At 61.6% G+C, this 57,671-nt stretch carries 50 protein-coding genes (1 of these 50 running past the window's edge); 28 read left to right on the plus strand and 22 right to left on the minus strand.

What is annotated here, in order from left to right; genetic code table 11:
• Positions 1–60: 60 nt before the first annotated feature.
• From ISP19_RS08245 to ISP19_RS08255, 3 genes are all read right to left on the minus strand, one after another.
• Positions 61–201, minus strand: a complete 141-nt coding sequence (locus ISP19_RS08245) for a hypothetical protein (RefSeq protein WP_204680889.1) — start codon at positions 199–201, stop codon at positions 61–63.
• A 7-nt stretch (positions 202–208) separates the two neighbouring features.
• Positions 209–352 (minus strand): hypothetical protein, encoded by a 144-nt coding sequence (locus ISP19_RS08250; protein WP_204680890.1) that lies wholly within the window; start codon positions 350–352, stop codon positions 209–211.
• 155 nt (positions 353–507) lie between these two features.
• On the minus strand, positions 508–717 hold the full coding sequence (locus ISP19_RS08255; protein WP_204680891.1) for a hypothetical protein: 210 nt from the start codon (positions 715–717) through the stop codon (positions 508–510).
• A gap of 52 nt (positions 718–769) precedes the next feature.
• Here ISP19_RS08255 and tfpZ point away from each other — a divergent pair, with 52 nt between their 5' ends.
• Positions 770–1,513, plus strand: coding sequence for a TfpX/TfpZ family type IV pilin accessory protein (tfpZ, locus tag ISP19_RS08260; protein ID WP_204680892.1), 744 nt, complete (start codon positions 770–772; stop codon positions 1,511–1,513).
• Between the two features lie 198 nt (positions 1,514–1,711).
• Here tfpZ and ISP19_RS08265 read toward each other — a convergent pair whose 3' ends face one another.
• The 9 genes from ISP19_RS08265 to ISP19_RS08305 all read right to left on the minus strand — a co-directional run bounded on the left by ISP19_RS08265 (position 1,712) and on the right by ISP19_RS08305 (position 15,165).
• Positions 1,712–3,613, minus strand: coding sequence for an acyltransferase family protein (locus tag ISP19_RS08265; RefSeq protein ID WP_204680893.1), 1,902 nt, complete (start codon positions 3,611–3,613; stop codon positions 1,712–1,714).
• A gap of 381 nt (positions 3,614–3,994) precedes the next feature.
• On the minus strand, positions 3,995–5,494 hold the full coding sequence (locus ISP19_RS08270) for a sulfatase family protein (protein ID WP_204680894.1): 1,500 nt from the start codon (positions 5,492–5,494) through the stop codon (positions 3,995–3,997).
• Positions 5,495–6,071: 577 nt separating this feature from the next.
• Positions 6,072–6,410 (minus strand): hypothetical protein, encoded by a 339-nt coding sequence (locus tag ISP19_RS08275; protein WP_204680895.1) that lies wholly within the window; start codon positions 6,408–6,410, stop codon positions 6,072–6,074.
• A 445-nt stretch (positions 6,411–6,855) separates the two neighbouring features.
• A complete protein-coding gene (gene glnE / locus ISP19_RS08280) occupies positions 6,856–9,708 on the minus strand; it encodes a bifunctional [glutamate--ammonia ligase]-adenylyl-L-tyrosine phosphorylase/[glutamate--ammonia-ligase] adenylyltransferase (protein WP_204680896.1) in 2,853 nt (950 codons plus the stop codon).
• A 71-nt stretch (positions 9,709–9,779) separates the two neighbouring features.
• Complete coding sequence (locus tag ISP19_RS08285; RefSeq protein WP_204680897.1) at positions 9,780–10,925, minus strand: sulfate/molybdate ABC transporter ATP-binding protein; 1,146 nt, start codon at positions 10,923–10,925, stop codon at positions 9,780–9,782.
• Between the two features lie 11 nt (positions 10,926–10,936).
• The gene (cysW, locus tag ISP19_RS08290) at positions 10,937–11,797 is read right to left on the minus strand and encodes a sulfate ABC transporter permease subunit CysW (RefSeq protein WP_204680898.1); all 861 of its coding nucleotides are present in this window, start codon (positions 11,795–11,797) and stop codon (positions 10,937–10,939) included.
• Positions 11,797–12,666, minus strand: coding sequence for a sulfate ABC transporter permease subunit CysT (cysT, locus tag ISP19_RS08295; RefSeq protein WP_204680899.1), 870 nt, complete (start codon positions 12,664–12,666; stop codon positions 11,797–11,799). The genes cysW and cysT overlap by 1 nt, the downstream gene beginning before the upstream one ends.
• On the minus strand, positions 12,626–13,627 hold the full coding sequence (locus ISP19_RS08300; RefSeq protein ID WP_204680900.1) for a sulfate ABC transporter substrate-binding protein: 1,002 nt from the start codon (positions 13,625–13,627) through the stop codon (positions 12,626–12,628). Before ISP19_RS08300 ends, cysT begins: the two co-directional genes overlap by 41 nt.
• Positions 13,628–13,959: 332 nt before the next feature.
• Positions 13,960–15,165 (minus strand): OprO/OprP family phosphate-selective porin, encoded by a 1,206-nt coding sequence (locus ISP19_RS08305; protein WP_204680901.1) that lies wholly within the window; start codon positions 15,163–15,165, stop codon positions 13,960–13,962.
• Between the two features lie 222 nt (positions 15,166–15,387).
• On the opposite strand from ISP19_RS08305, the gene ISP19_RS08310 reads away from it, so the two are divergent.
• The 4 genes from ISP19_RS08310 to ISP19_RS08325 all read left to right on the plus strand — a co-directional run bounded on the left by ISP19_RS08310 (position 15,388) and on the right by ISP19_RS08325 (position 21,483).
• A complete protein-coding gene (locus ISP19_RS08310) occupies positions 15,388–17,190 on the plus strand; it encodes an assimilatory sulfite reductase (NADPH) flavoprotein subunit (protein WP_204680902.1) in 1,803 nt (600 codons plus the stop codon).
• Positions 17,191–17,198: 8 nt separating this feature from the next.
• Positions 17,199–18,896: an assimilatory sulfite reductase (NADPH) hemoprotein subunit gene (cysI, locus tag ISP19_RS08315; protein WP_204680903.1), complete on the plus strand. Its 1,698-nt coding sequence runs from the start codon at positions 17,199–17,201 to the stop codon at positions 18,894–18,896.
• Entirely contained in the window at positions 18,893–19,615 is a 723-nt protein-coding gene (locus ISP19_RS08320; protein ID WP_204680904.1) for a phosphoadenylyl-sulfate reductase, read from the plus strand. The genes cysI and ISP19_RS08320 overlap by 4 nt, the downstream gene beginning before the upstream one ends.
• Positions 19,616–19,737: 122 nt before the next feature.
• Positions 19,738–21,483, plus strand: coding sequence for a bifunctional sulfate adenylyltransferase/adenylylsulfate kinase (locus ISP19_RS08325; RefSeq protein WP_204680905.1), 1,746 nt, complete (start codon positions 19,738–19,740; stop codon positions 21,481–21,483).
• 146 nt (positions 21,484–21,629) lie between these two features.
• Here ISP19_RS08325 and ISP19_RS08330 read toward each other — a convergent pair whose 3' ends face one another.
• The gene (locus tag ISP19_RS08330) at positions 21,630–22,640 is read right to left on the minus strand and encodes a LysR substrate-binding domain-containing protein (protein WP_204680906.1); all 1,011 of its coding nucleotides are present in this window, start codon (positions 22,638–22,640) and stop codon (positions 21,630–21,632) included.
• Between the two features lie 297 nt (positions 22,641–22,937).
• Here ISP19_RS08330 and cysG point away from each other — a divergent pair, with 297 nt between their 5' ends.
• Positions 22,938–24,380 carry a siroheme synthase CysG gene (cysG, locus tag ISP19_RS08335; RefSeq protein ID WP_204680907.1) on the plus strand — a complete coding sequence of 481 codons (1,443 nt, stop codon included), beginning with the start codon at positions 22,938–22,940 and terminating at the stop codon, positions 24,378–24,380.
• Between the two features lie 258 nt (positions 24,381–24,638).
• Entirely contained in the window at positions 24,639–26,546 is a 1,908-nt protein-coding gene (locus ISP19_RS08340) for an LTA synthase family protein (protein ID WP_204680908.1), read from the plus strand.
• A 6-nt stretch (positions 26,547–26,552) separates the two neighbouring features.
• Here ISP19_RS08340 and ISP19_RS08345 read toward each other — a convergent pair whose 3' ends face one another.
• The 4 genes from ISP19_RS08345 to ISP19_RS08360 form a co-directional block, all read right to left on the minus strand.
• The gene (locus ISP19_RS08345) at positions 26,553–27,122 is read right to left on the minus strand and encodes a hypothetical protein (RefSeq protein ID WP_204680909.1); all 570 of its coding nucleotides are present in this window, start codon (positions 27,120–27,122) and stop codon (positions 26,553–26,555) included.
• Positions 27,123–27,246: 124 nt separating this feature from the next.
• The gene (locus ISP19_RS08350; RefSeq protein ID WP_204680910.1) at positions 27,247–27,738 is read right to left on the minus strand and encodes a hypothetical protein; all 492 of its coding nucleotides are present in this window, start codon (positions 27,736–27,738) and stop codon (positions 27,247–27,249) included.
• A gap of 194 nt (positions 27,739–27,932) precedes the next feature.
• Complete coding sequence (gene groL, locus ISP19_RS08355) at positions 27,933–29,576, minus strand: chaperonin GroEL (RefSeq protein ID WP_204680911.1); 1,644 nt, start codon at positions 29,574–29,576, stop codon at positions 27,933–27,935.
• Positions 29,577–29,689: 113 nt separating this feature from the next.
• A complete protein-coding gene (locus ISP19_RS08360) occupies positions 29,690–29,983 on the minus strand; it encodes a co-chaperone GroES (RefSeq protein ID WP_126675138.1) in 294 nt (97 codons plus the stop codon).
• 316 nt (positions 29,984–30,299) lie between these two features.
• Between ISP19_RS08360 and ISP19_RS08365 the strand changes: the two genes are divergently transcribed.
• From ISP19_RS08365 to purH, 13 genes are all read left to right on the plus strand, one after another.
• Complete coding sequence (locus ISP19_RS08365; protein ID WP_204680912.1) at positions 30,300–30,965, plus strand: class II aldolase/adducin family protein; 666 nt, start codon at positions 30,300–30,302, stop codon at positions 30,963–30,965.
• A 25-nt stretch (positions 30,966–30,990) separates the two neighbouring features.
• Positions 30,991–31,320, plus strand: coding sequence for a divalent-cation tolerance protein CutA (cutA, locus tag ISP19_RS08370; RefSeq protein ID WP_204680913.1), 330 nt, complete (start codon positions 30,991–30,993; stop codon positions 31,318–31,320).
• Positions 31,321–31,459: 139 nt separating this feature from the next.
• Positions 31,460–32,164, plus strand: a complete 705-nt coding sequence (locus ISP19_RS08375; protein WP_204680914.1) for a glutathione binding-like protein — start codon at positions 31,460–31,462, stop codon at positions 32,162–32,164.
• 121 nt (positions 32,165–32,285) lie between these two features.
• Entirely contained in the window at positions 32,286–33,194 is a 909-nt protein-coding gene (locus tag ISP19_RS08380) for a DMT family transporter (RefSeq protein WP_204680915.1), read from the plus strand.
• A 104-nt stretch (positions 33,195–33,298) separates the two neighbouring features.
• On the plus strand, positions 33,299–35,464 hold the full coding sequence (locus ISP19_RS08385) for a protein-disulfide reductase DsbD family protein (RefSeq protein ID WP_204680916.1): 2,166 nt from the start codon (positions 33,299–33,301) through the stop codon (positions 35,462–35,464).
• A 65-nt stretch (positions 35,465–35,529) separates the two neighbouring features.
• Entirely contained in the window at positions 35,530–36,075 is a 546-nt protein-coding gene (locus tag ISP19_RS08390) for a TlpA family protein disulfide reductase (RefSeq protein ID WP_204680917.1), read from the plus strand.
• Positions 36,076–36,213: 138 nt separating this feature from the next.
• Entirely contained in the window at positions 36,214–36,666 is a 453-nt protein-coding gene (gene aroQ / locus ISP19_RS08395) for a type II 3-dehydroquinate dehydratase (RefSeq protein WP_204680918.1), read from the plus strand.
• A 71-nt stretch (positions 36,667–36,737) separates the two neighbouring features.
• A complete protein-coding gene (gene accB / locus ISP19_RS08400) occupies positions 36,738–37,196 on the plus strand; it encodes an acetyl-CoA carboxylase biotin carboxyl carrier protein (protein WP_204680919.1) in 459 nt (152 codons plus the stop codon).
• Positions 37,197–37,209: 13 nt separating this feature from the next.
• Entirely contained in the window at positions 37,210–38,583 is a 1,374-nt protein-coding gene (accC, locus tag ISP19_RS08405) for an acetyl-CoA carboxylase biotin carboxylase subunit (RefSeq protein WP_204680920.1), read from the plus strand.
• A gap of 194 nt (positions 38,584–38,777) precedes the next feature.
• Complete coding sequence (prmA, locus tag ISP19_RS08410) at positions 38,778–39,677, plus strand: 50S ribosomal protein L11 methyltransferase (protein ID WP_204680921.1); 900 nt, start codon at positions 38,778–38,780, stop codon at positions 39,675–39,677.
• Positions 39,678–39,839: 162 nt separating this feature from the next.
• Positions 39,840–40,637 carry a zinc-ribbon and DUF3426 domain-containing protein gene (locus ISP19_RS08415; RefSeq protein ID WP_204680922.1) on the plus strand — a complete coding sequence of 266 codons (798 nt, stop codon included), beginning with the start codon at positions 39,840–39,842 and terminating at the stop codon, positions 40,635–40,637.
• Positions 40,638–40,861: 224 nt separating this feature from the next.
• On the plus strand, positions 40,862–41,149 hold the full coding sequence (locus tag ISP19_RS08420) for a helix-turn-helix domain-containing protein (protein ID WP_204680923.1): 288 nt from the start codon (positions 40,862–40,864) through the stop codon (positions 41,147–41,149).
• 109 nt (positions 41,150–41,258) lie between these two features.
• On the plus strand, positions 41,259–42,869 hold the full coding sequence (gene purH, locus ISP19_RS08425) for a bifunctional phosphoribosylaminoimidazolecarboxamide formyltransferase/IMP cyclohydrolase (RefSeq protein ID WP_204680924.1): 1,611 nt from the start codon (positions 41,259–41,261) through the stop codon (positions 42,867–42,869).
• 133 nt (positions 42,870–43,002) lie between these two features.
• Here purH and ISP19_RS08430 read toward each other — a convergent pair whose 3' ends face one another.
• Positions 43,003–44,013, minus strand: a complete 1,011-nt coding sequence (locus tag ISP19_RS08430) for a bile acid:sodium symporter family protein (RefSeq protein WP_204680925.1) — start codon at positions 44,011–44,013, stop codon at positions 43,003–43,005.
• A 109-nt stretch (positions 44,014–44,122) separates the two neighbouring features.
• Here ISP19_RS08430 and ISP19_RS08435 point away from each other — a divergent pair, with 109 nt between their 5' ends.
• Together ISP19_RS08435 and ISP19_RS08440 are read left to right on the plus strand one after the other, a co-directional pair.
• Positions 44,123–45,019, plus strand: a complete 897-nt coding sequence (locus tag ISP19_RS08435) for a LysR family transcriptional regulator (RefSeq protein WP_204680926.1) — start codon at positions 44,123–44,125, stop codon at positions 45,017–45,019.
• Positions 45,020–45,064: 45 nt separating this feature from the next.
• Complete coding sequence (locus ISP19_RS08440; RefSeq protein WP_204680927.1) at positions 45,065–45,775, plus strand: glutathione S-transferase; 711 nt, start codon at positions 45,065–45,067, stop codon at positions 45,773–45,775.
• On the opposite strand, the gene ISP19_RS08445 is transcribed toward ISP19_RS08440, so the two are convergent.
• Both ISP19_RS08445 and ISP19_RS08450 read right to left on the minus strand, forming a co-directional pair.
• The gene (locus ISP19_RS08445; protein WP_204680928.1) at positions 45,772–46,203 is read right to left on the minus strand and encodes an EamA family transporter; all 432 of its coding nucleotides are present in this window, start codon (positions 46,201–46,203) and stop codon (positions 45,772–45,774) included. The genes ISP19_RS08440 and ISP19_RS08445 overlap by 4 nt on opposite strands.
• A gap of 31 nt (positions 46,204–46,234) precedes the next feature.
• On the minus strand, positions 46,235–46,774 hold the full coding sequence (locus ISP19_RS08450; RefSeq protein WP_204680929.1) for a DUF2782 domain-containing protein: 540 nt from the start codon (positions 46,772–46,774) through the stop codon (positions 46,235–46,237).
• A gap of 92 nt (positions 46,775–46,866) precedes the next feature.
• Here ISP19_RS08450 and polA point away from each other — a divergent pair, with 92 nt between their 5' ends.
• From polA to ISP19_RS08480, 6 genes are all read left to right on the plus strand, one after another.
• A complete protein-coding gene (gene polA / locus ISP19_RS08455; RefSeq protein WP_204680930.1) occupies positions 46,867–49,617 on the plus strand; it encodes a DNA polymerase I in 2,751 nt (916 codons plus the stop codon).
• A 112-nt stretch (positions 49,618–49,729) separates the two neighbouring features.
• A complete protein-coding gene (locus tag ISP19_RS08460; protein ID WP_239556680.1) occupies positions 49,730–51,736 on the plus strand; it encodes an alpha/beta hydrolase family protein in 2,007 nt (668 codons plus the stop codon).
• Between the two features lie 225 nt (positions 51,737–51,961).
• Positions 51,962–53,056, plus strand: a complete 1,095-nt coding sequence (locus ISP19_RS08465; RefSeq protein WP_204680931.1) for a LacI family DNA-binding transcriptional regulator — start codon at positions 51,962–51,964, stop codon at positions 53,054–53,056.
• Positions 53,057–53,307: 251 nt separating this feature from the next.
• Positions 53,308–53,718 (plus strand): VOC family protein, encoded by a 411-nt coding sequence (locus ISP19_RS08470; RefSeq protein WP_204680932.1) that lies wholly within the window; start codon positions 53,308–53,310, stop codon positions 53,716–53,718.
• 18 nt (positions 53,719–53,736) lie between these two features.
• On the plus strand, positions 53,737–54,153 hold the full coding sequence (locus tag ISP19_RS08475) for a YciI family protein (protein ID WP_204680933.1): 417 nt from the start codon (positions 53,737–53,739) through the stop codon (positions 54,151–54,153).
• Positions 54,154–54,202: 49 nt separating this feature from the next.
• Entirely contained in the window at positions 54,203–55,480 is a 1,278-nt protein-coding gene (locus ISP19_RS08480; RefSeq protein WP_204680934.1) for an RNA polymerase sigma factor, read from the plus strand.
• Between the two features lie 35 nt (positions 55,481–55,515).
• Here the strand turns inward: ISP19_RS08480 and ISP19_RS08485 are convergent, their stop codons facing one another.
• Both ISP19_RS08485 and ISP19_RS08490 read right to left on the minus strand, forming a co-directional pair.
• A complete protein-coding gene (locus ISP19_RS08485) occupies positions 55,516–56,988 on the minus strand; it encodes an MFS transporter (RefSeq protein ID WP_204680935.1) in 1,473 nt (490 codons plus the stop codon).
• Positions 56,985–57,671, minus strand: partial view of an MGH1-like glycoside hydrolase domain-containing protein gene (locus tag ISP19_RS08490; protein WP_204680936.1) — the end only. Its footprint extends 1,494 nt past the window's final position; the window shows 687 of its 2,181 coding nt (coding positions 1,495–2,181); the start codon falls outside the window, past its right edge; the stop codon is at positions 56,985–56,987. Before ISP19_RS08490 ends, ISP19_RS08485 begins: the two co-directional genes overlap by 4 nt.

A 57,671-nucleotide genomic window follows, 5' to 3' on the forward strand; every position in this document is an offset into this window, starting at 1 on the left:
GGACGGGAACGACGAAAAGTCATGGGTCTGTCCTTGACGGATAACGGGTCGTGATGGAGATCAAAAGGCGTACACCAGCTGGAAGCCGCTGGCCGGCCGCGTGGTGGGTAACAGGCGTCCCCCATGCCCGGCCTTGCCGATAAAGGCATCCCAACTGAGCTGGCGATAACTGCCGCGCAAACCGAAGAAGCCGCCACTCAAGGCGGTGTTACCGGGGATGTATTCTGTCGTGGCCGCTCACGCGGCCGGTGTCGAGGCCGGCGTAGAACACCAGCGGCCATTGATAGATAAGGTGTTGCGCCCCTGCGCTAGCGGCTTTCGGATCGACGATGTGATGGCGGCGATATTTCATGCCGTCAGTCTGGGTTTTAGCGAGAGCAGGCGGCATCCGTCGATGCCGTACGAGCGTGTCGGAAAAGGACTAATTCGGCATGCGAAAGAGACCGGTAGTAGTCAGTTCGACCTAACTACTTCGACTGTCTTTCGCCACATCCAGACGACTCCTTGTTATTGCGCCAGCAGCATCTCGATCCCCACGATCGCGAAGCCGACAACCACCTGGATCAGGTAGACCGCACTACGCGGCCGGATAAGCCGGCACACGTTCTTATTTGCGATTGGGAACAGATTGAGCTGTTGCAAAAGCAGCACGACTCTCAAAACCGCGACATGCCCCACTATTTCAGCTGGCGGCCCTGCTCGTTCTAGGAAAGTCACGAACGGGCATCGTATATTCCGCCAGGGTCAATCACCGCCGCCATGCCGAGCCATGAATCGCTGGAAAGCCGCCGCTATACATCTGTCGATCAGCGTCGTTGTAGCGCTGCTGATAGGGGCATTGCTCTACTTCGTCTGGTTTCCTTCGCCCTACTTCGCCGCCGCCGGCGCGAACAAACTGATCCTGCTGCTGATGGGCGTTGATGTAGGCATCGGCCCACTGCTCACGCTGCTGGTGGTCAATAGCCATAAACCCCTCAGATTGATACGTCTCGACCTGACCGTGATTGGCATACTGCAGGCCATCGCCTTTGGCTACGGCCTGCATGTGATCATCAACGCACGGCCGGTGTTTATCGTTGCCGAGTTGGATCGGCTGGTGATGGTATCCGCGGATCAACTCACCGATGCCGATCTGGCCCAAGGCCAGCAACCCGAATTCCGCAAGCGCTCCCTGACCGGACCGGTGCTGGTGGGTGCACTGCCACCCAAGGGCAAAGACGCTGGACTATTCGCGCTACAGGTCATGAGGTCCGGCAAGGACATCGATCAGCTGCCCAAGTATTACCTTCCTTACGATCAAGTGATTGGCGATGTGATGAAGCGCGCCAAGCCATTGGCATCGCTGAAAAACGTAACAGCTTCGCAGCAAGCTTATCTGGCTGCCCTGCAGGCAGCCTCCTCCTCCCCGCTGAAAGTACTGCCTCTACAGCGTGGCGAACATAGCTACTCAGCGATTATCTCCCCTGCGAGCAAGCGTCCGGTTGCGGTGCTGGCCATAGATCCCTGGAAATAAGTTATGCCAAGCCGTCCGAGAAATCGGGAATGGCTCACTCCGGCCCCTTTTCGCATTTTCTGCAATACTCGACTGGCGCTGATGGGTCGTCACTCTTTTTGTGCTTGGTCGCCTGGAAGAGCACGTCACGCACGCATTGTTATGCCACTCAGATTCGCTGCAGGCGCTTGATTGAAACGAGGGAAACGTGGGGAAGCCTTAGCCTCCAGCCCCTCTTCGGGACTTATATGACCTGTTTTCTTCTAGTTCTGCAATTTTTTCCGCATATTGCGAGGCGTATGCTTTCGCCGCCGTATAACTTACATGATGGCTGTCCCAATAAAGAGAATAGCCATCCATCATTGGCGGGCACTCACTTTCATTACAAAAAAACGTACTCATATCGATGACATGAACATTTTGCATACCCACCGCTGCGGCTCTTAGTTCCGACAGAAGAGGGGACGCATAAGTGTCGTATTCAGCGCGAGACATCGCACAAGCAGCAAGATCATCATTACGAAGACATCGGGCTACGGTGTCATGCATTTCCGGAGTAGGCCCGATGATCAGGACATTCGGTACCGCCGAAAGTCTAACAAGCGTGTCGTGAAGCATGTCTCTAAGCTCCCCATTCGGAGTTAGGTACGCACTCCACTGCGCAACAAGTATCACCGTATTGGCTCGACTGGCGCGCTCAACGACACCGGCATTCCACGTTCGACATTTGTCATCCGCTTGACGAGGACTATCTTCGGGAATAACCAAGAAAGGTCCGCACCCTGCACGCGAATAATCCATCGCCGCACGCTGCTCTTCCTGCCCGAGCCGATCTGATAGCGGCTCCCACGCGTAGGCCATTGAATCCCCCCAAAGTACGATGCTTACCGCACGACCATCGATAACTTGACAGTCATCTCGCAGCGGTACTGGACTGTACAGTCCGGCACGACAATGTCCGCCAGCAGGCGGCGTATCGTTTTCAACCCTTATCGCATCGGGGTTATCTATCTTATTGAATTGGGACTGATAACCATATGTGCAAGCAGCAAGTGTTGTAGCAACAGACACAGTTGCGCCCCATGCAAGTAGTCGCTTGCTTGGCCAACGCTTACGTCGAAGCGGCTGCTCGATATAACGATAACTCGCAATGGACAACAGCACAGCCAATGCACATAGCGATAAGCGAACCAGCGCGCTCCCTGATCCGATGGAGTTCGCGCGATAGATAGCCAGCAACGGCCAATGCCAAAGGTAGAGCGAATAAGAAATCAAACCTAGTCCGACCATAGGCGGTGATCGCAAAACACTTCCAGCGATACCCAGCTCATTGCCTTGATGAATGGTCCATAGCAAAACCACTGTCGCCATGACCACGGGTAAAGCTCCAGTCGCAGGAAAATGCGGCATAGATATAAAACACGTTGCTACGACAGCTGCCAAAGAAGTTGCGGCCATGCGGGGGTGAGCGGTACCCGAAGCCGGCAAGAAGGCGATGCCTCCACCTAAAGCCAATTCCCAGAACCGGGCAGGCATCTGATAGAACGCGGCTTGCGAGTTGACGTAGGTAAGCCATTCGGCCAACACAAAAGAAACTATCGCGAGTACGCAAAGCACCTTTAAGGTAGCCGCCGGCCGCCAGCGAAGTAGCAAAACCAGCAGGGCGGGCCACAACAGATAAAACTGTTCCTCGACCGACAAAGACCACAAATGAAGAAGCGGCATTTCTTCCGCACGAGGGGCAAAGTAGCCCCCTGTTACTGACTGAAAAAAGATGTTCGCCCCAAACGCCGCGGCCGCCGCCGCCGAGTAGGCCGTGCGCGTGGTCGCGTCCCTGGGCAACAACTCACCCACGCTCACCAACACTGCCAAGGTGACAGTCAGCGCCGCAGGAAGTATGCGTCGCACACGGCGGGCATAGAAGGCGGCAAAATCAATTCCGCCAGTGCGCTCATGTTCGCGCAGCAATAACGCGGTGATCAGGTAACCGGAGATCACAAAAAAGATATCGACCCCGACGAAGCCGGAGCGGGGCATGTCAACAGCGTGGTACAGAACCACTGCTAACACCGCGATAGCACGCAATCCGTCAATCTCGCGGCGGTAGGTAATCCCAGCCATCAAATCCTGCCTTTAATCAGTTATATCAGCCAACCCACGTGCCAAAAGTGGCCGCCATATCGTCCGACCTGGTTCAGCGCAACAAGGTTATCTGGCTGCCCTGCAGGCAGCTTCCCCTACCCCCGCGCTGAAAGTATTGCCCCTACAGCGTGACGAATATAGCTACTCAGCGATTATTTCACCCGCGAGCAAGCGTCCGGTTGCGGTGCTAGCCTAGATCCCTGGAAATAGGCCATGACACCATCGTCCGTTAAATCAGGGATCGCTCAGGTTGACCCTGATTCCCGGTCATTGCTCATAGTGCAACCTCAATCGGCATGAACCGCGCCATCCATTATTTGGACGAATAATGGATGGCGCCGATCCGTTCTGCCTATCTGCCTAGTTGTTGTTGACCTCATCATGCATAGGCAGGCCCGTTGGCCTGTATTGAAAATGATCACCCGTTTCGCGGCGCAGTTCATCGAGTCGGGTGGCGAGTTGGGACGCCAGTGCAGCGTATGCGGGTTTGCCGTAGAGATTGTTCTTTTCTTCAGGATCGCTGGCCAGGTCGTACAGTTCAAACTCCTCCGGCGCAAGGAAATAGTGGATGTACTTGTAACGCTCGGTGCGCACGCCACGGCACGGCTTGACGTTTTCATAGCCGGGATACTCGTAGTACTCGTAGAGCCAGTCTTTGCGCCACGGCGTATCCTCGCGGCCCGCAGCCAGTGGCATGAGGCTATGGCCTTGCATTACCTGCGGTATCGCAACGCCGGCGATATCGAGCATCGTCGGCGCTATGTCGAGATTAAGCGCCATCTTGTTCGGGCGCGTGCCCGCGGGTATCCGTTTGGGATAGCGCAGCATCATCGGGATGCGGATCGAAGGTTCGTACATTAACCGCTTGTCGTAAAAATGATGCTCGCCAAGCAAGAAGCCGTGGTCGGAGCTGAGCAGAATCGCGGTATCGTCGAGCGCGCGCTGGCGTTCGAGTTCGGCTACGACGCGACCCACGTTGCGGTCGTTGTCCATTACGCCGACATAGTGATCCTTGACAAGCTCTTCGAGCGAGCGCGGGCAGTCGTCATGCAGCTCGGTACTGCCGATCTTGTTGTCCGCGTCGGCCACCGCGCGTGGCTTCCCCGCATAGTCGGACTGATCTTCGTTGAACGTCGACGGCACCGGAATCGGCACGCCGTTGTACATGTTGACGAGATCCTTGGGCCGATAAAACGGGGCGTGCGGTGCGTAAAACCACAAAAACAGCACAAACGGCCGATCGTGTTCCTGCTCGAGCCAGGCAACGGCGCGGTCGGTCAAAAGATCGTCGATGTATTGCCCTTCGTACAGTCGCGGTTTCTCGTACTTGCCGTGCGCGCCCTCGGTGATGATAGGGCGGTAGTAGTCCCCCTGACCGGGGAACCCGAAGTAATAGTCCCAATGCCGATCGAGCAAGGCGCCATGGATGTGCGATTTACCGATGAATGCTGTTTCGTAGCCGGCCTCGAACAGAAGATCGCTCACGACCGCAACCTTGCCGGGCAAATCGCCCTGCACATTGCTGACCGCCCCGGTGGTGTGCGAATACAGGCCGGTCATGATCGTCGCCCTGGCTGGCAGGCAAAGCGCATTGATCACGAAGGCGTTGTTGAACACGCAGCCCTCGGTACCAATGCGATCCATATGGGGCGTCTTTAGAATCGGGTTGCCCATGAGCGAAAACTCGTCCGCCCGCAGCCCTTCACCAAGCACGCACACAATATTTGGCCGTTTCGCAGGGGTGGCCTTGGGATCGGCCGTGGCGGCACCAGCTGCCCACGACACGTCCCCCAGACCAGATAGCCATTTGGCACCCGCCAGACCAGACAGCCATTTCAACGCGGAGCGACGAGTCAGCATGAGCCTGAATCCCTAAACAGCGAAGGTGCCCAAACGAGCGCAGACGCATGATCAATCAGGCAGTCACTGAGCCGACTGCCGCTGCCATGTGCGCCTCCCAACGAATCACGCGGCCATTCCCGATGTCACTATTTCCACACAGGCTGTACGCACGGGACGCTGGCCTATGACGAACGTTGTTTCGTGGGGCAAGTCTCTCCCACCGTGGCGTTCGCCGCAACGGCCATCTTTAGGCACTCGCCGGTGTCCGGACGCTAAGCAGGCTTTGCGCAAACGGGCGTGTGAATGTCCAAAGGACTTTCGTGAAAACCGCGATGCGTTGTGGGCGTTGTTTTTTCTGTGGGGCTGGGGCGTGGATGCTGCAACGGGAGGCGTGCAACCGGGGTGTTCACCAGTTGGACGACTGATAGATGGCCTCGACTTTACCTTCAACATCAGCACGAACTGAACCTGGAACCTTATTCAGAAATATCCACGCAAGATGTTGCCCCATTCGCCCCACCAGATCCCCCACCTAAAAAACGGCACACTGTTCCTCACGCAGTGTGCCGGGAAGCGATCCTACGGCACGAGCGTGTTATCCATCCGTCTCCGTTTTAAGCGTGCCGACGTACTGACGCAGGTAGTACAGCGCGGCATGTAGCCCACTGGCTTGTGCGGGGGTTAATGGCCAGGGGCTGACGTTGTTGCGCCGGGCTCGGGGAAAAGCACGCTGGTAGGCGTCGCTGTACGCGAGCAGGTCCTGAATCACTTGACCGGCCAGCGCGGTGCCGGCGAGTCGCATGGTGTCGGTCAACTTTTTTTCCTGCGCAAGGCTCAGGGGATAAAGCTGATAGTCGGCGAAGGGGACGGATTTGGATTGTGGTTCCGGGGGAACCAGTGGGCAAACGGGTGCCGTATGATCTGTGGAGACCATTTCAACTCCTATCTAGTTGGACTGGTTTAGCGGGTCGTGGGAGCGGCTAACTCTCACGATCCGCGCCTTCCATACATTGCTGCATGGGTCATCGGCGCTGCCTGGTTAGAGTTCACGCTGATGACGGGTACCAGAATAACGAGTTGACCCGCCGGACCATGTAGGCCTTCGATGACTTTTTGTGTACGTTTTGCGCGCTGATTTTTTGGGGCGTGAGGACGTAGCTGCTGATGGCGTTATGGAAGTGAAGGCTAGTGCCGTGTCAGATTGCGCTGACGTCTTTGGCCTGTGGAATTTTTCAGGTCACTTCATGGTTGGCGTGGTGAAGGCGGGGTGTTCAGGCCCTTGCTGAGCGCAAGTTGCTGGACCCCGGCCTCTGCCGGGGCGACGGGTGGGGCTTGGGGTTGGTTGATGTGTGGCGTGCGTATGTGGCGCGTCGCGACGGTTAGAAGGCAAAGCCCAACGCATGGGTGACAACCTGCACATCGCTGCACAGCGCTTCTAGCGCTTCATCGCGTGGCGCAATGCGTGGGCGCAAGTCGAGTGTGCATAGCAACGCTCGGCGCAGCAGTTCTGCGTGGGCGCGGCTGAAGCAATTGGCTTGTGCGGTATCCAGCAAACCGGCATCGCGGCAGGCTTCGATCAAACCGGCGTTGGCGGTGATCGAGAGCAGCGCGGGGGCATTCGATGCGTGTGCGAGCACTAGGCCTTGCAGTGCAAACTCGATGTCGAGCAAGGCGCCATGACCTTGTTTGAGATCGATCTGCGCGGCATCGGAACGATCGCGCTCGGCGCGCCAGCGTTGGCGCATATTGCTGACCTCGGCAAGCACGGCGGCGCGATCGCGCGGCACGGCGAGGGTGCGGCGGCGAACTTCGGCGAGTTCGGCATTCAAGACCGTATCGCCCGCTACGGGCCGTGCGCGCAGCAGCGCCTGATGTTCCCAGGTCCAGGCGCGGCTTTCCTGGTAGGCCACGAAGGCTTCGAGGCTGCTGACCAGCAAGCCTTTGGAACCGTCGGGCCGCAGACGTGTGTCGACTTCGTAGAGGCGTCCTGCGCGCGTAAGCACGGTCAACCAGTTCATCACGCGCTGGGTGAGGCGTTGATACCAGCGCGAACCGTCCAGCGGACGCGGACCGTCACTCATTTCCTGCGCGCGTTGACCGTCGAAGACGAATACCAGATCCAGATCGGAGGCGAAGCCCAGTTCTTCGCCGCCCAGGCTGCCATAGCCGAGCACGGAAAAACCCGAGCTTGCACCGGGTAACCGTCCATGCTGCGCAATCACTTCACGCTCGGCGAGCGCGGCGACTGCGTTCACCACCGCTTCGGCGAGCGCACCGAGACGACGCGCGGTTGCTACCGCATCGGCGCGGCCATCGTTGAAGGCCAGCCCCAGGCGAAAGGCGATGCTCGCCTTGAATTCGTTGATGCGTTCCAGCTCGGCTTCGGCCTCGCGCTCGTCGAGCGTGGTGAGTACGTGGGCAATTTCCGCGCTGATGTCGGCGCGTTTGAGTGGCAGCTGATCGATGCGCGGATCGAGCACGTCGTCCAGCAATAACGGCTGGGCGATCACTCGCTCGGCGAGAAACGCGCTGTCGGCAAACAGCTGCGCCAGACGTTTGCGTGCGGCGGGTTGTTCTTCCAGCAAGGCGAGGTATGACGGACGACGCGCTACCGTCTGCACCAACCGGCACAGCCGCAGCAGACAGGCGACGGGCGCGGAGGTATGGCGCGCAACGGCCAGCAACTGCGGCATCAGATGATCGAGCTGTTCGCGCGCACGGGCGGACATCGCGCGCAGCTGCGAGGCCTGGGTCAATTTGAGCAGGGCTTCGGCGGCTTCCGCACCCGGGGAAAAACCGGATGCTTCCATCACGCGGGCATCCAGCGATTCGCCACATGCCTTTTGCCAAAGCACGACATCGGCGGCCGGCACGCTCGACTTGGGACCGCCTTCGGGCATCAGCACGGCGGCGAATTCGGTGGCGACAATTTCGCGGTGTTTGGCCAGTTCTTCGGCTAGAGGTTCCCACGCGGGGTAATCCAGACTTAGCGCGAGGCGTTCGCGGCTCAGATCGTCCTCGGGCAAGTCGTGCGTTTGCGCATCGCGCAGCATCTGCACGCGATTCTCCAATTGGCGCAGGAACACGTAGGCTTCGCGCAATGCACGCGCACGCGCCGCCGGAATATGTCCGCGCGCTTCACACGCGGTGAGCGCAGGCAACAGGCCACGCACACGCAGGCTGGGTTCACGACCACCGCGGATCAGTTGCACCAGTTGCACAATGAACTCGATTTCGCGAATACCGCCGGGGCCGAGCTTGAGATTGTCGGCCAGATCCTTGCGCGCGACTTCCGCGTCGATCAGCGCTTTCATCTCGCGCAAGCCAGCGAAGGCGGTGTAGTCGAGGTATTTGCGATAGACGAACGGGCGCAGCATTTCCTGCAATTGCTTGCCGGCGCTGCGATCGCCTGCGACGGTGCGCGCCTTGATCCAGGCGTAGCGCTCCCAGTCGCGACCTTCGCGCTGGTAGTACTGCTCCATCGCGCTGAATGGCAGCGCCAATCGTCCGGCATTGCCGAAGGGGCGCAGGCGCAAGTCCACGCGTGCACAGATGCCGTCGGTGGTCGGCTCGTTGAGCAGGCGCACCAGCTGGCGACCGAGACGTACGAAATATTCGCTGTTGTCGAGCGAGCGAGAGCCGTCACTGTCGCCGCCTTGCGGATAGGCCAGCACCAGATCGATATCGGACGAGAAATTCAGTTCGCTGCCACCGAGCTTGCCGAAGCCGATCACGATCAGGCGCTGCAGGTTGCCATCCGCGTCGCGCGCGTGGCCATAGCGTGAGGCCAGCATGCGCTCAGACCAATCCAGCGCGCTGCCGAGCAGGGCTTCATACAGCACGCTGGTGGCTGACAGGATTTCCGGCAATTCGTCCAGGCCGTTCACATCGCGAAATACCAGGCGCAGCGCTTCGGCGTGACGGAAGCGACGCAATGCCGCCATGCAGGCGGCTTCGTCGGCATCGAGCTTGAGCGCATCGATACGTGCGGCGGCGTCGCTGCCGGAGCGCAGGCGTTCCAGTCCTTGCGGCGCCAGCAGCTGGGGCTGGCTACGCCATGTTTCGAAAGCGAAATCGCTGGCCAGCAAAGTGCGACGGATGCGCTCCGCCACACCGGCGTCATCATGCAGTGGCACGCCGGCGGCGCGGCAACGGGCAACCAGTTGCGCGTAGCGATCGTCGATCAGGGCGCGTAAAGCGGAAGATTCTGCGGAAAGAGTCGTGACGGGCATGCGGGCATTATGCCTGCATCCCGCGGGGTGATTGTCCCGCTGCGTCTGCGCGCAACGGCCTTAGGCCGGGTTCACGCCCCCAAACGACGCCAAGGCCCGATCGCGATGGGTGACGCCGAATATGGCGGATGACAGTCTGTGCGCGCGCGAACGCGGCCTTCCCGATCCATGCCGAATACGGACAACGACTGGAAATGAACGTCGATCGGCTCGCCGACGCCAACACTGTGACGACTCCAGTCGCGTTCGCTCCACTCCGCCTCAAGCGGTTCGTCCATGCCTTCCACTTGCAGACCGGCACGCACGGTGCCCGCCACGTGCCGAAGACTCAGCAAACACGCCGCAAGACCTTCGCCGTGACGTGTTGCCGGAACGATATGCTCGGGGCGTACATGCACGGCAACGGTGTGGATGTCCGTGCTGGAAAAGCCATCGAGCTGCCATGCGTGACCCAGCACATGCAGGCTCGATCCAGCGACTTCGCCCGGCAACGGTTGGCCACGCGCGATAAAGCGCGAAACAAAGGCGGTCGCAGGCTGGTGATAAATCTGTTCCGGCGTGCCGATTTGCTCGATGCGGCCACGGTTCATCACCACCACGCGATCGGCCATTTCCAATGCCTCGTCTTGGTCGTGGGTGACGAACAAGGTGGTGATACCCAGCGAGCGATGAAATTCGCGCAACCAGCGGCGCAGATTGACGCGAACTTGTGCATCCAGTGCGCCGAAGGGTTCGTCCAGCAGCAGCAAGCGTGGCTCGATGGCCAAGGCGCGTGCCAGCGCCACGCGCTGGCGTTGACCACCGGAGAGCTGCGCGGGGTAGCGCGAAGCAAATGCATCCAGTTCCACCCGGTGCAGCAAGGCTTCCACGCTGGCCTTGATGGCCGATGCTTTCGGGCGCAGGCGCCAGGGGCGTACACGCAAACCAAAGGCCACGTTCTGCGCCACTGTCATGTGCGGAAACAGGGCGTAGTGCTGGAATACCAGGCCAACGCCACGACGCCTGGCATCCAGCGCAAGCAGATCCTGCCCATCGCGTTGCACGCTGCCGAGATCCGGTTGATCCAAGCCGGCGAGGATGCGCAGCAGGCTGGTCTTGCCGGAGCCGGAAGGGCCCAGCACGGCAACGAATTCGCCGTCGGCAATATCCAGGCTGACATCGTCCAGCGCGATGAACGATCCGAACTGGCGCCGCAGACGTGAAATCTCGATACCCATGCCGCTATTTCCTAATGGTCCGCATGCAAAACCTCACCGTGCCGCCACTCCAGCACACGCTTGACGCCGAGCGTGACTAAAGTAAGCAACGCAAGCAGTGAAGCCACGGCAAAGGCGGCGGAAAAATTTTCTTCATAGAGCTGATCGACTTGCAGCGGGAGGGTGTTGGTCAGCCCGCGCAAATGACCTGATACGACGTAGACCGCACCGAATTCACCCATCGCGCGCGCATTGCACAGCAGGACGCCGTACAGCAACGCCCAACGCACGCGCGGCAAGGTGACGCGAAAGAAGATCTGCCAGCCGTTCGCGCCCAAAGTGAGCGCGGCTTCCTCCTGTTCCGAGCCCTGCGCCTGCATCAGCGGAATCAGTTCTCGCGCCACAAATGGCAAGGTGACAAAGACGGTGGCAAGCACCAGCCCCGGCAACGCGAAGATCACCTGCCAGCCGTGCGCTTCCAGCCAGGAACCGAACCAGCCGTACTTGCCGAAGACCAGTATCAGCATCATGCCCGCCACCACCGGCGAGACGGAAAACGGCAGATCGATCAAGGCCCCCAGCAGGGCTTTGCCGCGAAAGTGGAAGTGCGTCATGGCCCAGGCGGCGGCGAGGCCGAACACCAGGTTCACGGGCACGGCGATGGCGGCGACCGTCAAGGTCAGGCGCACAGCGGCGAGGGTGTCGGGCTGGCGAATCGCATCGAGGAAGAACGCCACGCCCTGCCGGAACGCTTCGGCGAAAATCGCCAACAGCGGCAGCACCAGCAACCACGCCAACACCGTGACGGCGGCCACCACCAGCGCAATGCGCGCGCCGCGAACCGACCACGAAGGCCGTCCGCCGATCGACACGACGGCTGCGACCGCGGCCATCAGCGCAGCACCGCCCAGCGGTGGGTCCAGCGTTGCAGCACGGCCACCGCCATCAGCAATAGCAAGGACGCGGCGAGCATCACCGCGCCCAGGGCGGCCGCGCCGCGGTAGTCGTATTGCGAATCGATCTTCTGCACGATCAGGTAAGGCGCGATCTCGGTGCGGAACAGGCGATTGCCGGAAATAAACACTACCGAGCCGTATTCGCCGATGGCGCGCGCGAGTGCGAGCGCATAACCGGTCAACAACGTGGGCAGCAGCAGCGGCAGCAAGACGCGCGAGAAGCGTTGCAGCGGCGACGCACCCAGGGTGTAAGCCGCTTCTTCCAGATCGCTTTCCAGGCTTTCCAACACCGGCTGCAGCGTGCGCACGACAAAGGGCAGACCTACAAACACCATCGCCAGCAGCACGCCCAAGCGGGTGTAAGCCACTTCGATGCCCAACGGTTGCAGCCGGCTGCCGATCCAGCCGTTCGGTGCATAGAGCGCGGTCAAGGCGATGCCGGCGACCGCGGTGGGCAAGGCAAATGGCAAATCGACCAGGGCATCACACACGCGGCGGAACGCAAAGCGATAACGCACCAGCACCCAGGCGATCAGCAGGCCCAGTATCACGTCGATACTCGCTGCCAGCAGCGCCGCGCCGAAACTCAGGCGCAGCGATGCCAGTACGCGTCGCGTCGCCACTTGAGCCCACCATCCCGCCGGGCCGAGTTCGCACGCTGTCCAGAGCAGCGCCGACAGCGGCAGCAACACGCAGCCGCCCAGCACCGCCAGCGTGTAGCCCGCGCTCAAGCGAAACCCTGGCAGTACGTGGCGACTCACCGGATCAGTGCTCCCCTTCGGTGATCTGATCGAACACGCCGCCATCCGCAAAATAGGTCGCCTGCGCCTTGCGCCAATCGCCGAACTGCTCGGCGAGGGTGAAGGTTTTGACGGCGGGAAATTGCGCCGCATAGCTGGCTGCTACCGCGGCAAGGCGCGGCCGGAAGAAGTGCCTGGCGGCAATGGCCTGCCCTTGCGGGCTGTAGAGGTATTGCAGATAGGCCTCGGCGATTTTCTGCGTGCCATGCGCGGTGGCGACCGAATCGACCACGGCCACTGGCGGCTCGGCCAGGATGGTCGATGAGGGCACGACGATCTGATAGCTGTCCTTGCCGAACTCTTGCTGGGTCAGCAGCGCCTCGCTTTCCCATGCAATCAGCACATCGCCGATACCGCGTTGGACGAAGGTGTTGGTCGCGCCGCGTGCGCCGGCATCGAGCACGGGTACGTTCTTGTAGAGCGCGGAGACATAAGCGCGCGCCTTCTGGTCGTTACCGCCCGGTTGCCGTGCCGCCCAGCCCCAGGCGGCGAGGAAATTCCAGCGCGCGCCGCCGGAGGTTTTGGGATTGGGGGTGATCACCTGCACATCGGAGCGGATCAGGTCGGACCAGTCGCGGATGTGCTTGGGATTGCCCTTGCGCACGAGGAAGACGATGGTGGACGTGTAAGGGGAGCTGTTGTCGGGTAACCGGGTTTGCCAGTCTTTCGCCAGCAAGCCCTTGTCTGCGAGCACATCGATGTCGTAGGCCAATGCCAGGGTCACTACGTCGGCCTGCAAGCCATCGAGCACGGCACGTGCCTGCTTGCCCGAGCCGCCGTTGGAGGTGGTGACGGTGATGTTCTGGCCGGTTTGCTTCAGCCACTGGGCTTTGAAGCTTGTGTCTATGTCCTGGAAGTATTCGCGGGTCGGGTCGTAGGAGACGTTCAGCAGGCGGGTATCCGCTGCGTGGGTGTTGGCCGCGAGCAGCAGGAGCAGGGACGCCAGCATCAATACGTTTCGTTTCATGTGGGACGGAGCTCCTTGGGGCAGGTCGAAGACGCCCATCGTTGACTATAGGTTTGGACGGCCATACGGCTGAAAGCGCGGATGGTTCTATCCATATGCCGGGGTCTTGCCGACACGCTTTCTCCCTCTCCCTTTCGGGGAGAGGGTTGGGGTGAGGGGCCTACCTCGCCGGATGGTCATCCGTGCACGAGCGCAAAAAAAGCCTGCCTCGTAACATGATGCTTCCTGCAAGCCGTGGCCCCTCACCCTGCCCTCTCCTCGCTCCTCACAGCCGGGCACATCCATGTGCCCTCCCCGCGTGCCCCGGAGGGGAGAGGGGAAAAGCGGGCGGATCAGATGAATATTTCCGCCCGCATCTCAAACACATGCGGATTGATCACCAACCCACGGCGATCGCTGAATGCGCGGATGTAGTTAGCCTGCAAGCGCAAATGCGTACCCAGGTACCAGTTCGCGCCGGCAGTCCAGTCATGCTCCGTACCGCCTAGCACCCGCCCATTGTTGAGATCCAGCTCGCTGTAACGCAGCGCGAATTCCACCGCGCCCCACGCATGCGAGGGAATGACGTTGCTCACGTTGCCGTCGTGATATTGGCGCGACTCGCCGGTGACGACCCAGCTGCCGAAGGCGTAGTAACCGTTGACGTTGTAATTCGGCTTGCCATTGTTGAAGGTCGTCTGCGCTTGCAGGTATTCGCTCTGGATCGACCAGGGGCCGTTGATCCAGACCTCCTCCAGGCCGAGGCGATTGATGTGGTCCACGTCGGTGAGCGTGCCGGAGCTGATCAGCGTCACGGTGGTAAGACCCGCTTCCGGCGGCGTCTTGAAGCTGGCGGTGGCCGGCTGCTGTACGCCCAGCGCATCGACCACGCCATAGGGGCGTTCCTGCGAGGCCGCGACGCCCAGATGCAGCACCCTGCCCGTTTCGTGCAGCGGCACCCAGGCGGCGCGCGCGGCCAACGTATGGCCGGGATCCTTGCCTTCCATGTTCTCGCCGTAATAACCCAGGCTGGCTAACCAATGGGTACGCAAAATGGCCCAATCGATGCCTATACGGCGGTTCTCATAGACCGCCTGCGAGGGCAGCGCCAGCTCAAGAAAGGTGGTCTGCGTTGATGTCGTGACGCCTTCGAAGCTCACCGGCGTCTTGCTCTGCCCGAACTGGATCGCGCCAAAGTCGTCGCCCAGTACAGCCTGCGATTGCAGGCGGAGGAACGCGTCCTGCCATTGTTTCGACTGGAAGTCGTAATAGACGGTGGCGTCGTAAACACCGGGCTTCTTCACATAGAAGCCGAGGTATTTGCGGCGATTGGTGTGTGAATCGGTGAATTTGTCGTCGTCGTGCGAAAAGTCGTTCAGGTCGTACTGGTAACGCAGGACCAGGCCGAGATCCGTGCCATCACTAAACGTCACATGGGTCGGCCAGTTGTCGAGCCAGTCATAGTCGTCCGCCCTGGCTGTGTTGGGCGCGAGCAAGGTCAGCGCGCCCAACGCGGCCAGCGCGGATGTGGCGGTCGCAACGTTCGATCTTCGCGGCATGGAATCCTCCGGCGCCGGGTAAGGCGCCTATCGATTGAATGACTTCCCCTGGTGGGACGCCTGAGGGGTCGCGTCCCAGGATCCATGCTGCCCGGCAGCCGCGATGGGGTGGAAAGGAGGGAATGGCATGCGGATATGCCACCCCATCATTTCTTCGCAAAAAAACGAAGTTCTAACATCGCTGAATCAGATGGACGTCTATACGTCCAGGAATCAAGAACGATGACAGCCGCTACGCTATCGCCACTGCCCGAGGACAAGCAAGCCCTCGCCGCGCGCCTGATCGAGGGACTCGATGTCGCCGCGCTGCACTGGCTCTCCGGTTATGTCGCGGGCATCGCCGCGCAGCGTCAGGCAGGCGGCAAGGCGGCAAGTACTGAAGCGGTTGCATCCGTAACTGAATCGCAGGCGCGGCTGACGGTGCTCTACGGCAGCCAGACGGGCAACGCCAAGCGTCTTGCCGAGGAACTCGGACGCCGCGCGACCGCCGCTGGGCTGGCGGTAAGGGTAGTCCGCGCGGATGCCTACCCGGTCCGCGAGCTCAAGCAGGAGCGGCTGCTCTATATCGTGATCAGTACTCAGGGCGATGCCGAGCCACCGGATGATTCGCGCGCGTTGATCGAATTTCTGGGCAGCGCGCGCGCGCCGAAGCTGGAAAGCCTGCGCTATGCGGTGTTGGGGCTTGGCGACTCCAGCTATCCGCAGTTTTGCGCGATTGGCAGGCAGGTGGACCAACGTCTTGCCGTACTCGGTGGCCAGCGCCTGTTCACAGCTGGCGAGGCCGATGTCGATCTGGAAAGCGTAAGCCAGCCGTGGCTGGAGCAGGCGTTGCAGCAGGCGCGCGAACAGCTGAAGACGGCGACACCGCTAGCCAAGGTGACGCCGCTGCGCACGGCACGCAACGCGCCGGTATGGCATCGCGAGCAGCCGTTTGCCGCGCCGCTGCTGCTCAATCAGCGTATTACCGGCCGCCATAGCGATCGCGATGTCCGGCATCTGGAATTGTCACTGGAAGGCTCCGGACTGCGTTACGCGCCGGGTGATGCGCTAGGCGTGTGGCCCACGCAAGCGCCGGCGCTGGTCGACGCGGTGCTGGGAACCCTGCGGCTCGATGGCGAAACTTCGGTGCAGGTGGCGGGTGAAGCACTCTCGTTGCGTACATGGCTTGGCGAGCGACGCGAGCTGACCCAGTTGACGCGTCCGTTCTTTGCAGCGCACGCCGAACGCAGCGGCGAGATCGCGTTGCGCGAGTGGCTGGCTCCAACCTCGCGCGAGGCGCTGGCCGAGCTGTTTTCGCGCTGGCAATTACTGGATCTGCTACGCCGCCATCCGGCCGACTGGACTGCGGATACTTTGGTCGCCGCCCTGCGTCCGCTCGCGCCGCGCCTGTATTCGATCGCGTCCAGCCAGGCCGTGGTCGGCGAGGAGGTGCACCTTACCGTCAGCCATGTCGACTACGCGATCGATGGCGAAGCGCGCTGGGGCGCCGCCAGCCGCTATCTGGCCGGACGCGCGGAAGGCGAAACGGTGCCGGTGTTTATTGAATCCAACGAACGCTTCCATCTTCCCGCTGATGACAGCCGCGACATCATCATGATCGGTCCGGGCACGGGGGTTGCTCCGTTCCGCGCCTTTGTACAGGAACGTGCTGAGCGTGGTGCCGGCGGGAAAAACTGGCTGCTGTTCGGCAATCCGCATTTCCAGTCGGACTTTCTGTATCAAGTCGAGTGGCAGCAGGCGCTTAAAAGCGGTCAGCTGCACCGGATCGACCTGGCTTTCTCGCGCGATCAAGCGGACAAGATCTACGTGCAACACCGGCTGCGCGAACAGGGCCGGCGGCTTTACGAATGGCTTGAGGGCGGTGCGCACCTGTATGTCTGCGGCGACGCCAGCCGCATGGCCAAGGATGTGCACAAGGCCCTGATCGAGATCGTGGCCGAACATGGCACGCGCACGGCGGAAGACGCCGAAGCATGGCTAAACCTTTTGATCCAGCAGGGCCGCTACGCCCGTGACGTGTATTGAGGCAGGCGATGAGCGATCACACCGTATCCGAATTCGAACGCATCAAGGCGAACAGCCGCTTTTTGCGCGGCACGCTGCAGGAAGGCCTGGCCGATCCCGTCACCGGCGCGATCAGCGACGACGACAACAAGCTGCTGAAGTTTCACGGCAGCTATCAGCAGGATGATCGCGATCAACGCGAGGAACGCCGCAAGCAAAAGCTGGAACCGGCGTACCAGTTCATGGTGCGCGCACGGCTGGCGGGCGGCGTATTGAGTCCGGCGCAATGGCTGGCCTTCGATCATATCGCGCGGACCTGGGCCAATCACACGCTGCGCATCACGACGCGGCAAACCTTTCAATTGCATGGCGTGCTCAAGCGTGACCTGAAGCGCTCGATTGCCGAGATGAACAAGGCGCTGGTCAGCACGATTGCCGCCTGCGGCGATGTGAATCGCAATGTCGTGGCCAGCGCCAATCCGGTCGCAACGCCGGCGCATCGGCTGGCGTATCGCTGGGCGGAGCGTCTATCCGAGCACCTGAAACCGAAGACGCGCGCGTATCACGAAATCTGGCTGGACGAGACCTTGGTGGCCGGCGGCGAGGAGGAAAGCGAACCGCTGTACGGCCCCACCTATCTGCCGCGCAAGTTCAAGATCGGCGTGGCGGTGCCACCTACCAATGATGTCGATGTGTTCGCGCAGGATCTTGGTTTTATCGCGATCATCGAGCATGGTGAATTGCTTGGTTTTAACGTGTCGGTCGGCGGCGGCATGGGCACCACGCATGGCGATCCCAGCACGTATCCGCGTCTGGGCAGCGTGATTGGTTTCGTCGTGCCCGAGCAGTTGCTGCGTACAGCCGAAGGTGTGATCGAAGTGCAGCGCGACCATGGCGATCGCCAGGAGCGTAAACATGCGCGCCTGAAGTACACCATCGATCGCATGGGTCTGCCGGTGTTCAAGGCGGAGCTGGAGCGGCGCATTGGCTTTGAACTGCAGGCGTCGCGCGCTTACCACTTCGATCACAACGGCGACCGCTACGGCTGGACCGAAGGCGATGATGGCCGCTGGCATCTCACGCTGCAGATTGAATCAGGGCGGCTCGCGGATTTGCCGGACCAGCCGCATCTGAGCGGTCTTCGCGCGATTGCCGAGGAGCATCAGGGCGATTTCCGGCTGACCTGCAACCAGAATCTGATCATCGCCAATGTTCCGACCGCGCAGCGTGCGCGCATCGATACGCTGGTCGGCGAATACAAGCTGGATGGTTATCGGCGGCTCAGCGGCATTCGTCGTCACGCGGTCGCATGCGTCGCCCTGCCCACCTGCGGGCTGGCGATGGCTGAAAGCGAACGCTATTTGCCGCAGCTGCTGCCTAAGCTGGAAGCCTTGCTCGGTCGACACGGCTTGCGTGACGAACCAATTCTGTTGCGTCTGTCCGGCTGCCCGAACGGCTGCTCGCGTCCGTATCTGGGCGAGATTGCCTTGATTGGCCGCGCGCTCGGGCGTTATGACCTTCGGCTTGGCGCCGACTTTGCCGGTCAGCGTCTCAACCGCACCGTCCGCGAGAACGTCGACGAGGCAGAGATCCTGCGCGAGCTCGACAGCTTGTTCGCACGTTATGCGACGGAGCGCAACGGGCACGAACGCTTCGGTGATTTTCTGCTGCGCAGTGGCGTATTGCCGGCTGCGCGCCACGCGATCGAGGCCGAGATTTTCGCATGAGCCTGCCCACTCCCGAACTCGCTGCCCGCGATCCGCACGCCTTGGTCAAGCTTGATGCCTGGCTGCTCGCCTTGAGCGCTGAAGAGCGCGTGGACTGGGCCTTGCGCGAACTTCCTGGCGTGCATGTGTTGTCGTCGAGCTTTGGCGCGCAATCTGCCGTGTCGCTGCATCTGTTGACACAACGGTGGCCCACGATTCCGGTGATCGTGGTGGATACCGGTTATCTGTTTGCCGAGACGTATCGCTTCATCGATGAACTGACCGAACGCCTGTCACTCAACCTGCAGGTGGTCCGGCCGAGCTTGTCGCCGGCCTGGCTGGAGGCGCGGCATGGCGAGCTATGGGCGCAGGGCCGCGATGGCCTGGATCAGTACAACCGGCTGGCCAAGGTCGAGCCGATGCAACAGGCGCTGTCCGAGCTTGGCGCCGGCACCTGGTTTGCCGGCCTGCGCCGCCAGCAGTCACTGAGTCGCGCGAACGCTCCGGTGCTGGATCACCGTCACGGCCGCTGGAAAGTGCATCCGATCATCGACTGGACCGACCGCGACATCGGTTTATATCTGCGCCGCCACGACCTGCCCTATCACCCGCTGTGGGACAAGGGTTACGTGTCGATCGGCGATACGCACACCACACGCCGCTGGGAACCCGGCATGCGGGAGGAGGACACCCGGTTCTTTGGCATCAAGCGCGAGTGCGGTTTGCATCTTGATGTGTGACTAGAAGAAGGAGTGAGTGGAGAGGAGTGAGGAGTAAGAGGAAAGGCGCTGTTGCTCTTCTCTTACTTCTCACTCCTCTCCACTCACTCCTAAAAAAGCCCCCGATAAAGCAAGGACAGAACATGAAAGCTGTTGCCGCCGAATTTGCCTCGGCTGAACATGATGTGTTGATTGCGCCGCATGGTGGCGTGTTGCGTGAACTATATCTTCCTGCCTCCGAAGCAGACGCGCTGAAACGGCGTAGTGCTTCGCTACCGCAGTGGACGCTCAATCAGCGTCAGTTGTGCGATCTGGAACTGTTGCTCAACGGTGGGTTTTCGCCGCTGCAAGGTTTTCTGGGGCGCGCGGATTACGATCGCGTCGTGGCGGACATGCGGTTGGCGGATGGCACGTTGTGGCCGATGCCGATCACGCTGGATGTGGATGAGGCGTTTGCGGCGAGTCTTGGCGATGGTGCGCAGATCAGCCTCAACGATGTGCAGGGCACGCCGCTTGCGGTGCTGACGGTGGAGGATGTGTATTTCCCGGATCGTATTGCTGAAGCGAAAGCGGTGTTCGGCACTACCGACCGCACGCATCCGGGCGTGGCTGAATTGCTGGACCGCACCGGCTCGGTTTACCTGGGCGGAAAACTGCAAGGCATTCAGCCTCCGCCGCATTACGACTTCACCACCTTGCGCCATAGCCCAGGCCAGTTGCGCAACTGGTTCCGGCAACATGGCTGGCATCGCATCGTGGCGTTCCAGACGCGCAATCCGATGCATCGTGCGCATCGGGAATTGACTTTGCGCGCGGCCGAACAGGTGGGCGCGAAGCTGCTGATTCAACCCTCGGTGGGACGCACCAAGCCGGGCGACGTGGATCACTACACGCGCGTGCGCTGCTATCGCGCCCTGCTTGAACACTATCCCCGGGACCATGCCGCGCTTTCGCTGCTGCCGCTGGCGATGCGCATGGGCGGTCCGCGCGAAGCGCTGTGGCACGCGATCATCCGCAAGAACTACGGCGCCAGCCATTTCATCGTGGGGCGCGATCACGCGGGGCCGGGCAAGGATGCGGAGGGAAGGCCGTTCTACGATCCGTACGCCGCGCAACATCTGCTTGCCACACATGAAGAAGAGCTCGGCATCCGCATCGTGCCGTTCCCGGCGATGGTGTATGCCGCAAATCGCGATACGTATCTGCCGCAGAACGAGGTGGAAGCTCAGGACGAAGTGCGCGATATCTCCGGCACCGAACTGCGGCGCCGCCTGCATCAGGGTGAAGCGATCCCGGAATGGTTCACCTTTCCCGAGGTGGTGAAGATTCTGCGCGAGCGTCATCCTGCGCAGGCGCAGCAAGGTTTCGTGTTGTTCTTTACCGGCCTGTCCGGCTCGGGCAAATCCACGCTGGCCCAGGCGGTACTCGCGCGCCTGCTGGAAACGGGCAGCCGCCCGGTCACCGTACTGGATGGCGATGAAGTGCGTCGGCACCTCTCAAAAGGCCTGGGTTTTTCGCGCGAGGACCGCAACGCCAACATCACGCGTATCGGCTACGTGGCCAGCGAGGTGGTGCGTCACGGCGGCATCGCCATCTGCGCGCCGATCGCACCCTACGCCGAAGCGCGCACCGAAGCGCGGGACCTGGTGCAGGCGCACGGACGCTTTGTGGAGATCCATGTCGCGACGCCGCTGGAGGTATGCGAAGCGCGTGACCGCAAGGGGCTCTATGCGGCGGCACGCGCCGGCAAGATCAAGGGCTTCACCGGCATCGACGATCCTTACGAGACGCCTGTCGCGCCTGAATTGCGGATCGATACCAGCGAAGTGTCCGTTGCTGAAGCGGCCGATTGGGTTTTCGATTGGCTACGCCAGGAAGAGCTTGCCTGACCGGCCAGGCCGCATCGCTTTGAAGGCGCGGCCAGACGCAACGCGTTGGGGAAGTGCGATCGCACTCTCCGAAGCCGCGCAGCAAAACACGCCAGGACGACAGGCTGCCGCGCCGGGGACGCGGACTCGTAGGGAATGCGCGGCGATCAGGCCGCGCGCGTGGCTGCGCGGCGGGGTGTACCGCGCTGCTGCAACTCGCTCCACAGCGGCGCCTTGGGCCAATTCGCTTCCGCGTGACCGGCCACCACCCGGCGCAGTTCTGCCTCGTCGATCTGCGGTGCAACCAGCCGTGCCAGTTGCGCCACGTAACTGCGCAGCACGTGGTCCCGGCGCAGCACCAGCCAGCTCGTGCAGATCGGAAGCAGACCATCGATATCGAGCGTCACCAGCTCACGGGCATCCGCAGGCCCGATGGCCATTTCAGCCAGGATGCCGACGCCCAGGCCGGCCAGCACGTAGGTCTTGATCAGGTCAGCGTCGCCGGAGGTGCAGGCGATCCGCGGCGAAAGACCACCCGCCGTGAAGGCGCGGCGCAGTGAGGATTCCGGTTGCAGCGAGGATTCGTAGGTGACCAGCGGATGCTCGGCCAAGTCCTGGATCCGCAGCGGCCGCCCCAGCTTGGCCAGCGGGTGGCCATGCGGCACCACCGCGCGCCGGTACCAGCGGAACAGCGGCACCGCGATGCCGCCTTCGGGCGGATTGCCGCTGGTGCTGACGATGACCAGGTCCACCTCGCCGCTTTCGAACAGGCTGATGATGCGGCCCTCGCCCTGCGGACGGATATGCACACCAAGATCGGGATAGTGCTGCTTGAGCTTGGCGATCGCCTCGGGCAGGACAAAACGCGCCTGGGTATGCGTGGTGGCCAGCGACAGTTCGCCGTGGGCCTCCTCGCGCAGGTTGGCGGCCAGTGCCCGGATATTGCGGGCCTCATGCAGGATGCTGCGCGCCCGCTCCAGCACCTGGTTGCCGGCCGGCGTAACCGCATCCAGGCTCTTGCCGCGCCGGGTGAATACCTGGAAGCCCAGCTCGCCCTCCAACTGCTTGAGCTGCTTGCTGATACCCGATTGCGTGGCGTGGACAGTGTCGGCGGCCAGGGTGATGTTAAGGCCGGCGTCGGCGATGGCGACGATATAACGAAGTTGCGTGAGGGTCATGAGATCGGCTCCAGGATGGGTCGCATGCAGGGCTGCGCGTTGCGCATGGCGCAACACATACAGCTCACGCACCACCCTGGACGGCGCTTCATGACGGTCTCCGGACTAGTCTTAATATGACGGGTCGGTCGACCTTAACACAGCGTTATTTGGACGTCTATACATCTATAAGTCCCTCGCAGACCATGTTTTTGGCTATGCCTGGCCGCCATATCGTCGTTCGATGCCGCCATTTCCATCCATTGAATCGCAGTACTAGGGTGGATAAGCGCTCTCTATCTATGCCGGACGTCATGTATGCAGCTCTATCCCTTGTTCGCCGATCTGAATGACCGCCCCGTGCTGGTGGTGGGCGGCGGCGACGTGGCGGCCCGCAAAATCGCCATGCTGCTGCGCGCGGGCGCCAAGGTGACGGTGGGCGCGCCGATGCTGGGACCGGAGTTGCGTGAATGGGTGCAGCAGGCGCGGATTACCTATCGCGCCGGGGCCTATCAATCGGATTGGCAAGACGGGGTTTGGCTGGTTGTCGCAGCCACTCGTTCACGTTCGCTCAATCTGCGCATTGCCGCCGATGGGCATGCGCGACAGCGGCTGGTGAATGTGGTCGACGATCCGGCGCTTTCCAGCTTCCAGGTGCCGGCGGTGATCGATCGCTCACCATTGCTGGTCGCGATCTCCAGCAGCGGTGTTGCACCTGTGCTTGCGCGCCGGTTGCGCGAGCGGATCGAAAGTTTGCTCGATCCCGCACTGGGCTCGCTGCTGCTGCTTGCGCAGCGTTACCGCGCACGCATCCGTGCGCGTTATGCGGATCTGGCTGCGCGCCGCCGCTTTTATGACTGGCTGCACGACGGGCCGGTGAATGCCTTGCTGCGTGCCGCGCAGCCCGTGCATGCAGAGCAGCGGCTCGTATCGGCGTTATCAAGACACGATGAGCCACAGTCGCAAGGATCGGTTGTGCTGGTAGGCGCGGGTCCCGGCGATCCCGGTTTGCTTACGCTGCGCGCATTGCGTGCATTGAACGAAGCGGATGTGATCCTGCATGACGAACTGGTCAATCCGCAGGTTCTTGAGCTTGCGCGTCGCGATGCGTTGAAGATTGCGGTCGGCAAACGCGGCGGCGGCCTGCATACGCCGCAGGATGCGATCCACGCGCTGCTGCTTGAACATGCGCAAGCCGGACAGCGCGTGGTGCGCCTGAAAGGTGGCGACCCGTTTGTGTTCGGACGCGGCGGCGAAGAGCTGGAATTCCTGCGCTCGCATGGCATTGCCTACGAAGTGGTGCCGGGCATTACCGCCGCATTGGCCTGCGCCGCATATAGCGGCGTACCGCTGACCCATCGTGATTACGCGCAATCCGTGCGGCTGGTCACGGCGCATTGCCAGCAGTCGTTGAACACGCTGGACTGGGCCGAGTTGGCGCGTGAGCGGCAAACTTTGGCCTTCTATATGGGCGTGAGCAAGCTCGACGAGATCACGGCGCAACTTTTGGCGCATGGACGCGCCCCCAGTACGCCGTTCGCCCTGATCGAGAATGGATCACTGCCGAACCAGCGCACGCTCAGCGGAATGCTGGGTGATTTGCCGGCGCTGGCCGCCCAGCATGCGATTCATGCTCCGGCCTTGCTTATTCTCGGTGAAGTAGCCGCCCTGGCCGGTGAGTCGCATTGGTATGGCGAGCTGCTGGGCGCTACGTCAACCTACGCCACCCAGCAGCATCCCACGCTGGCCGACGCAGCGTGACCGGCGGCCGCCTGTGACGCTTTGGTCACTCGCAGCGATTCAGCTGGACGCAATGATTGAAGTGCTGGCCGTAAGCCCCTGAAGGGGCGGGCAAAGCCTCGATGTCCGGGCTCACGGGTGTCTTTTTCTTAGGACATTTCCGTTACTTACGTGCGAAATGGCCTGAACCCGCCCCAACCCCGGGCGGCGGGTCCGACAACCGATTAATGTCAATCACGTTACAGTCCACACCCCTGGCACGACAGGTCACTGGACTGCATGCCCCACACCACCCCGACAACCTCAAAGCGCAGCATCGCCACCCGGATCGCCCTGGTGGTGGCGACGACGATTGCGTTCATCCTGCTCACCAGCCTGCTCGACGGCAATGACGGTGTCTCGGCCTCACAGCTGCTCTCCCAGCCCGCCTACCCGCTGGCCAATGCCATTCCTGGCGTCTTGCTCGCCTGGCTGCTGCTGGCATTGACACGCCGCACCTTGCTCTCGTTCGGCCTGGCCTATCTGGCGCAGGCGGTGATGTATGGCGTAAATGCACTGAAAGTGGCCAACCTCGGTACACCGCTGTTGCCGGCGGATTTCCGCATGGCGGGCCAGTTGCAAAAGGGCGGGATTCACGTGCTGGGCAGCTATCTGCCGCATAGCCCGTGGCCTTATCTGGCCACGCTTGGCGGAATCGCCCTGATCGTGGCCATGTGGCGTTTCGAGCCGCCGTTGTTTGCACGCCGCACCAGCGGCAAGCGCATCGTCACCGGCAGCCTGCTTGCCGCGACCCTGGCGACCTTGCTGGTCGGCGTACCCGGCTGGGGCAATCTGTATAACGGCCGTAAGCTTTGGCTGGAGCCATGGTCGGCAGCGGCAACCACCAGTCACTCCGGATTGGTCAGCTCGCTGGTGATGTTTCATCTGCAGGATCGCCGCACCAAGCTGAAGGCCGATCCCTCGGCCGTAAGCAATCTGCTGGCATCCACCGGCGACGCCGTGCGAGCACGCATGCAGAAGCCGGTTGATGGCGGCACGGCGCTGCCTGACATCGTGGTGATACAGAGTGAATCGTTTTTCGATCCGAGCATCATGCACGGTTATGAAAACGCCAATCTCACGCCCAACCTGACGCGCCTGGAAGCGGAGGGCATGAGCGGACCGCTGCATGTACCGACTTTTGGCGGCGGCACGATCCGCACCGAATTCGAAGTGCTGACCGGTCTGTCCCTGCGTTATTTCAGCAATATGCAGTTCCCGTATCTGCAATTGAGCGACAAGGTGGTGCCGAGCATGGTGCGCACCCTGCGTTCGCACGGCTACGAAACGATCGCCATCCACGGCAACGATCCGACCTTCTGGAATCGCAACACCGCTTTCAAGGCGCTGGGCTTTGATCGCTTCGTATCCCAATCCGCTTTTCCGGCCAATGCTGCGATGGACGGCAAGTACATGGCCGATAGCGCGATGACCGACGAGATCCTGGCGCAACTGAAAGATTCCGGGCCGCCGCAATTCCTGTTTGCGATCAGCCTGGAAGCGCACGGCCCGTACGACGTCACGCCGAAGGATGTCGCCGCGCGCGACGCTATTCCGGTGCCGGCCGCGGTCGATGCGAAAGACAGAGTCGAAGTACAGAACTACCTCTATCACATGCAGCACGCCGACCAGCAACTCGGCCGGCTCGCCGAACTGCTGGCCAAGCGTAGCCGTCCAACCTTGCTGCTGTTCTATGGCGATCATCTACCCGGCTTGAACGGCGCTTATCACGCGACCGGCTTCGTCAACGGCCAGGACATGCTTGGCCAGGCTGGAACCTGGTTGCTGGTCGATCCGCGCAATCCGGGCCAGGCGCAGCGCGTCGACATGGCCTCATGGATGTTGCCCGGACTGCTGCTTGAGCGCGCTGGCATTCACGACGATGCCTACTACGCACTGACCCAGGTGCTTGCTCCTTCGCTAGCCACGCTGACGCGCGCACCGGGCGCGGCACCGGTGCTTGAGGACGCACAGCAGAAGCAGTTTGATAGCGAAATGGCCAGCGTGGCGGTACTGCGCATGAAGGGCAAACTGGACAAGCTGCTACCGGCAAATCTGCTGCCTGCCAGCACGACCGTGGCAAAGCAGGACGATAACGAAGACCAGGGCGGTATGGCAGCTTCGGCAGCGATGGGAATACATCGCTGATCGTATTTATTTATTTCTTGGCAGCCAGGCTGCGAACTTAACCGGATGCAACACATCCGCGTCGATGACCTTGCGCGACCCAGGTTTCAAGGCATCGCCATTCGGATCATCATTCTGCACCCAGCTTTCGACAATTTCCTTGTGGAATAGCCAGGTGTGTTGCCTGGCGTCATAGTGAAAGGTGATGTAGTCGGTCCAGTGATCGCCACACGCCACACTGTTCTGCACCGTGAAGTAGCGGTTCTTGATAACCAGTCCATCTTCGCCATCGTCGAAAGGATCGCACTGGCCGCCTTCGTCAGCGCGCATCACGACGTGATCATTGCGTGCGGCCAGCGTGAAGCTGTTGTCGGGATTCTGGACGTAGATCAGCAAGGGGCGTGGTGACGGGTTATCGCTGGTGTCGTTGGTGTGATGGATCACCACCAGGTAATCGGTGTGGCCCTCGTCATGAAGCTGACCGGCCGCATACGTCATCACCTCGTAGCCTTTGGGTATCTTGCTGACAATGCCAGATGGCAGCTCTGCGGCGCGAAGCGGAAGCGCCAGCAACGCCAGTACCAGCGTGCATTTCATCTTCGTCCTCATTAAAAGCCCTTTGACAGCGACATGGCCGGCGTTGCGACGCTGCACACGCGGGCAAGCCTGATGAGTTGCCGCCAACGAATTTACGCAGTTCCGGCTTGCCATCGGAAGCCTGCTAGCGAAGCGGTTGTGCCGGAATATTCAACCGCGCCATCCACCAGATCCAGAACAGCACGAAGAATGGCCCCAGCGCAGCGAATATCTTTATCGCTGTTTCCGACAACGGCGCACGACGACTGCCTAGGTTGGCGTTGTAGAGCTGGAAGGCTTGCACCTTGCGCGCCCCGCCGGCAAACCATACCCAACCGGCATAGACCAGCGTCAAAACAAAGATCGTACCGAGCCAAAGGATCACATACGGATTGCGATCCGCCGGACGCAGAAACGCGAACACGGACGGAACCCCGCCGCCAAGAATGCCCCAACCCATGATCAGCCACGGAAGGCACGAGAGGATGGCAAACCATTGGGCGCAAGCCTCGCCCGATTGCTTTTCCGTTGGACTCAAATCGGTCAGCGCGCGGATGCGACGGCGCATGGCCAGATACTTCGCCAGCGCCACGGCAATGCAGATTGCCCAAAAATACCGGGACATTAGGTCGAACATGACACCCCCTGTGGCGGTCTGCGCTGGCATCGACGGCGCAAGCGTCCATCGCAGAACGATGCCGATCGTCTCGCTGATGAACTTTCTCATCATCACGCTCGGCTACGCAATGCACTGGACGCATGCTCGGCGCGCAAAAGAAAACCCCGCTTGCGCGGGGTTTTCTTTTGAAACATTGCGTTGGAATGCAGGACTTAGAAGTCCATGCCGCCCATACCGCCCATGCCGCCGGCCGGGGCGCCATGGTTGTGCTCTTCCTTCTTCGGCAGCTCAGCCACCATCGCTTCGGTGGTGATGAGCAGGCCGGCCACGGAGGAGGCGTACTGCAGGGCCGAACGGGTGACCTTGGTCGGATCCAGGATGCCGAACTCGATCATGTCGCCGAACTCGCCGGAGGCTGCGTTGTAGCCGTAGTTGCCCTTGCCTTCCTTGACCTGGTTGACGATCACGGACGGCTCGGCGCCGGCGTTGAACACGATCTCGCGCAACGGAGCTTCCAGCGCACGGCGGGTGATGGCGATACCGTGGTTCTGGTCTTCGTTCTCGCCCTTCAGGTTTTCGATGGCCTTCAGGGTGCGGATCAGCGCCACGCCACCGCCAGGCACCACGCCTTCTTCAACGGCTGCGCGCGTGGCGTGCAGGGCGTCTTCGACGCGGGCCTTCTTTTCCTTCATTTCGACTTCGGTGGCAGCGCCAACCTTGATCACCGCAACGCCGCCGGCCAGCTTGGCCACGCGCTCCTGCAGCTTCTCGCGGTCGTAGTCGGAAGAGGTCTCTTCGATCTGCGCCTTGATCTGGCCGATGCGCGACTGGATCTTCGCGGCTTCGCCGGCACCGTCGATGATGGTGGTGTTTTCCTTGGTCACCACGATCTTCTTGGCGCGGCCCAGATCCTGGATGGTGGCCTTCTCAAGCTGCAGGCCGACTTCTTCGGAAATGACCTGGCCGTTGGTGAGGATGGCCATGTCTTCCAGCATCGCCTTGCGACGATCGCCGAAGCCCGGGGCTTTCACGGCGGCAACCTTGACGATACCGCGGATGGTGTTGACCACCAGGGTGGCCAGCGCTTCGCCTTCCACTTCCTCGGCGACGATCAGCAGCGGCTTGCCGGCCTTGGCCACGCCTTCGAGGATCGGCAGCATTTCGCGCACGTTGGAGATCTTCTTGTCGTGCAGCAGGATGAAGGGATCATCCAGCTCGACCTGCTGGCTCTGCTGGTTGTTGATGAAGTACGGCGACAGGTAGCCGCGATCGAACTGCATGCCTTCGACGACGTCGAGTTCGTTTTCCAGACCCGAGCCTTCCTCAACCGTGATCACGCCTTCCTTGCCGACCTTCTTCATGGCGGTGGCAATGATGTCGCCGACGGCGGCGTCGGAGTTGGCGGAGATGGTGCCGACCTGTGCGATGGCCTTGTCGTCAGCGGTGGGCTTGGAGAGCTTCTTCAGCTCTTCGACGGCGCTGATCACGGCCTTGTCGATGCCGCGCTTCAGGTCCATCGGGTTCATGCCGGCGGCGACGGCTTTCAAGCCTTCGCGCACGAACGCCTGAGCCAGCACGGTAGCGGTGGTGGTGCCGTCACCGGCGTTGTCGGAAGTCTTGGAAGCGGCTTCCTTGACGATCTGGGCGCCCATGTTTTCGTAGGCGTCGGCCAGTTCGATTTCCTTGGCGACGGACACGCCGTCCTTGGTGACGGTCGGGGCGCCGAAGCTCTTCTGGAGCACGACGTTGCGGCCCTTCGGACCGAGGGTGACTTTCACTGCGTTGGCGAGGGTGTTCACACCCTTGAGAATGCGAGCGCGGCTGTCTTCGCCGAAGCGGACTTCTTTAGCGGCCATAAATTTTTTGCCTCAAAAAATTTAAATTAAATGCGGAAAATCTAGCGAGAAAACTGCGGAAGGAGCCGAAGGCGACGAGGTGCGGCTTTGCTTTTCGCACGTGTCGCGTCGAATCAGCCTTCGATAACAGCCACGATGTCGTCTTCCTTCAGGAAGACCAGCTCTTCGCCGTCGATCTTGATTTCCTGGCCGGCGTACTTGCCGAACAGCACCACTTCGCCGGTCTTGACCGACATCGGACGGACCTTGCCGTCTTCCAGGATGCGGCCCTCACCGGCGGCGATGACCTTGCCGCGGGTCTGCTTTTCGGTGGCGCTATCAGGGATCACGATGCCGCCGGCGGAGACACGCTCCTCTTCCAGGCGCTTAACGATGACGCGATCGTGCAGCGGACGCAGTTTGCTCATGGGATGAACTCCAGCTATGACTTTGGTTTGGATGGAAAATTTTTGACCCCGGTCCGGCCCTGAGGAGGCGTGCTGTTAGCACTCGGAGTGGGTGAGTGCCAATTCTAGCCACCAAAAAAACCCCTGCAACAGGGGGCGGACGGGACTGACAACCTGAATGAGGGTGGCCGAATCGCTTTCAAGGGCAAATGAAAACAAAAAAGTCCTCCCACCTCGTCGTCCCGGCCTTCGCCGGAACGACGAGTGACACGCCCCTCGACAGCGGCGCCCGAAACATCAACGATTGCATATTGCGTGAACAACAAGGGCAGCAGCAGTGAGTATCGAACGCTCGCTTCGCGAGGACATCGTCGCCAACGGTTTGAAACTGACCCCGTCCGGGCTGAGCCAGGGCACCTCGGGCAATCTGAGCATCCGTTTCGGTGGCGGATTCCTGATCACGCCCAGCGGCGTGCCCTACGGCGAGATCACTCCGGACGATGTGGTCTATGTGGACATGGACGGCCACTACGAGCACAGCCGCCGCCCCTCCAGCGAATGGCGTTTTCACCGCGATATCTATGCCGCGCGCGCCGATGCGCACGCGGTGGTCCATGCGCATCCGCCCTACAGCACCGCACTGGCGATGTGCCGGATGGACATTCCTGCGGTCCATTACATGATCGCGGTCGGCGGCGGCGATTCGATTCGCTGCTCCGATTACTACACCTACGGCACCCAGGCGCTTTCCGATGCCGTGGTGCGCGCGCTTGAAGGCCGCCTGGCCTGCCTGATGGCCAACCACGGCATGATCGCCACCGGCGCCAACATGGAACAGGCGATGTGGCGAGCCGTGGAGGTGGAAACCCTGGCCCGGCAGTACACACTCGCCATGCAGATCGGCAAGCCGGTCCTGCTTACCGATGACGAGGTGGCGCAGGCGCTGGAAAAATTCGGCAACTACGGGCTGATGTCGAAACAAATATCGACGCCCTCCCAATAGTGCTAACAGGCCCTAAGGAACCGCCATGCCCAGCCCTAGCCAGGTTCTGCTCTGCTACTGCACTTGCCCCACCGCGGAAAGCGCGGCGCACCTGGCCGAGACCCTGGTCGGCGAAGCGCTGGCCGCGTGCGTGAATCGCGTTTCCGGCATCCAGTCCACCTACCGATGGAAGGGTGAAGTGACCACGGACACTGAACAACTGCTGCTGATCAAGACCACGGCTGACCGCTTCGAGGCGCTGAAGGAACGACTGCTGGCCTTGCATCCGTATGAGTTGCCCGAGTTGATCGCCGTACCGGTGGAACGTGGACACACGGCCTATCTGGAATGGGTGCGCGCCGCTGGCGGGAGTTGATCGGCTGGGAGCCATCCAGGTGATCCAGCGAACCGCTTCGTCGAAACGCGCGGCATCGATCATGCCCAGTTCGAACGCCAGACTATCGATCGATGTTTCATCATCCGCATACGCCAACCGCCGCACGAGCCCAGACGCCATGATCGACCTTTACTTTGCCGCCACGCCGAACGGGTTGAAGGCCAAGCTCTTTTTGGAGGAGGCGCAGCTGCCTTATCGGGCGATCCCGATCAGCCTGAGCAAGGGTGAGCAATTCCGGCCTGAATTCCTGGCTATCTCGCCGAACAACAAGATCCCGGCCATCGTCGATCATCAACCGGCTGACGGCGGCGCACCGGTAACCCTGTTCGAATCCGGGGCGATCATGCTTTATCTGGCCGAAAAGACCGGCCGGCTGATGCCCAGCGATGTACGCGGACGGGCCGAGGTACTGCAGTGGCTGTTCTGGCAGGTGGCCGGACTTGGCCCGATGGCGGGACAGATCGGTCACTTCAATAGCTACGCGCCGGAAAAGGTGCCCTACGCGATCGACCGCTACACCCGCGAAACCAGCCGGCTGTATGGCGTGCTCAACCAGCGGCTGGCTGATCGTGACTTTATCGCCGGCGAATTCTCGATCGCGGACATCGCCTGCTATCCGTGGATCGTGCCGCATGCCGCGCATGGCCAGAACCTGGATAACTTTCCGCATCTAAAGCGCTGGTTTGAAACCATGGCGGCACGGCCGGCCACGCTGCGCACCTACGAGGGCGTCGAGGACACTTACACACCTGGACAGCAATCACTGTCGGAACAGGAACGCCGTGTCTTGTTTGGACAGGGCGAAGCCTCCACTCGCCCCTAGCCCTTTGCCCTCATCCCGGTGAAGACCGTAGTGGCTCGATGACGGCTGCTCAGCACTCTGCTGACAGGTTCTGTCACTGCCGCGATTTAAATTCCATCATCGACCTCACCCACGCATCCGCATGAAAAAGTCCGACCTTGCCATCCTGGTCCTGCTCGGCGCTCTGTGGGGCGCATCGTTCCTGTTCATGCGCATGGGCGCCAACCAGTTCGGCGGCATGGCCTTGGCCGGCATGCGGGCCATCGGCGCGGCGGTCTGTTCGATTCCACTGGTGCTTTCGCGCGAGCGCCGGGCCGAATTGCGGGCGAACTGGTGGCCGGTCACCTTGATTGGCCTGAGCAATTCGGCCCTGCCCTTTGTGCTGTTTTCTTATGCGGCGAAAAGTCTGCCGGCGGGCCTGTCCGCCATCTTCGATGCGATCGCGCCGTTGCTGGTGGCCGCCTCCGGCTGGCTGTGGCTGGGCGAGAAGCTCAATGCCGTGCGCGCCGGCGGGCTGGTGATCGGCCTGCTCGGGGTGGGGTGGCTGATCGGCGGCAATCTGGGCTTCGGGCATGGTGGTGCAGCGGTGGGTTGGGCCATGGCCGCGTGTGTGGGCGCCAATGTCTGCTACACCTTCGGCGCGCATTACAGCCAGCGCCGCATGCGTACCGTTACGCCGCTGACGGTCGCCATCGGCAGCCAGTTCGCCGCCGCCTTGATGCTGCTGCCCTTCACGATCTGGCAGTGGCCGGCAAAGATGCCCGATACGCAGGCATGGATTGCCATGTTCGGGCTGGCCGCCGGCTGCACCTCGCTGGCCTATGTCCTGTTCTACCGGCTGCTGGCCCACGCCGGCACCGCCCCGGCGATGGCGGTGCTGTACCTGATCCCGGTGTTCGGCGTGATCTGGGGCGCGCTGTTCCTGGGTGAGGCGGTCACGCTGGCGATGGCGGGTGGTTGCGTGGTTATCCTGCTCGGCGTGGCCCTGACCACCGGCATGCTGCGGCTGCGTGGTGTAACCAAGGCATGGGGTATCGCCGAAGAAGCTTAAGGCTCTGCCTGTAGCCTTAGAGGACGCCACACGGATGTCGAACGTCGGCTGGGCCATAATTGGTTTCATTCGCGCGCAAGTGCGACCCAGACGCTGGAGTTGGAATGCGTTCGCTTCATTACGGCCGTGTGGCCGCCTGCCTGCTGACCCTGATCATCTTGCTGTCGGGCGCCTCTGCCGCCCTCGCCCAGAGCGACACCCAGAGCCTCCTACCGGTCACCGAGGCCTACAAGCTCACCGCCGACAGCAGCACTCCCGGCGTGGTCAAGCTGCACTGGACCATCGCGCAGGACTACTACCTCTATCGCGGGCGCATGAACTTCAAGGCTGGCGATGGCGTCACGCTGGGTGCCGCGCAACTCCCGGATGGCGAGAAGCACGACGATCCGTACCTCGGCCCGGTGGAGACCTATCACCACAGCATTGATGCCAGCATTCCCTACACCGTCGCACCCGGCACGGCCCGGCTGACGCTGAGCGTGCGCTACCAGGGCTGCCACGAGACCGATCCGAAAATCTGTTATCCGCCGCATACGGAGCAGCTCGACCTGCCGATTCCTGCGGGTGCCGCGAACGCGGGCAACAAGCTCAACGATCTGCTCGGCGCACGTCCGCAGGGATTGGGCAGCGACAACAATGCCCCGTTACCCGCAGAGCAGGCCTTCCAGTTCAGCGCTATTGCGCAAGATGCGCATCATCTGCTGCTGCGCTGGACCATGCCCAAGGGCTATTACCTGTATCGCGACCAGACCACGTTGTCGCTGAAGGACGCATCGCAGCTGACGCTCACCCCGGCCTGGCCTGCCGGCACGCCGCATCAGGACGCGCATTTCGGCAACACCACGGTGTACTTCGGCGAAGTCGACGTGCCGGTGACGGTGAACGGCGATACATCCGGAGCCAAGACCCTCGCCCTGGTGGCCAGCTTCCAGGGTTGCCAGGATGGCGGCCTGTGCTATCCGCTTATGACGCGCCAGGCGAACATCGACCTGACCGGGGGCAGTACGGCGACCGGTGAAACGGTCCAGGGCCCGGCTCCAGAGATGCCGCCGAGTGGCGCAACGGCCGGCTCGCTGAACGTCAGCTTTTGGTATGCACTGCTGCTCGCTTTTGGCGGTGGCTTGATCCTCAACCTGATGCCCTGCGTGTTGCCGGTGCTCTCGATCAAGGCCATCGGCCTGCTGGAAAGCGGCGAAAACACCGCACGCCGCCGCACCCATGCGTTGATGTATACGGCGGGCGTATTGGTAAGTTTCGTAACGCTCGGCCTGGTGATCATCGGCTTGAAAACGGCCTGGGGCGCGCATTTGCAGAACGCCCTGGTGGTCGCGGTGCTGTCGCTGGTGATGCTGGCCGTGGCGCTGTCGATGTCCGGCGTGGTGCAGTTCGGCGCATCACTGGGCAATACCGGCAGCGCCCTGGCGAGTCGCTCCGGTCCCGCCGGTGATTTCTTTACCGGCGTGCTGGCCGTGGTGGTCGCCAGCCCGTGCACGGCGCCATTCATGGGCACGGCACTGGCGTATGCCCTCGTGGCTCCCATGCTGAGCGCCGTGCTGGTGTTCCTGGCGCTGGGCCTGGGACTGTCCCTGCCCTTCCTGGCCGTGGGATTTGTGCCGGCGGTTTCACGCTGGCTGCCGCGTCCCGGCCGCTGGATGGAAACATTGAAGGAAGTGCTGGCCTTTCCGATGTATCTCACCGCCGCGTGGCTGGCGTGGGTGCTGGCGCATCAACGCGGCGCCGATGCGGTAGGGTTGCTGATGATCGCCGCGGTCATGCTGGCGATGACGCTATGGTGGCTTGAGCGCAGCCGTGGACGCGGCATGTTCAGTCGCGTGCTGGTGGCATTGCTGGCGCTGATCACCTTGGTTCCGCTGTATTACCTTTCCACGCTTCCCATCGCCACCGAAGCGGCAAGCAGTGATGGCGCCACGGTCGCCTATTCCCCGGAGAAGCTGGACGCCTTGCGCAAAGCCGGCACGCCGGTGTTCGTGGACATGACGGCCGACTGGTGCGTGACCTGCAAGGCGAACGAGCATGCCGTACTCAATGGCGACGGCTTCCAGAACCTGCTCAAGCGCACCGGCACGGTCTATATGAAAGGCGACTGGACGGACGAGAACCCGGCCATTACGGCCTTCCTGCAGGAATACCACTCGCCGGGCGTGCCGCTGTATGTGGTTTTCCCCAAGGACGGCGGTCCAGGGCGGCAGCTGCCTACCGTGCTGACCTCGTCGCTGGTGGAGGAGGCGCTGACTGCGGCGGCGAAATAAGCAGTGAGAAACGAGAGAAGCTGTCAAACTGACCAGCTTCCCTGGTACTCCTGACTCTCTGCGCCATGCTCAGCCGCACCAATCTTGTTGTCCTCGGTCTTGCCGTACTGGCCGCTGCGGCGGGTGGCTGGCTGCAGCACCAAAGCCGGCTGGCCCGCGTTCCGGTGGGCGTACATGTCACGAACGTCGGCGATCTCCGCCCGGATCTGGCCTTGCTCGACCTGGACGGCAAGGAGCGCCGGCTATCGGAATTCCACGGCAAGCGCGTACTGATCAACTTCTGGGCGAGCTGGTGCGGGCCCTGCCTGTCTGAAATGCCGGCCCTGCAGGCGGCACAGCACAAGTTCGGCGATCAAGGCGCGATCGTGCTGGGTATTGCGATGGATGAACCTTCGCGCGTGCGTGTCTACCTTGCCAGCCATCCGGTCGATTACCCAATCCTGATCGGCCAGCTGGACTCGCCCAGCACCTCGCTGCGCTTCGGCGATATCGACGAAGTACTCCCCTTCAGCGTGCTGCTGGACGAACAGGGCCGCGTGCTCGCCGTCCAGCGTGGCCCACTCGACCGTGCGCAACTGACCAAATGGCTATCGCCTACAGCCGCGCTCTGATGCGGTTTCCGACCTACATACGTCCACGCACGGTCTAATCGGCGCTTCTCCTTCAAACATCGCCGAACTGCGTCGAACTGGACAACATCCCCGGCAACGCGCACACTGCGCGCATTCCGAGGCGCCCCAGAGCCCTACATGGCTAAGCTATTGGTCCTGCACGGACCCAACCTCAACCTGCTCGGTGTGCGCGAACCGGAGATCTACGGCCGGGAGACGCTGGCCGATATCAACAACCAGCTGGCCCAGCGCGCGCAGGCCGCCGGCCACGAGCTGGCCTGGTTTCAGTCCAACGCCGAGCACGAGCTGATCGGGCGCATTCACCAGGCCCGCGATGAGCAGGTCGACTACATCCTGATCAATCCGGGCGCCTTTACCCACACCAGCGTCGCCCTGCGCGATGCGCTGGCCGCCGTGGCCATCCCCTTCATCGAGCTGCACATGAGCAATGTGCATGCGCGCGAGCCGTTCCGGCACCACTCCTATCTGTCCGACCTGGCCGTGGGTGTGATCTGCGGCTTCGGCAGCGACAGCTACCGCCTGGGGCTGAACGCGGCCATGACCAAACTTGAACCAAAGCCTGCCGGCTAGTTCACCGACAACCCTTTTTTTCACTTTCCGGCCGCCAAGCTGCGGCCCAAGACCTTGAGAAGGCAACACTTATGGATCTGCGCAAGATCAAAAAACTGATCGACCTGCTCGAAGAGTCCAATCTCGCCGAACTGGAAATCAAGGAGGGCGAGGAAGTCGTCCGCCTGTCGCGCGTCCCCAAGGGCACCGTCACCGCCGCACCGGCTGCCGTACACGTACCCATGCCTGCCGTTGCCGCGCCGGCCCCCGTGGCCGCACCGGTTGTTGCCGGCGAAGCCGCCGCCAATCTGCCGGCCGGCCACGTCGTCAAGGCACCCATGGTAGGCACCTTCTACGCCTCGGCCAGCCCGGGCGCACCGGCTTTCGTGAAGGTCGGCCAGCAGGTGAAAGCTGGCGAAACGCTCGGCATCATCGAAGCCATGAAGATGTTCAACCAGATCGAAGCCGACGTGAGCGGCACGGTACAAGCCATCCTGATCGACAACGGCCAGCCCGTGGAATTCGATCAGCCGATGTTCGTGATCGCCTAAACGGCCGGCAACTATGCAAAAGCTCGAAAAGGTCGTTATCGCCAATCGCGGCGAAATCGCGTTGCGCATCCTGCGTGCGTGTCACAGCCTCGGCATCAAGACCGTGGCAGTGCACTCCACCGCGGATCGCAATCTCAAGCATGTAGGGCTTGCGGATGAAGCCATCTGCATCGGCCCCGCGCCATCGGTCGACAGCTACCTCAACATTCCGCGCATCATTGCCGCCGCGGAAATCACCGACGCCAACGCGATTCATCCGGGCTACGGCTTTCTCGCCGAACGCGCGGACTTCGCCGAGCAGGTTGAGCAATCCGGCTTCATCTTCATCGGCCCGACGGCCGATGTGATTCGCATGATGGGCGACAAGGTCCAGGCCATCCGCGCGATGAAAGCGGCGGGCGTGCCCTGCGTGCCCGGTTCTGGGGGGCCACTCGGCGACAACGTTGAAGAAAACATGCGCATCGCGCGTGAGATCGGCTACCCGGTGATCATCAAGGCCTCGGGCGGCGGCGGCGGCCGCGGCATGCGCGTGGTGCGCACCGAAGCGCATCTTGGCAACGCCATCACCATGACCAAGCAGGAAGCCAAGGCGGCGTTCGGCAACGATCAGGTGTACATGGAGAAGTTCCTGGAAAATCCACGCCACGTGGAAATCCAGGTACTGGCCGACGGCCAAGGCAATGCGATCCACTTGTGCGAGCGCGATTGCTCGATGCAGCGCCGTCATCAGAAGGTGGTGGAAGAAGCACCCGCACCGGGCGTCACGCCGGAACTGCGCGCCGAAATCGGCAAGGTGTGCGTCGACGCATGCCTGCGCATCGGTTATCGCGGCGCGGGCACGTTCGAATTCCTGTTCGAGAACGGCCGCTTCTACTTCATCGAAATGAACACGCGTATCCAGGTGGAGCATCCGGTGACCGAGCTGATCACCGGCGTGGATCTGGTACGCGAACAGTTGCTGATCGCTGCCGGCGAAAAGCTTTCGATCAAGCAGGAAAGCATCAAGATCCAGGGCCATGCGATCGAATGCCGCATCAATGCCGAGGATCCCGAAACCTTCATGCCTTCGCCGGGAACGGTGAAGCGTTTTGAAGCGCCGGGCGGCCCGGGTGTGCGCGTGGATACGCATCTGTACGACGGCTACAGGATTCCGCCGAACTACGATTCGATGATCGGCAAGCTGATCGTGCATGGCCCTGATCGCGAAACGGCCATCGCACGCATGCGCCTCGCACTGGCTGAAACAGTGATCGAAGGCGTGAAGTGCAATATTCCGTTGCAGCAACGCATCATGTCCGATGTCGGGTTCCAGCAGGGTGGACAGAACATCCACTATCTGGAAAAGCGTATGGCGGAGCATAAGGAACATCCGCATAGCGGGCATTGAATGACCTGCTTTTCGTGCTCGCTTCCGCTCCCCTCCGGGGAGCGGATTGAGCTCAGCTGAGCTGGGCACGCTCGCCGGTAACTCGCATCGAAGCCTGCTTCGAGTGAACCTGATCGCAAGATTGACCCCTCACCCTACCCTCCCCCAGAGCGGCGAGGGAAAATCGTCGTATCACGCTAACCAACGGAACGCCGATGCCCTGGCTCGAACTCTCCCTGATCGCCCGTGCCGAACAACAGCCGCGTGTGGAAGAAGCGCTGGATGACCTGGGTGCACTGTCGATCACACTGCAAGATGCCGACGCGGAAACGCCCGACGAGCAGGCCATCTTCGAGCCTGGCGTTGGCGAAGTACCGTTGTGGCCGACGATCACCCTTCAGGCACTGTTCGATGCCGATACCGATCGGCGTGGCCTCACCGAAGCACTCAGCGAACTGCTGCCCTGGCTCGAACCCGATCAGCTCAGCTTCCGCGAGGTCGCCGACGAAGACTGGGAACGTGCATGGATGGACCAGTTCAAACCGATGCCGTTCGGGCGGCGGTTATGGATCTATCCGTGGAATATCGAGCCGCCCGAGGATGACAGTGTCGTCGTGCGCCTGGATCCCGGCCTGGCCTTCGGCAGCGGTACGCATCCTACGACCGCATTGTGCCTGGAATGGCTGGACAGCCTTGATCTCGCCGGCAAGCGCGTGATCGATTACGGCTGTGGCTCGGGCATACTCGCCATCGCTGCGCTCAAGCTGGGTGCCGCTTGCGCGGTCGGCGTGGACAATGATCCGCAAGCCCTCACGGCCTCGGGCGACAATGCCGAACGCAATCAGGTTGCTGACCGGCTGGCGCTTTTCCTGCCGGAAGATTTCGCCGACGAACCCGCCGACGTGTTCGTTGCGAACATCCTCGCCGGCCCCTTGGGCGAATTGGCACCAACGTTCGCAGCGGCGGCAAAACCGGGCGCGCCGTTTGCGATCTCCGGCATTCTGCAAGGCCAGCAAGACGAACTGGTCGCGCGTTATGCCGAATGGTTCGATGCATTGCGTGTGGATACACGCGAGGATTGGGTGCGCATCAGCGGTTATCGGCGCCTCCCTTGACCCCACTTTCCCTTGCTCAGAGAAGGTCGCAGTGAGCCGTCAATTTTGCGCATCGGGTAATTGCAAGTACGCTTCGGGGAAGATCGCGCAAACCCGGCCCTTTACCTCGATCCGCTCTCCTTGGGGGAGAGCGGCGACGGAAGCGAAAACACTCTAAAAAGCATGTATACGCAATGCCCTGAATGCCTGTCCGTGTTTTCAGTGGACGCGCGCACGCTCGCGCAGGCACACGGCTTTGTCATGTGCGGACATTGCGGTGCGGGCTTCGATTGCATCAGCACCCTGGCCGATCAGCTGCCGCCGGAACCGTTCGACGAATTGCCGTCGCACGAACCTGGTGTAGAACCGCCGAAAGTCGAACTGGTGGTCTATCGCCCCCAGCCTGCCCTGCCGGAAGCCGTCGCCGAAGAGGACGCGCCACAGCCACTGCGCGACGACTTCGCCGATCTGATCATTACCCCGCGCTTTGCGCGCGACGTGCGCGCCGATCGGCCACGGCGCTGGCCGTGGGTGCTTGCCTGCTTGTTTTTATTGCTTGGCCTGGCCGCGCAGCTTGCATGGGCATTGCGCGACACGCTGATCGCGGACCCGGCCACCGGTCCGGTACTGAGCGAGGTATGCGCCGCATTGGCATGTCGACTACCGCCAGTGCGTGACATTGACAAGCTGCGTCTATTGGCACGTGACGTGCAAAGCCACCCGACCGTTCCCGGCGCCCTGCTGATCAGTGCCAATTTGCGCAATGACGCAAGCTTTACGCAACCCTGGCCGATTGTTGTCATCCGCCTTTCGGACGGCAACGGCAAGGTCATCGCCATGCGGCGTTTGAATCCTTACGAGTACCTTGACGACATGGATGCGCTGCGTCGCGGCATTGCCCCTGGTGCTAGCGCAGCATTGGTTTTCGAGGTAGAGGATCCGGGTCATCAGGCCGTTGCCTTTGACCTTGGCTTTGAATAAGCCGTTGTCCTAGCTAGTGTCTTATCGCAGGTTGGGTCGCTTAGTGCCTGTTCGGCTTGGGCTTCTCATTTTTCCTATGCAAGGCTCTTAATTTTGTCGCCCGTCGCGAGTACACTCGATCCCTCGCGCAAAAGAAAGCGCGACTGCCGATCCGCCGCGAATGCGGTAACTGCCATAAACATGGCGACGGCCCATGCAGCCGTTGCGTGAGTACGTGAGGGGAAATGTCCTTGAACGCAGTCAGACTGCCTGTCAACGAGGCTGCTCGTGAATCCTCGTCGCAGAGCGCACTGAGTGAGTGCGTCAGTCGTACCGTACGCCGCTATCTTGCGGACATCGGTGACACGTCGTGCGACGAAGGTCTGCACGCGCTGGTGATTCGCGAAGTCGAAGGCCCGTTGCTGCGTGAAGTGCTGGCATTCCACGATGGCAACCAGAGCCGTGCTGCGGCCGTGCTCGGCATCAATCGCGCCACCCTGCGCAAGAAACTCTCGGCCCACGGCCTGCTCTGAGTTATCGGCGCCACGCGTCGTTTAGCCGTCCAAATGCCTTTATATAACGGTCCGGCCAAGCATGGCCGGCCGCGCTATAATGTGCGGCTTTACAGCTCTGGAAGCCGCCATGTCCGCACCTGCCGTCACCTCCATTCGCCGCGCCCTGATCAGCGTTTCGGACAAGACCGGGCTGATTGAGCTGGGGCGCCGCCTGGCCGCCGCCAAGGTGGAACTGCTCTCTACCGGCGGCAGCGCCAAGGCCCTGCGCGAGGCCGGTATTGCGGTCAAGGATGTCAGCGACGTCACCGGCTTCCCCGAAATCATGGACGGCCGCGTCAAGACCCTGCACCCGAAGGTGCACGGCGGCCTGCTGGGCCGCCGTGGCACCGATGACAAAGTCATGGCCGAACTGGATATCGCGCCGATCGATCTGCTGGTGCTGAACCTTTATCCGTTCGAGGCCACGGTCGCCAAGCCGGATTGCACGCTCGAACAAGCGATCGAGAACATCGATATCGGCGGCCCCGCCATGCTGCGCTCCGCCGCCAAAAACTGGAACGATGTCGGCGTACTCACCTCGCCCGATCAGTACGAGGACGCACTCGTCGAAATCGAGCAACAAGGTGGCTTGAGTCGGGCAACACGCTTCAGGCTTTCGGTAGCCGCCTTCAATCGCGTATCCAATTACGACGGCGCGATCAGCGATTACTTGTCCGGCCTGCAACTCAATGACACGCAGGAGGCCATTGCCGGTCACGACGCGTTCCCCGGCCAGATCAACGGCCGTTTCGTCAAGCTGATGGACCTGCGCTACGGTGAGAATCCGCATCAGCAGGCTGCTTTCTATCGCGACCTTTATCCCGCACCCGGCACGCTCGCCACGTTCCAGCAAGTGCAGGGCAAGGAACTGTCGTTCAACAACATCGCCGATTCCGATGCCGCCTGGGAATGCGTGCGCAGCTTCAGCAAGCCGGCCTGCGTGATCGTCAAGCATGCCAACCCGTGCGGCGTGGCGGTGAGCCTGGACGGCATCGGCCGTGCCTACGATCTGGCCTACCAGACGGATCCCACCTCGGCGTTCGGCGGCATCATCGCCTTCAATCGCGAGGTGGATGGCGCGACCGCGCGCGCGATCGTCGAACGCCAGTTTGTGGAAGTGGTGCTGGCCCCGGGCTACGCGGATGACGCGCTGAAAGCCTTCGCCAAAAAGACGAACGTGCGCGTGCTGGTCATTCCGGCACCGGCCGGCGGCGACCTCAGCCACGCCCATCCGGGCAACGATTCCCGCCGCGTGGGTTCGGGCCTGCTGATCCAGACGGCGGATCGCGGCATGGTCACCGCGGACGACTTGAAGATCGTCACGCGCCGCGCACCAACCGAAGCGGAGATCAACGATCTGATCTTTGCCTGGAAAGTGGCCAAGTACGTCAAGAGCAACGCCATCGTGTATGCGCGCGATCGCCAGACCATCGGCATTGGTGCCGGCCAGATGAGCCGCGTTTACAGTGCGCGCATTGCCGGCATCAAGGCAGCCGATGAGAAGCTGGAAGTGCGTGGCTCAGTGATGGCATCCGATGCGTTCTTCCCGTTCCGCGACGGCATCGATGCCGCCGCCGCGGCGGGCATCCGCGCCGTGATTCAGCCGGGCGGCTCCATGCGCGATGCCGAAGTGATTGCGGCCGCCGATGAACACGATATGGCGATGGTATTCACCGGCATGCGCCACTTCCGCCACTGATGCATCACGTATTTCACCGATTGCAGTAGGTTGGGTTAGCGCAGCGTAACCCAACGATGTTTGTTGCTTCGATGGAATTCTGTTGGGTTACGCTAACCCAACCTACGCAAACACGTCGATCCGCGAGCCTGCTTTAATCAGCCGTGGCGACTTGCGCGGCCGCCGGGGAAGCCTTGCGCTTGTTGATTTCCCCGCGCTCCGCATAACGACGTGCCAGCACCGCACAGGTCATCAGCTGCATCTGATGGAACAGCATCAACGGCAGCACGATCATGCCGATCGCATGCGCCGGAAACAGCACGTTCGCCATCGGCACACCGCTGGCCAGGCTCTTCTTCGAACCGCAGAACACGATGGTGATTTCGTCTTCGCGATCAAAGCCCAAGGCGCGCGAACCGTAGCGGGTGATCAATAGCGCGCATGCCAGCAACACCGCGTTGACGATCAGCACACCACCCAGCACGTGCAGCGGCAACTGCTTCCACAGGCCCTGCAGCACCGCCGCACTGAACGCGGTGTAGACCACCAGCAGAATCGAACCCTGATCGACCAGTCCAACCACCGGGCGATGACGCTGCACCCAGCCACCGATCCAGCGCTGCGCGACCTGACCTGCGACAAAGGGCACAAACAGCTGCAACACGATCTCGCCCACCGAACTCCACGACATGCCGCCGTGCGCCTGCAGCACCAGGCCGGTCAGCAAGGGCGTAATGACGATGCCGAGCAAGCTGGACGCCGAGGCTGAACACACCGCCGCCGACACGTTACCGCGCGCGATCGATGTAAAGGCAATCGACGACTGCACCGTCGAGGGCAAGGTGCACAGGAACAGCATGCCCACGTAGAGCGACGGCGTGACCAGCGGCAGTAGCACCGGCTTGAGCAGCAGGCCCAGGATCGGGAACAGCACGAAGGTGCTGGCGAGCACGGTCAGATGCAGGCGCCAGTTGGTCAGCCCCGACACCACCGCCTCGCGCGAGAGCTTCGCGCCATGCAGGAAAAACAGCAGGGCAATGGCCAGATCGGTGGCCCAGTCAAACATATGCGCAACGCTGCCGCGGCATGGCAGCAGGCTGGCCGTGATCACCGTGGCGATCAGGCAGAGCGTGAAGTTATCCGGTAAGAAACGGCGCAGGGACATGGCAGACAAGCCGGCAAGCGGCCACCTGGGGAGTTGGGGTGAGAGTATTTCACTGCTACCCTATTGATAAATCAAATCGTTTTATTTAATGCATTGATTCATTATGAGCATGAATATCAGCCTACGGCAGCTGCGCGCCTTCCTGGCCGTGGCCCGACAGCGGCACTTCCGGCGTGCCGCCGAACATCTGCATCTGAGCCAGCCCGCGGTGAGCCGCCATATCGCTGAACTGGAAGCCGAACTGGGCGTGCGCCTGTTCGACCGGACCACCCGCGAAGTGGTGCCCACCGAAACCGGTCGCTATCTGGAAAGCGCGATCGAACGCGTACTGGATGAACTCGAAGGTGTGCTGGGACATGTGCACTCCGAAGGCGAACGGCGGCGTGGCAAGGTGCGCATCGCCTCTGTGCCGACCCTGTCGGCAAGCCTGATGCCGATCTGCATCGCCGACTGCGCACGCGAGTATCCGGAGTTGACCATCCAACTGCACGATCAGGCGCAGATGCTGGTGCTGGATAGCGTGCGCGGCGGTGAAGTGGATTTCGGCATCGCCATCGATCCGCCGGAAACCGGTGATTTTGATTGCGAAACCATCATGCGCGATCCGTTTTATCTGGCATGCCGGCCCGATCACCCGCTCGCCGGTTTGAAAAGCGTGCCGTGGAAGAAGCTGCAGGGCGAGCCACTGGTGCTGCTCGATTATTCCTCCGGTAGCCGGCGCCTGATCGATCAGGCGCTGAACAAGCACGGCATCACGCCCCAGGTCGTCCAGCAAACCGGCCACACCCACACGGCTTTCCGCATGGTGGAAGCCGGGCTCGGCATTACGATTACACCGGCGCTTTCATCACCACCGCCATCCTTGGCGATGCGTCCGTTGACGCCCATCGAGCAACGCACCGTCATGCTGATCCATCGCCGCCTGCGTTCGCTCTCGCCGTTGGCGAGCCTGGTGTGGGATCGGCTACGCGAACTCGCCGCGAACGGCAAACTCACCCCGTATTGAACATGGTATCGCTAGCCTCGCAGTACTCATGATGGAGAGACTGTCATGCGTTACGAGCTCTACTACTGGACCGGCGCGCAGGGCCGCGGCGAATTTATTCGCCTGGCACTGGAAGATGTTGCTGCGGACTATATCGACGTCGCTCGCAAACGCGGCGACAACGCCATGATGCCCTTCCTGCGTGGCAAGCAAGCAGGCGCCCTGCCCTTCGCGCCACCCTTTCTCAAGGCTGGACGAATGGTCATCGCACAAACGGCCACCATCCTCGCCTATCTGGGCCCGCGCCTCGGCCTGGTTCCCGGCGGACTTTCTGCCGAAATCTACGCGCAGCAGTTGCAAGCGACGATCGCCGACATCGTCTTCGAAGTTCACGACACGCATCATCCGATCTCGGCCAGCCTCTATTACGAACAGCAACGTTCCGCGGCGCGCAAACGCAGCCAGGCCTTTCGCGAGGAGCGCATCCCCAAATACCTGGACTACTTCGAAAGCGTGCTGGCGCGCGGCAATGGACGACAAGCTTTGTCGCGCCATTCGTATGTCGACCTGTCGCTGTTTCAATTGATCAGCGGACTGGACTACGCCTTTCCCAACACCATGCGACGCATGCAAAGACAGATTCCGCGCCTGCGCGCACTGGCGGAACGTATTGCCGAGCGACCGAATATCGCGGCTTATCTGGCATCACCGCGTCGCATTCCATTCAATGAAGACGGCATCTTTCGCCGTTATCCAGAGCTGGATCCGGTGCGCTAGAACAACGCGATCACCAGCGATCCGGCGACGATGAGCACACCACCGATAAGAACGGGCCAGCTCGGTTTCTCGCCGAGCACGGCCAACCCCAGCACAATCGCCATCGCGACGCTCAACTTGTCGATCGGCGCCACCTTGCTCACCGGCCCCAGCTGCAATGCGCGGTAGTAGCACAGCCAGGACAGCCCGGTAGCGATGCCGGACAACACTAGAAACAACCAGCCATGCCACGGCAAACCCGAAGGTTTCGCCCATTCGGCACGCAAGCTGAGAATGCCGGCAGTCACCACCAGAATGACCAGCGTGCGGATAAAGGTGGCCAGGTTGGAATTGATCCCCGCCACACCAAGCTTGCCAAACAAGGCAGTGAGCGCTGCGAAGAACGCCGATCCCAGGGCGAACAGCAACCAGCTCTCGCGCAGATTCATGCACGCTCCCGGGAGACGAGACCGATGAAAATCAGGAACCGTTGTCTTCCGACGACGATGCCGACGCCGGCTTGTTGCCGCCCCATTGCATGATCTTGTACATCACCGGCTTGATCGGCGGCTGTCCGTTCTGATCCAGCATGTGGCCGTTCTCATCGACGTTGTAGATCTGCTGTGGGCCGAACTTCGGCGTTACCACGACCATGTAGACGCGGCCGTTCTCGCGGTATTCCTGGATGGTGTTCTCGCCCTCCTGGCGCACTGTCACATCCGGCGCCGCATCGCCATTCGCGTCCTTGCCAGCCGGCGCACCCGGCATCTTCGGCATCGGGATCGGCTTGCCGGGAACATGGGTGGGCTCAAGCTCGGCGGGGCTGGAGGCGGGCTCCGGTGTGGTGGCGGCCTCGGCCGGCGGCGGTGCCTTGGCCGGATTCACGCCCGGATCGTTCATGCCGGGCGGCGGCGGTGCGGGGGCGAAATGCGGCATGGCTGATGAGGACGATGAGGTCTGCGCGAAGGCCGGCGAAGCGGCCAGGACAGCGAAGGCGTACAGGCAGACGGCGTATTTCATGTCGAAGACCTCGTTAGGGGTGTGAATCATAACAGCGCAGGGTTCACCCTCCCGTGAACCGGCCCCTGTGGCAGGCATGCGAGAATGCGTACATGCCAAACCTCACGCTTATCGACGGCTCCTCTTATCTCTTTCGTGCCTTCCATGCGCTGCCGCCCTTGAGCAACGCCAAAGGCGAACCGACCGGCGCGTTATTCGGTGTGGTCAACATGCTGCGTTCCACGCTCAAGGCCAGGCCCGATTACGTGGCCTTTGTCAGCGACGCATCCGGGCCGAATTTCCGCCATGTGCTTTACGACAAGTACAAGGCAAACCGTCCGCCGATGCCGGACGAACTGCGCGCGCAGATTGAGCCCATGCTCGCCATCGTCAGCGCCCTGGGTTTTCCGATCCTGCGCATCAGCGGCGTGGAAGCGGACGATGTAATCGGCACCCTGGCCACGCAGGCGCATCAGCAGGGCATCGACGTGCTGATCTCCACTGGTGACAAGGATCTTGCCCAGTTGGTACGGCCCGGCATCACCCTGGTCAATACGATGACCAACACCACCATGGACACGGCAGGCGTCGTCGAGAAATTCGGCGTGAAGCCGGAGCAGATCATCGACTTTCTCAGCCTTACCGGCGACACCGTGGACAACGTGCCCGGCGTCAACAAGTGCGGACCCAAGACTGCCGCGAAGTGGCTCGCCGAGTACGGTTCACTGGATGGCGTGATCGCCAACGCGGGCAAGATCAGCGGCAAGATTGGCGAATATCTGCGCGAAGCGCTGCCCTCGTTGCCGCTGTCGCGCGAACTCGTCACGATCAAGATCGATGTGCCGCTGGACCAGACGGTCAAGCAGCTCACCTTGCATGAGCGCGACACCAACGCGCTGCGCGAATTGTTCACGCGCTACGAATTCAAGGCAGCATTGAAGGACCTGGACAGTGCTGCCGCGGAAGCCGCCGCACCGGCACCAGCAAGCGCCGAAATGCAGGCATCGGTTGTACCTGTACGCATCGATACGTCGGCAGCGCCGGTCGACCTCGGCGGCGAAGGCCACTACGAACTCGTCACCACCCAAGCGCAGTTCGACAGCTGGATGTCACGCCTGCACGATGCGCCGCTGATTGCGTTCGACACCGAAACCACCAGCCTCGATGCGATGCGGGCGGATATCGTCGGCCTGAGCCTGTCGATCCAGCCGGGCCACGCCTGCTATATCCCGCTGGCCCACGATTATCCCGGCGCACCCGCACAGTTGTCGCGTGAACAAGTGCTCGCGGCGCTCAAGCCGATCCTGGAAGATCCCAAGCGTCCCAAGGTCGGCCAGCACGCCAAGTACGACATGAACATCCTGTCGCACTATGGCATCACGGTGCAGGGCCTGAAACACGACACCATGCTGGAATCCTACGTGTGGAACGCCACCGCCACCCGGCATGACATGGATTCGCTGGCGAGAAAATATCTCGGCTACGAGACCGTGAAATATGAGGAAGTCGCGGGCAAAGGCGCCAAGCAGATTTCCTTCTCGCAAGTGGACCTGGACACCGCCTGCCGCTACGCCGCGGAAGATGCGGATGTCACCTTGCGCCTGCATCATGCACTCTGGCCGCTGCTGGAAGGCGAGCCGAAGCTGCTGAAGGTCTACGAAGACATCGAAATCCCGCTAGTGCCGGTGCTGGCCGGCATGGAGCAGCACGGCGTGCTGATCGATGTGGACGAGTTGCGCCGGCAAAGCCAGCAGCTTGGCAAGCGCATGCACGAGTTGCAGCAGGAAGCGTGGCGTTCCGCCGGCCGTGAATTCAATCTCGAATCGCCCAAGCAACTGCAAGCGATTCTGTTCGACGAACTCGGCCTGCCCGCCAAGCTGAAAACGCCTACCGGCCAGCCTTCCACCAACGAAGAAGCGCTGGAAGCGATTGCCGACGATCATGCCTTGCCGCGACTGATTCTCGACTACCGAGGCTTGGCGAAGCTGCGCTCCACCTATACCGAGAAGCTCGCCGAAATCGTCAATCCGCGCACCGGGCGCGTGCATACCAGCTATCACCAGGGCGCGGTGGCGACCGGTCGCATTTCTTCCACCGATCCCAACTTGCAGAACATCCCCGTGCGCACCGAGGAAGGCCGGCGCATCCGCCAGGCCTTTATCGCGCCCAAAGGCTGGCAAGTGATGGCGGCTGACTATTCGCAGATTGAGCTGCGCATCATGGCGCATCTTTCCGGTGACGAAGGACTGGTGCGCGCGTTCCAGGAAGGCGGCGACATCCATCGCGCTACGGCAGCCGAAGTATTCGGCCTCGATCCCGCGGAAGTCACCAGCAATCAACGCCGTGCCGCCAAGGCGATCAATTTCGGCCTGATGTACGGCATGAGCGCCTTCGGTCTCGCACGCCAGCTCGGCGTGGATCGCGGCGAAGCCAGTGATTACATGGCGCGCTATTTCTCACGCTATCCCGGCGTGCATGCCTTCATGGAAGCCACACGCGAGCGTGCGCATCGCGATGGCTTTGTGGAAACCCTGTTCGGCCGCCGCCTCTATCTGGAAAACCTCAGCGCGCGCAATCAGGCGCTGCGCGCCGGAGCGGAACGCGCTGCCGTCAACGCACCCATGCAAGGCACGGCCGCCGACATCATCAAGCGCGCCATGATCGCTGTCGCGGCGTGGCTGAAAGGTCGCGACGACGCCCACATGCTGATGCAGGTGCACGACGAACTGGTGTTCGAAGTGCGCGCCGATGCCGTGGATACCGTGCGCGAAGCGGTGCGAGAACGCATGTCCGGCGCTGCTGAATTGCGGGTACCGCTGATCGTGGATGTCGGTGTCGGAAACAATTGGGACGAGGCACATTAGCGGGCGTATCGCCGCACACCGCAAAATCTTGCGTGGCGCTCTTCATTCTGACCTCCCTTGCTTGAGCGTCCGGCCTCGTGGGCATAATGGCGCCGCAAACAGGGGACCATGGATGATGAAGATGCACAGCATGCAGGTGCTGATGGTCGTGCTGAGTCTCGGCGCGGTGAGTTTGCCGATACGCGCCGATACGACTCAGCCGATTCCTCCCACCGATTTCGCCAGGCGCTCACCTTATGGAACGCCGGGCATGTCGCCTAACGGCGAATATCTCGCTCTTTCCGTGCACGGCGCCGCCGAAAGCGACAAGTACGAAATAGGCGTGTTTCATCTGCCCGACATGAAACCAGTCAGCCGTCTGGACATGCCCGACCAGACAGTACCGCTCAAAATCATCTGGACCAGTAACACACGTCTGATCGTGATACCTGCCAAGCAGGTAGGCTGGCTGGACGAACCGCTTCGGACTGGAGACCTGATCGCTGCCGACTATGACGGCAGTCATCAGCAAAGCATGTACGGATGGCGGGCAAGGCATGCGCATGGGTTACCGTGGGCTCCCGGATTTTTCAGCGGACTTCCACCCAAGGCAAATGGACATTTCTACTGGACGGTCACCACAAACAATAGTGACAAGGCGAGCGAAGGCCGTTCGGAAATCTTCGACGTGGATGCCGAAACCGGCTCCGCGGTATCGATGGGCAGCATCAACGATGACGGCATGCAATTCGTCGTCTACGATGGGGTGGCACGCATCGCTTACGGCGTCGACGATCAGAACAAGCCTTTGCTATTTGAACGTGACAGCAAAGATCAGCCGTGGCGAAAGCTCACGCTTTCCGCGCGCACCGCCATCCCGCTGCGAATCAGCGCCGACGGCAACCAGGTGTACTGGAGATACAGCGTCGACGGCGGTCCCGATACGCTGGCCGTAAGCAACTTCAACTTTTCCGGCCTGAAGATCCTGGCATCGGACAGCTTCGGTTCGGTCGAAGAAGTATTTTGGACGCCTTATCCGCAAAAACCTTTTGCAGTGATGATCGATACCGGTCATCCGCATGCGATTTATGTTGATGACGATGACACTGCCACCATCCATAAAGCGCTCAGCCAACAGTTTCCCGACCTGCTGGTTCGATTCGCCGCCGTAAGCGAGGATGGCACTCGCGTGCTGGTGAAGGCGGACAGCGACAAAGACCCGGGCTTGTACGCACTCTTCACGCTTAACCCGGTTACGTTCACGCCGCTGTTCAAGGAGGCGCCCTGGATCGATCCCGCACGCATGGCCACTCGCCTGCCTATACGCTTCACGGCATCCAGCGGACAGACATTGGATGGTTATCTCACCCTTCCCGCACAAGGCAGCAAACTTCCGCTGGTGCTGCTCCCGCATGGTGGACCGATCGGCATACGCGATGGGTGGGACTACGATGCATGGGCGCAGTTTCTCGCCAGCCGCGGTTATGCGGTACTGCAAGTGAACTATCGCGGCTCGGCCGGACGTGGGAACAACTTCCTTATGTCCGGCTACAAGCAATTCGGCACCGGTATCCAGCAAGATCTGCTGGATGGCGTGCATTGGGCCATCGAGCAAGGTTATGCGGACAAGGACAAGGTTTGCATTTTTGGCGGTAGCTTCGGCGGCTATTCAGCGCTGATGGCTCCCATCCGCGCGCCTGGCACGTTCAAATGCGCCGTCGACTTCGCGGGCATAAGTGACTACAACATCGAACTCGACAAGAGCGACACCCAGCGAACCGAGCGGGGCCGCAGTTATCTCACGCAGGCAGTCGGCGCGGATAACGCCACTATCGAGGCGATTTCTCCGATCTACCATCTTGACCAGTTCAACGTGCCGGTGTTGATCGTGCACGGCGAAAAAGACCCGCGCGTTCCATTAAAGAACGCCACTGAGCTGCGTGCTGCGCTCGACAAGGCCGGCAAGCCTTACGAATGGCTGGTCAAGCCGAAGGAACTCCACGGTTTCTACAGCGACGCAGACAACATCGATTTTCTGCAACACCTGCAAGACTTCCTGGCCAAATATCTGGGGACAGACCGGCCGACCACGGGTATTGGGAGCACCGGCAAATCGGCTCCCAACATGAATCGCGGCTAACCATTTCGGGATTTGTATACCCCTGCCATGCAACTTTCGCGCTCAGCCATGCTCTAACGCTGTGGATGCACGCAACGGCATCCCCGGCAACCCACCTCCCTGGGTTGCCACCCGGAAGCGGACCTCTCCCCTGGGTTCCGCTTCCACCGGCCCCGAGGACTCCCCCTAAGTTCTCGGGGCTTTTTCTTGCCCTGCGTCAGGACATCAATCGATTCAACCGTTAGGATGACGTTATTGCGACGGCCACCGCCCGCCGTCCGAGCAACGAGCTTGCAAGTGCCCAAAGGGAAAGCCACCTCCTTCGACATTGCCCACCTGACCGGGGTCTCGCAGTCCACGGTGTCGCGCGCCCTGCGCGACAGCCCGCTGGTGAGCGAGGAAACCCGCCAGCGCATCAAGGCCGCGGCCGACCAGCTCAACTACAAGGTGGACAAAAACGCCTCGAACCTGCGCTCGCAGCATTCGGGCACCCTGGCCTTGCTGCTGTTCGAAGATCCCACTGCGGACGACTCGCACATCAACCCGTTCTTCCTGTCGATGCTGGGCTCGATCACCCGCGCCTGCGCGCTGCGGGGCTATGACCTGCTGATGTCGTTCCAGCAGCTCTCCTACGACTGGCACGCGGACTACGCCGACACCAAGAAGGCCGACGGCATCATCCTGCTCGGCTACGGCGATTACCTCGCCTATCGGGACAAGCTGCAGAAGCTGGCGGCCCAGGGCATGCGCTCCGTCCGCTGGGGTGCGGTGCTGCCGGACCAGCCGGACCTCTCCATCGGCTGCGACAACTTCCAGGGTGGCCAGGCCATTGCCGCCCACCTGCTTGATCAAGGGTGCAAGCGGGTCGCCTTCCTGGGCGACGCCTCCAGCCACTACCCGGAGTTCTTTGAACGCTATCACGGCTATACAGCGGCCCTGGAGCAAGCCGGTATCGTGGCGGACCCCGCGCTCCAGGTCGACGCCGCAGAAAGCACCGAACAGGCCGGCTACAACGCCCTGGAAACCTTGCTCGTACGCAAGGTGCCATTCGACGCCGTGTTTGCCGCCAGCGACCTGATTGCCATCGGCGCCATGCGCGCCCTGGCCGACCACGGTATCAAGGTGCCTGAGCAGGTTGCCGTGGCCGGCTTCGACGATATCCCGATGGCCCGCTTCCTCAACCCTCCGCTGACCACTGTGCTGCAGGACACCAAGCTGGCCGGCGAGACTCTGGTCGACACCTTGTTACAGCTGATCCGTAATGAACCGGTTGAAACGCGCCTGCTGCCAGTGCGGCTGGTGGTGCGGCGGTCCAGCCAATTCGGCTCACGCCAGGCCTGATCCGCCGCGGACTTCGCCCGACCCTTAAGGACGCTCTGATCTATTTCACGTACCCGGCGAAGGCTGGAGCAGCCGTCTTTGGGCCGGGAAAAGTTCGTGGATACCAGCCGTCACTGGGAATGAATGCGGAAAAGTTCATATTCCACGGCACCCGATGTCGATTCCCGCGCGGCTGCTTCGTCGCCTCCACAGATACCGGCAAAGCACGCGGCGAACCCGCCACCAGCCATCCCAGATCACGGAGGAGCACCATGTACACCCAGCCATATCTGTTCTTCAGCGGCCGCTGCGAGGAAGCCGTGCAGTACTACCAGCAGCACCTTGGCGCGAAACTCAATATGCAGATGCGCTACAAGGAAGCGCCGCCCGGTGACAGCATGGCAGCCCAGGCGAACGGCGAGCACATCATGTACTGCAACTTCAGCATCGGCGATTCCGTGTTGATGGCATCGGATGACTGCGTCAATCCCAACGTCAAATTCGAGGGCTTTTCGCTTTCACTCAGCGTGAAGGACCAGGCCGAAGCTGATCGCGTCTTCGCCGCGCTTGCCGACGGCGGCAAGGTGCACTGTCCGCTGACCCAAACCTTCTTCTCGCCCTACTTCGGGATGGTGGTGGATCGCTTCGGCATCAGCTGGATGGTGATCATTCCACAACAATAAATAACAGGAGAAACCACCATGCGCTTTATGATGCTGATGCTCCCCGGCGGCTATGGCGATGCCGCTCCCGATGCGCGACCGAGTGCGGAAGCCGTCGAGAAAATGATGCAATTCAACCGATCGCTACAGGAAGCCGGCGTGCTGCTGGCTCTCGATGGTTTGCATCCGCCCGCATCCGGTGCGCGTGTCACGACGGTGAACGGCAAGGTGAAAGTGATTGACGGTCCCTTTGCCGAAGCACACGAAGTGATTGGCGGCTACTGGATGATCGACGTGAGCTCACGCGACGAAGCCATTGCCTGGGCCTCGCGCTGCCCGCTCGCGCCGAACGAAACCATCGAAGTCCGCCAGGTGTTCGAGATGGCCGATTTCCCTTTGGATGTCCAGAAAGCGGCCGAAGGATTCCAGGACATGCAGCTGTCGCAAGCATCATGAACGGCTCGTCCCTTGCACCCCTGCCGAGCAAGTGCTGTGATCGGTGCTCATGACAGCCACCGACATCCATCGCACGATCGACGCAGTATGGCGCATCGAGTCAGCGCGGCTTATCGCCGGCCTTGCACGCATGGTGCGCGACGTGGGATTGGCCGAGGAACTGGCGCAGGATGCCCTGGTCGTCGCACTCGAGCGCTGGCCGGAAAGCGGTATACCGGACAATCCCGGTGCCTGGCTGATGACCGCCGCCAAACACCGCGCGATCGACCAACTGCGGCGAAAGAAACTGATCGAGCGCAAGCATGAGACCCTTGCCCACGAACCCGAGTTCGAAGCCACCGACGAACGGCGGGAGCTGGAAGCCATGCTCGACGACGATATCGGCGACGATCTGTTACGGCTGATTTTCACCGCCTGCCATCCGGTGCTTTCCGCCGAAGCACGCGCAGCGCTCACCTTGCGCCTGCTCGGCGGGCTGACCACGGATGAAATCGCCCGTGCCTTCCTGGTACCCGAACCCACCATCGCGCAACGCATCGTGCGCGCGAAACGTACGTTGGCGGAAAAGCAGATTCCGTTCGAAGTGCCGCGTGGCGAGGAACGCAATGAGCGCCTCGCTTCCGTGCTGGAAGTGATCTACCTGATCTTCAATGAAGGCTACGCGGCCACATCCGGCGATGACTGGATGCGCCCCGAACTGTGCAACGAAGCCATGCGGCTGGGCCGCATACTCGCCGGGCTGGCGCCGCAGGAACCGGAAGTACTGGGTCTGCTGGCCCTGATGGAGATTCAGGCCTCGCGCCTGCGCGCGCGCACCACGCCTGACGGCGAACCGATTCTCCTGCCCGACCAGGACCGCAGCCGCTGGGATCCCCTACTCATTCGCCGTGGCTTGGCCGCACTGCAACGTATCGAAAAACTCGGCGGCGCCAATGGCCCTTATGCATTGCAGGCCGCCATTGCCGCCGGCCATGCACGTGCACGCACCGTCGAACAGACCGATTGGACGCGCATTGCCACACTCTACGCCGCATTGGCCCGTGTCATGCCCTCGCCAGTCGTCGAGCTCAACCGTGCTGTCGCCGTTGCCATGGCCTCGGGACCCGAAGCGGGCCTGGCGCTGGTGGACGCGCTCGCCGACGAACCGTTGCTGCACAACTATCACTTGTTACCGAGCGTGCGTGGCGATTTGCTGAGCCGGCTACAACGTCATGACGAAGCACGCAGTGAATTCGAGCGTGCCGCAGCCTTGGCGCGCAATGTGCGAGAAAAGAATTTCCTGGAACGGCGAGCCGCGGCCTCTGCCAGCGCCGCACATTCCGCGTAGCTTGGATTAGCGGCAATACACGCCCATCCGCAAGTTCAAACATCGATAGCCGGCTCGCTTACCCGCAATACGCACAAGCCTGCCACCAGCAAACTCATTCCACCCAGCACCAAGGCGTAAATCGGCTGCCCCTGGAAGAACACCCGTAGCAGCACACCGAGCACACTCGCAGCCAGCAACTGTGGAATCACGATAAAAAAATTGAAGATGCCCATGTACACGCCCATCTTCTCTGCCGGCAGGTTGTCCGACAGCAGCGCATACGGCAAAGAGAGAATTGAAGCCCACGCAAAGCCGACGCCGACCATCGGCAGCAGCAACCAATCCGGATTGCGAATCAGCAGGAATGCCACCAACCCGGCACCACCCAGCCAAAGGTTCACCAGGTGACTGATGCGCAAACCCCATCGTCGCACCATCCACGGAATCACCAAGGCCGCGAACGCAGCAAAACCGTTATAGGCGGCGAACAGCACGCCCACCCAATTCGCACCATTGTTATAGGCTTCCGAATGTGGATCGGTGCTGCCGAAATGCATCTGCGCCACGCCCGCCGTGGTGTATATCCACATGGCGAACATGGCGAACCAGGAAAAAAACTGCACCCAGGCGAGACGGCGCATGGCCTGCGGCATGGTGTGCAGATCAGTCATCACCTGCGTGAACATGCCGCCGCTCTTGGTCACGCTGAGCCATAGCTGCGATACGCCAAACGCGATCAGGCCGACAGCCAGCAAATACAGCTCGTGCTCCAGGTTGCAGATGTGGACCACGAAAGCGCCGATCAAACCCGCCACCAGCCACAGCACGCCGTGCCACAGCGCGCTGGAGCGATCCACGGTGACGGTAGTGGGTGCAACCGCATCGGCAAAAATGCGCAACTGTTCGGGCGGATATTCCCTGGTGGAAGACACCGTCCACAGCACCGATGCCAACAACACCGCACCGCCGATATAGAACGCGTCACGCACGGTAGCGGGAATACCGCCAGGTCCGGCGACGTTGCTCACTCCCAGATGCGCCAGCAGATAGGGCAACAGCGATGCCACCACCGCGCCCACACCAATAAAAAAACTCTGCATGGCATAACCGAGCGGCCGCTGCGCAGTTGGCAGCTGGTCGCCGACGAAGGCGCGGAACGGCTCCATCGACACATTGATCGACGCATCCATGATCCACAGCAACATGGCCGCCACCCACAACACGCCAGAGTTCGGCATCCATAACAACGCGAGCGTGGTCAGCACCGCGCCGGCCAGGAAGTAGGGACGACGACGGCCGAGCCGGCCCCAGGTACGATCCGAGGCATAGCCGATCAGCGGCTGCACGATCAGTCCCGTCAGCGGCGCGGCAATCCACAGCACTGGAATATCACTGACCGCAGCCCCCAGCGTCTGGAAGATGCGGCTGACATTCGCGTTCTGCAGCGCAAAGGCAAACTGGATGCCCAGAAAGCCAAAACACATATTCCAGATTTGCCAGAACGACAGCGTGGGTTTGCGTGTCATGGCGTCCTCGCGGTCGGCGCAATCAGCAAGTCGCCGATCCGTGCATCGTTGAGCGGGCCGTCGATACCGCCCTTGCCTCCGGTGTAATGCGCAAAGTGACTCAGGTCGCTCATATTGAAGCCTTGCTGCAGATCAAAGCTGCACTGCGCACCGGCTTTCACGGTCACGATGCCATAGCTGGACAGCTGCTCGCCGACGCTGTGCGGCATCACGATCGGTACGCGTTGCGGCACGCTGCCGTTGCAGCTCATCACCAGCATTTTTACGGCGGCGGTAACGCCTGTATTGATCGGCCCGTGGTTGTTTTCGTAGCGCAATGCGACGCGGTAGCGCCCGGTGTTCGGCGCGGTCCACTGCCTCGGCCACCGATCGCTGATCTCCGTCGGCTCGCCTGCGCAAACCACCGGGCTGTGTAATGACTCGATGCCGTCCCGGCCCTTGCGCGTCACGCTGATACAAGGCGGTTTGCCGCCCTGCGTAATATACGTACTGCCATCGATATCGCCGATGCGCTGGCCGTCGGCATAAAGCACCACTTTGCCATCGGCCTGCACACGCCAGCCCTTGTCGTCGGCCGTTACGGTTGGTGCAGCGGGGGGAGCGGGCGCGTACAGCAGCGCGTCCGTGCGCAGCACAGCGGCAGGCGCATCGATCGCCTTCAGGGTAACTTCGGCATCCGAACC

Origin of the sequence: Dyella flava (genome assembly GCF_016904955.1) — a bacterium.
GTDB lineage: Bacteria > Pseudomonadota > Gammaproteobacteria > Xanthomonadales > Rhodanobacteraceae > Dyella_B > Dyella_B flava.

Excerpts from the sequence above, each read along its gene's own strand:
- ISP19_RS08345 (WP_204680909.1), bottom strand. The coding sequence starts at position 27,122 with ATGAAATGCACGCTGGTACTGGCGTTGCTGGCGCTTCCGCTTCGCGCC.
- ISP19_RS08300 (WP_204680900.1), bottom strand. The coding sequence starts at position 13,627 with ATGAAACGAAACGTATTGATGCTGGCGTCCCTGCTCCTGCTGCTCGCG.
- cutA (WP_204680913.1), top strand. The coding sequence starts at position 30,991 with ATGCCCAGCCCTAGCCAGGTTCTGCTCTGCTACTGCACTTGCCCCACC.
- ISP19_RS08285 (WP_204680897.1), bottom strand. The coding sequence starts at position 10,925 with ATGGGTATCGAGATTTCACGTCTGCGGCGCCAGTTCGGATCGTTCATC.
- ISP19_RS08360 (WP_126675138.1), bottom strand. The coding sequence starts at position 29,983 with ATGAGCAAACTGCGTCCGCTGCACGATCGCGTCATCGTTAAGCGCCTG.
- polA (WP_204680930.1), top strand. The coding sequence starts at position 46,867 with ATGCCAAACCTCACGCTTATCGACGGCTCCTCTTATCTCTTTCGTGCC.
- ISP19_RS08465 (WP_204680931.1), top strand. The coding sequence starts at position 51,962 with ATGACGTTATTGCGACGGCCACCGCCCGCCGTCCGAGCAACGAGCTTG.
- prmA (WP_204680921.1), top strand. The coding sequence starts at position 38,778 with ATGCCCTGGCTCGAACTCTCCCTGATCGCCCGTGCCGAACAACAGCCG.
- ISP19_RS08380 (WP_204680915.1), top strand. The coding sequence starts at position 32,286 with ATGAAAAAGTCCGACCTTGCCATCCTGGTCCTGCTCGGCGCTCTGTGG.
- cysT (WP_204680899.1), bottom strand. The coding sequence starts at position 12,666 with ATGGCGGCGTGTTCGATCAGATCACCGAAGGGGAGCACTGATCCGGTG.
- ISP19_RS08475 (WP_204680933.1), top strand. The coding sequence starts at position 53,737 with ATGCGCTTTATGATGCTGATGCTCCCCGGCGGCTATGGCGATGCCGCT.
- ISP19_RS08340 (WP_204680908.1), top strand. The coding sequence starts at position 24,639 with ATGCCCCACACCACCCCGACAACCTCAAAGCGCAGCATCGCCACCCGG.
- ISP19_RS08250 (WP_204680890.1), bottom strand. The coding sequence starts at position 352 with ATGAAATATCGCCGCCATCACATCGTCGATCCGAAAGCCGCTAGCGCA.
- ISP19_RS08430 (WP_204680925.1), bottom strand. The coding sequence starts at position 44,013 with ATGTCCCTGCGCCGTTTCTTACCGGATAACTTCACGCTCTGCCTGATC.
- aroQ (WP_204680918.1), top strand. The coding sequence starts at position 36,214 with ATGGCTAAGCTATTGGTCCTGCACGGACCCAACCTCAACCTGCTCGGT.
- ISP19_RS08420 (WP_204680923.1), top strand. The coding sequence starts at position 40,862 with ATGTCCTTGAACGCAGTCAGACTGCCTGTCAACGAGGCTGCTCGTGAA.
- ISP19_RS08450 (WP_204680929.1), bottom strand. The coding sequence starts at position 46,774 with ATGAAATACGCCGTCTGCCTGTACGCCTTCGCTGTCCTGGCCGCTTCG.
- groL (WP_204680911.1), bottom strand. The coding sequence starts at position 29,576 with ATGGCCGCTAAAGAAGTCCGCTTCGGCGAAGACAGCCGCGCTCGCATT.
- cysG (WP_204680907.1), top strand. The coding sequence starts at position 22,938 with ATGCAGCTCTATCCCTTGTTCGCCGATCTGAATGACCGCCCCGTGCTG.
- ISP19_RS08325 (WP_204680905.1), top strand. The coding sequence starts at position 19,738 with ATGAAAGCTGTTGCCGCCGAATTTGCCTCGGCTGAACATGATGTGTTG.
- ISP19_RS08445 (WP_204680928.1), bottom strand. The coding sequence starts at position 46,203 with ATGAATCTGCGCGAGAGCTGGTTGCTGTTCGCCCTGGGATCGGCGTTC.
- ISP19_RS08435 (WP_204680926.1), top strand. The coding sequence starts at position 44,123 with ATGAATATCAGCCTACGGCAGCTGCGCGCCTTCCTGGCCGTGGCCCGA.
- cysW (WP_204680898.1), bottom strand. The coding sequence starts at position 11,797 with ATGGCCGCGGTCGCAGCCGTCGTGTCGATCGGCGGACGGCCTTCGTGG.
- tfpZ (WP_204680892.1), top strand. The coding sequence starts at position 770 with ATGAATCGCTGGAAAGCCGCCGCTATACATCTGTCGATCAGCGTCGTT.
- ISP19_RS08270 (WP_204680894.1), bottom strand. The coding sequence starts at position 5,494 with ATGCTGACTCGTCGCTCCGCGTTGAAATGGCTGTCTGGTCTGGCGGGT.
- ISP19_RS08440 (WP_204680927.1), top strand. The coding sequence starts at position 45,065 with ATGCGTTACGAGCTCTACTACTGGACCGGCGCGCAGGGCCGCGGCGAA.
- ISP19_RS08265 (WP_204680893.1), bottom strand. The coding sequence starts at position 3,613 with ATGGCTGGGATTACCTACCGCCGCGAGATTGACGGATTGCGTGCTATC.
- ISP19_RS08480 (WP_204680934.1), top strand. The coding sequence starts at position 54,203 with ATGACAGCCACCGACATCCATCGCACGATCGACGCAGTATGGCGCATC.
- ISP19_RS08320 (WP_204680904.1), top strand. The coding sequence starts at position 18,893 with ATGAGCCTGCCCACTCCCGAACTCGCTGCCCGCGATCCGCACGCCTTG.
- ISP19_RS08390 (WP_204680917.1), top strand. The coding sequence starts at position 35,530 with ATGCTCAGCCGCACCAATCTTGTTGTCCTCGGTCTTGCCGTACTGGCC.
- ISP19_RS08415 (WP_204680922.1), top strand. The coding sequence starts at position 39,840 with ATGTATACGCAATGCCCTGAATGCCTGTCCGTGTTTTCAGTGGACGCG.
- ISP19_RS08460 (WP_239556680.1), top strand. The coding sequence starts at position 49,730 with ATGATGAAGATGCACAGCATGCAGGTGCTGATGGTCGTGCTGAGTCTC.
- ISP19_RS08275 (WP_204680895.1), bottom strand. The coding sequence starts at position 6,410 with ATGGTCTCCACAGATCATACGGCACCCGTTTGCCCACTGGTTCCCCCG.
- accC (WP_204680920.1), top strand. The coding sequence starts at position 37,210 with ATGCAAAAGCTCGAAAAGGTCGTTATCGCCAATCGCGGCGAAATCGCG.
- glnE (WP_204680896.1), bottom strand. The coding sequence starts at position 9,708 with ATGCCCGTCACGACTCTTTCCGCAGAATCTTCCGCTTTACGCGCCCTG.
- accB (WP_204680919.1), top strand. The coding sequence starts at position 36,738 with ATGGATCTGCGCAAGATCAAAAAACTGATCGACCTGCTCGAAGAGTCC.
- cysI (WP_204680903.1), top strand. The coding sequence starts at position 17,199 with ATGAGCGATCACACCGTATCCGAATTCGAACGCATCAAGGCGAACAGC.
- ISP19_RS08385 (WP_204680916.1), top strand. The coding sequence starts at position 33,299 with ATGCGTTCGCTTCATTACGGCCGTGTGGCCGCCTGCCTGCTGACCCTG.
- ISP19_RS08350 (WP_204680910.1), bottom strand. The coding sequence starts at position 27,738 with ATGTTCGACCTAATGTCCCGGTATTTTTGGGCAATCTGCATTGCCGTG.
- ISP19_RS08375 (WP_204680914.1), top strand. The coding sequence starts at position 31,460 with ATGATCGACCTTTACTTTGCCGCCACGCCGAACGGGTTGAAGGCCAAG.
- ISP19_RS08470 (WP_204680932.1), top strand. The coding sequence starts at position 53,308 with ATGTACACCCAGCCATATCTGTTCTTCAGCGGCCGCTGCGAGGAAGCC.
- ISP19_RS08310 (WP_204680902.1), top strand. The coding sequence starts at position 15,388 with ATGACAGCCGCTACGCTATCGCCACTGCCCGAGGACAAGCAAGCCCTC.
- ISP19_RS08330 (WP_204680906.1), bottom strand. The coding sequence starts at position 22,640 with ATGACCCTCACGCAACTTCGTTATATCGTCGCCATCGCCGACGCCGGC.
- ISP19_RS08305 (WP_204680901.1), bottom strand. The coding sequence starts at position 15,165 with ATGCCGCGAAGATCGAACGTTGCGACCGCCACATCCGCGCTGGCCGCG.
- ISP19_RS08485 (WP_204680935.1), bottom strand. The coding sequence starts at position 56,988 with ATGACACGCAAACCCACGCTGTCGTTCTGGCAAATCTGGAATATGTGT.
- purH (WP_204680924.1), top strand. The coding sequence starts at position 41,259 with ATGTCCGCACCTGCCGTCACCTCCATTCGCCGCGCCCTGATCAGCGTT.